We start from the raw sequence: 56,864 nt of genomic DNA, 5'->3' as shown, positions 1-56,864 counted from the left end.
GTGGGCGACCAGATCGGGTTCGCCATGGGCGAGAAGGTGTTCACCGACTTCGTCACCGAGCTCACCTTCACCGACGACCGCGAAACCGCGGCGTCGTGGCAGATCACCGTGGGTGACGGGTCCGACGAAGAGGACTCGGTCGTCAAGGCGTGGCAGCGGCTCGGCCGGGTGGCGTCGGCGATCAAGGACCTGTCCACCGACGTGGGGGCCGACATGGACCTGCTCATTTTCTGAGCGGCCCGCCAATCGAAAGGAGAGATCTATGGCAGACATCAGTTTCGCCGCGCGGCTGCGCGCGGATCGTCAGACCGATATCGACGGGTTGCCGTTGCTGACCGCGCGGGTCGAGCTGGCGCCGGAGGTGGCGGACCTGCCGCTGCCCGGCGGGCCGGCCGGAACCGCGGGTGCGCGTGGACGTCCGCGGACATCGTTTCGCAAGATGGGCGTGCTGGCCGACAGTGCCGCGCGACCGACGGGCCTCGGCCCGGAGGATCGGGGCAAGTGGTGGCACCGGCTCGACGACAACGGCATGGACGTGTGGACCGAAGCGGGGTGGGTGCACTCGGTCGACGCTGTGGGACCGGCGGGTCCGGTGGCCGAAACCAACAGCATCACGGTCACCGACACCGTCAATGAACCCGCGTTGATCGAACCGGCGTTGGAGGTCATCGGCCGTGCCGCTGACCAGCAGCTTCGGGCCACAGTTCCCGCGGGTCTGCGTGGTCCGGCCGGTCCGCCCGGTGACTCCGGGACCATCACCGAAGCCGATGACTACGAGACCACCAACGGGCCGAGCCACGGCGGCGTTTTCGCCTACGACCGTGCCAGCCGTCGATTCCGTTCGGCGCCGGCGCCGTTGGGCTCGGGGCCATGGGGGTGGTACCACGAGGACTTCCTCGGCGAACACGTCGCAGCGGTCAGCCGGATCGACGGCGGCACCTTCACCATCCCCGCGCAGCCGTTCCGGTGGCGACCCCTCGTGTACGGCCATATGGCCGCGTACTCGAAAACGGTCAGTCAGTCCGCCGAGCTGACGGTCCGGCTCGGTAGCGCGCAGGGCCCGATCGTCGCGACCGGCACCGCGTTCGGGGTCGGCGCGCCGGGCGCCTGGATGTACGTGGCGCTGTTCCCGTGCCTGCGCGACGGTACCACCGCCAAGGCGCTCTCGCCGAGCTCCGACTTCGCGACAGTTCCGGCTGGTCAGCCGGGACACCTCGTGGTGTCGGTCGAGCGGATCGGGACCGGCCCCGACTCCGACCAGATCGGGTTCACCCCGGTAGGAGCTTCGCTCGTCGCCTTCGCCGAGCCCACGGAATGAGATGAAATGAACTCGGTAGGAAACTATTTCGACGCAACACTGATCCGGGGACTGGACGAGGGACTCGGCACGCCCGGACTCGTGCAGGCCCTGCACGGCACACCACGGGACGGCAGCCTGGAACTGACGACCGGCGCGACCGGACCGCAGGGTCCCGACGGTGAGCCCGCGCGGCCGTTTCGCTGGGAAGGCGACATCGCCGACCACGCGGCCCTGAGTGCCCTGACCACGAAATTGGGCATCGCCCATGCCGGTAAAGCCTGGCGGGTGGTTTCGTCCGGGGCACTGGCGTACTGGAACGGCACCGGCATGGACACCTTTGCCGATGCCTTCGGCGCGCTGGGGCCCGAAGGCGAGTCGTGTTCGTTCACGATGGGAAGCGTCACCACCGGTCCGGCGGGTTCCGACCTCCATGTGACAGTCAGTGGCACGGCGCCGAACCTGGTACTGGATATTGTCGTGCCCCGGGGTGTAAAAGGACTCGAGGGGCCGGTCGGCCGCCCAGGTCCGATTCGTCAGGCCGCGGATTACGCCGACGGTTCGCACCCTGACAAGGCGGTGCCCGTCTGGAGCGCGACAACGAATAAATGGTCAGGACGACCCTATCCAGGGCTGCGTGGACCGTGGACCATTGTCGGGGATCGAGCGTGGGACGGTGGTCCAGGGTTCGCGCCGTCACAATTCTCGGTATCAGCCACGTCGCTGGTGGTCGCAACGCTGAAGGTCCCCGCGCAAGACACCGCGTGGCTTCCGATGATCACCGGTGGCGTGGTTGTCCGCCCACATGGAACTGCCAGCGAATTCGGCACCCGCGTCGACGCCGCCGTGCATATCGGCTCGGCGACAGGGCAGACCGTCGCGTTGGGCACCGGGTACACCACCGGCCTGCAGACACGAGCACGGTTTCAGCCGCACTTCGGCGCGCGCAACATCACCCCGGCGAGCACAGTGGGTGTCATTCCAGCAGGCCAGGCGGCCACGCTCGTCGTGGTCCTGCATCGCACCGGTTCTTCGAATTTCGAGTATCAGATGGCCGGCGCGGAAATCGTGTGCACGGCCCGACCCGTGGGGGTGCTGTGAACGACGACGAGGTGACAACCGTCTTCGACCAGGGTGTCACGATCACCATGCGTGGAGTGGCCGATTCGGTCGGTCTGCCCTACACCGTGAATCCGGTCGAGATCGTTGACCGGGAAGTCCTGATCGAACTGCGCGAGGGACCGGTCGGTGTCCAAGGGGTCGAAGGCGCCGCGGCGTGGCCGTGGGCATGGCAGGGCGATATCGCCGATGCCGCCGCCTTGTCAGCGCTCGGACTGACCACTTCCGATGCCCGCAAGGCTTGGCGCGTCGTGTCGGAGAACGCGATCTACTACTGGACCGGCACCGAGTTCATCGCCTTCGACGATGCGTTCCGGCAGCCGGGACGCCGGGGCGCGGTGAACGTGCTCGCCGGTGTCGCCCTGGCCGGTGTTGCCGGATCGGCCGCCTCGGCGCGAATCCTCGGGTCGGCGCCGAATCAGCAGTTGGAGATCACCTTTCCGCGAGGTGAGCAGGGAGTGCCGGGTGCGCCCGGCACCGCGGGACGGATCGCCGACGCGTCCGACGTGCTCGTCACCGAGGAGAATCCGCTCGGTCAGGGGTATGTGCTCGGATTCGACAGCACCACGGAGAAGTTCGTGCCGATCCCCTCGCCTCGCCTGCGCGGACCGTGGACGATCGGCAACAACCAATTCCTCAACGCGCAAAATCTCAAAGAAGACTGGAAGGTCTTGGCAGCCATCACGATTCCGGCACAGCCTGCGCCGTGGCGGCCGTGGATCGAAGGTGCGGTCGGACTTTCCTCCAACGCGCCGACCCGCTGCGACGTGACGGTGCGCATCGGCGCGCACGACGGCGAAGTGGTCGCCCGTGGCTGGGGCCACTGGGAATCGCGTGCAGGGCACGTGCTGGTTTCCCCGGGATTCGAATTCCCGCTCGAGCCAGGAACTCAGATCGGGATCGTGCCTGCCAATCAAACCGTCACCCTCTACGTTGTCGCCACCCGCGCGGCAGGCGGCGGTACGTACTCGGTCCACGGCAACTTCTCCCACCTCCAGGTTCGCGCGCTGCCCGTCTGACGCGGCGCACCCTCGCACACCATTTCGAAAGGTATTGAGCCATGGCTGATCTGCCTCCGCTCGAGTACGGCAAGGTCGTCGGGCGATTTCTCGCCAACGTGATCGACGGCCCCGACCTCGGCGACCTGCCCGAGTTCCCGCCGCTGAGCGGCACCATCACCTTCAGCGCCGACGCGCCGAAGATCCTTGTTCGCAACGCGCAGCCCGCGCCGGCGACCTATGTCCAGCTTCCACAGCACTATGAGTGCCAACTCGACGAGTTCGGCTATCTGACCTGGCGCGGAAAGCGCGGTGTGCGCCTGGTCGCACCAGGGCCCGCGACCAATCCGTCCGAATGGACATGGCGCGTTTCGTTCGATCTGTCCTACGACGGTGAGCGAATCCCGTTGGAACCATTCAGCTTCCAGGTTCCCAAGTATGTTTCCGGACCGAACCCGGAAAGCCCCGATGCGGGCTCTACCGGCCTGGTCGACCTGACCCTCGCGGCTCCGGTGCCGGCTTCGTCAGGCAACGCTGTCGTTGTCGGGCCTGCGGGTCACGGCATCCAGATCGACGGACAGGCTGACACCTATCCGCAGCTGCCGCCCACGCCCCCGGACGGTAGCCAGTACATCGTCAAATCCGATGGGCTGCTGTACATCTACCGAACTGTCGGTGGTTGGACACCGAACGGTCAGGGCATTGTCGTGCGTGGTCCGTCGGGGACCACGCTGTGGAGCGGCATCTCGGGAAAGCCCGTCACCTTCGCACCGGTCATCGGGGATACCGCCACGACCGCGGTCGCCGGTGACGACCCGCGGCTGACGAACGCTCGGACACCGACGCCGCACACCCATCCGGTCGGCCAGTTGACCGGAACAAGTCTGCTGGGCAGTGCTCTGCTCACCGCTGCGGATGACGCGGCAGTTCGCACCGCGATCCATGCCGTGGCCGACTCGGATCCGCGATTGACGAATGCGCGTACTCCTACCGTGGCGGGACAGGCGTACGACATCGCCATCAAGTCGCACGGGGGAAACCGGGCCGTCGGCGCGGGAAACACTGTGCCGGAAGGTATTCGGATCGAGCGCGCGCTGATGGTGTCGAAGGTGACCTACCGCGGCGAGACTGCGGGCACCGGCAATCTCGTCGTTGAGCTGCGCAAGAACGGCGTTGCTGTCGCGGGGGCCACTGCGACGATCAGTGCGGCAAACCATGCGCTCGACACCAGTCTGACCGGGGCGTGGACCTTCGCTGTCGGTGACCGGGTCACGGTGCAGATCACCACCGTCGACAGTCCTGCCGGGCGTGGTCTGCAGGCGAGTCTGGCGGGGGTGACCATCTGATGCCGACCATGTTCCTCGGGGGGCCGGTGCTGATGTGGCAGCCCCTCGAAACCCGTCCGGAACCGGAAAGTCCCGACGGTACGCCCTACTGGAAGAGTGCGGAGTCCGGCTACCCCGGTGCAATCACCGAACCCGTGCCGGAACCTGAGCCGGAACCTGTTCCCGAAGAGCCCGCCGAGCCGCCGCAAGAGGAGGTGGGGAGCTGATGCCACATATCTTTGCCGGCGGCGAAGCTCCGTTCAGCCCGTCTGCGATGACGAAGAACGGCAATGTAGTGACCGGTGCCAACAGCGTATGGACCGTCGTAGGCGGCTGGAACGCTGACACCGTCGGCTATCCAGGCTCCGTGGTATCCGGCAACGGGCTACAGACACAGGGTGGTTCCGCCGCTGCGCCATTGGCTGCCGCAGTCGCATTCTCAGGGGCCGGGATGAACGGTACCTTCCAAGCCAGATTGCTGGTAGGCACCGCAGTGGTTGCTACCGGTACCGCCGTCACGGGAATGAGCGGCACGATGGTGGTGAACACAACTGCGGCGATCGCCGCGGGCGATGTAGTGACTGTCGAGGTAACGCACAACATCAGTTCGCAGTTCTGGTATGCGACGATCACCGGCGGTGCGGTCACTTTCCTGCGGATCGGCTGACTGTCGTCGCCGGTCGGCTGGCGCTCGCGATACGTCCTACAGCGAATCGGCCCGCGCTCCTAAAACCGGAGCGCGGGCCGATTTGTCGTATCGGCCTAGATGTGCGCCGATTTGATGCTGTGGCATCAAATGGGGTGATGTTCTGATGACAGTATGCGAACCACGGTAACCCTTGACCCCGATGTCGCAGCACTGATTGCGAAGCGGATGCGTGAGACGGGCACCTCCTTCAAGAAGGCGCTCAACGATGCTGTCCGCGCGACTCTTTCGTCACAACCCACGCGCACCGAGGTTCAGTTGCCGACGAGGAACCTGGGTGCGCCGATGATTGACCTGGACAAGGCGCTGCAGTTGGCTGCCTCGCTCGAGGACGAAGAGATCGTGCGCAAATTGGAGATGGGTAAGTGAAGGTTGTCGACCTGAATGTGCTGCTGTACTCGGTCGATGTCAACTCGCCGCATCATGCTGATGCGCATGGCTGGCTGACGAAGGCGCTGAACGGGCAGGAACCGATCGGTTTTTGCTGGGCAGTTCTGCTCGGTTATGTCCGGATCAGTACGAATCCGCGAATCTTCCCCAACGCTGCGACGTCGGTTGAGGCTATCGACGATGTCCGAACCTGGCTCGGTAGCGAGATTGCGGTGGTTGTCGGCCCGGGGACAGGGCATCTGGATTTGCTCGACGGCATCCTGCAGAGGGTGGGATAGCTGGAAACCTCGTGACTGACGGCCATATCGCCGCTCTTGCGGTCGAATTGGGTGCTGAGGTTGCCACCTTCGACAACGAGTTCCACCGGTTCGACGGCGTGCGCGTATTCCGGCCCGCGGGGTAGCCGGCTGGAAACGGCGCCCCCGCGGCGAGCAGCGGTCACACCGACAGGTTTGACTGGTTGTCGACGACGATTCCGTAGAGGTCGGTGATGGTGGCCAGGGCGCTGTCGTGGAGTTGGGCGGCGGGGACCTTGCCGAGGGGGCGGGTGGCGCAGGCGTTGGCGACGATGGTGGGGGTGTTGCCTCGGAGGAAGGCTCCTTCGGAGGTGAAGGTGACGCACATGTGGGTCATGAAGCCGATGATGATGAGGTTCGTGTTGCCTGCCGCGTCGACCAGGTCGGCGAGATTGGTTCCGACGAAGGCGTTGGGGGCGGCCTTAACGACGATGGGCTCGTCGGCGGTGGGGGCTACCTTGGGGTGGATCTGGCCGATTTCGGCGGTGACGTCGTAGGGCGTTCCTACGCCGCTGTCGTGGATGACGTGGATGATCTCGGTGCCGGATTTCCTTGCTGCGGTAAGTAGTTCGGCGGCTACATCGAGGGCTGGCTCCCAGCCGGTCAGTTCCATGACGCCCTGGGTGTAGGTGTTCTGGTAATCGACCAGGACGAGGGTGGAGGTGGTCAGGGATGCGGGGGTTTCGTCGAGGCCGTTGAGCGCGCGCAGGGTTGTGGAGGTCATGTGTTCCACGCTATGTGCGCCGGGTAATGTCGGCAATGACATGTAACCTGCAGATTCGGACATGGAGGGTGTGGTGGTGGCTGAGCGGCTCATCGTGATCGTGATGTTCGATCAGGTGGATCTGCTCGATGTCACGGGTCCGCCCGAGGTCTTCTCGCTGTTGCAGCGGGAGATGGATGAGCCGACGGGGTATCAGGTTGTGTTGGCCGCGGAGTCCATGGCGCCGGTGACGACCTCGGCGGGGGTTCGGATTCTGCCGGATGTGACGTTCGCCGAGGTGGGGCGGGTGGACACGGTGGTGGTGCCGGGGGCGGTGGAGACGGACAGTCGGCGGCGGGTCAGCGCGGTGGTCGATCCGGGGGTGGTCGCGGCGGTGTCGCGGTTGGCCGAGGGGGCTCGGCGGGTGGCATCGGTGTGTGTCGGTGCGCATATTCTGGCGGCGGCGGGGCTGCTCGACGGTAAGCGGGCGACCACGCATTGGTCGACGGCGCAGCAGTTGGCTGCCGAGTATCCGGCGGTCATCGTCGACGCTGACCCGATCTATATTCGCGACGAAAACGTTTGGACCGGTGCGGGACTCACGGCTTGTCTGGATCTCACGCTGGCGTTGGTGGCCGATGATTTCGGAGATGAACTGGCGTTGCGGGTCGCTCGCCAGTTGGTGATGTATCTGAAAAGGCCGAGTGGGCAGAGTCAGTTCAGTGTGTCGCTCGAGCCCGTGTCGACCACTCGGCGGATCGAGGAACTGCGGCACTACGTTTCGCGCAATATCGCGAACCCGCTCACGGTCACCGAGCTGGCCGAGCAGGTCCATGTCAGCGAACGCCAGCTCACGCGCATCTTTCGCACCGAACTCGGGATGACACCAGCGGCCTACATCGAGTCGGCGCGGGTGGAGGTGGCGCGGCATCGACTGGAGTCGAGCGACGAAACGCTCCAACGGGTCGCTGCCGCTAGCGGTTTCAACACCATCGACACACTCGCGCGCGCCTTCCGCCGCCAGCTCGACACCACCCCTAACGAGTACCGCCGCCGCTTCCGGATCGGGTGACTCTCTATGATCTCGGTCGGAACAATGTCGGTGATGGTATGAGCAACAAGGGGTTTCGAGAATGGGTATCGCGGAGGAATGGCCGACCGGGTCGGCGACGACGACGCTGTGGGGCATGACAGGGCTGCTGCAGCTGCTGCTGAGCGGCTCGGGGACCTGAGCGGGTCACCGATAGTTCTTGCCACTGTCTGTCTCACTCGGGTGACCAAGGGTGACCAGCACTAGGTGAACGATCCCACCACCTGATGAGTCGCGCGCGACCGCGTACCAAAGGCGACCACCGTCGGTGATCTTGTACTGCCATCGTTCGAATGTTTCACCACCGATGGTCACCTTGTTCAGGTCGCCGCGAAGCGGGTAGCACCGGTCGCAACGCTCCTGTGGGGTACGGGTGAGGAAGTCCCACGCATCAACCAATGCGTTGCGCGCGGTGGCGCGTGCGTCGACCCAGCCTTTCTCCGCCTCGCGTGTTGCGAAACGAATCTCGAACTCAACCTTCTTCAGCGGGCGTGAGGCAGCTCGGTCTTTGGACAAGTTGCGGGCCCCTACGGTCGCTCTACAACAGCGCTGTCGGTATCGATCCAGGTCAGGTCCCTATCCCCTGTTCGGGGCATGCCCGCCGCATACGCCTCGGCGGTTCCCGTCCAGCTCTGAACGCAATGCAGAAGGCGGGTGTATTCGCCCAGTTCCGCGGCGCTCCAGATCAACTCGGCTACTTCGGCGATGAACTCGGCTCGCTCGTTCGCGCTCAGTGTGTCTACCCAGGCGAAGGTGTCGCCGACCGCCTCGGCGACGTTGCCCTGTCGGCGGACCGCCGCACGCATCAGTCGGCTGGCCAACGCGATACCCGCGTCTTGACGGTCCAGGTGGCCCGCCCGCATCAGGATCAGATCTTCGGCGTCGCGGCGGGTGATCCGGACGATGCCGTCGCCGGCCTTCTCGACCACGTCTTTCGGGTGGCGAAGTAGTTCTGTGAAGGTTGCGGTAGTGCTCATGAAGCCAGGTTACACCCTATATCTGATGTTTATCTGATGTCTTCGTAGGTTGCTGTTTCATCGTGCGGGGATCAGGCGGTAGAGCCACCATGGGCGGCTGGGGAAGGCGGGGTCGTAGATGCGTAGCAGCATGCGGCGCTCCAGGCCGGTGCTGCGTTCGCGTAGGCGCAGGTGGCGGCGCGCGATGTCTTGGGGGCGCACTTCGCTGGTCCACACCGGATCCCAGTCGGGGGACGCGCTGCACGCCGAGGTGATGGCGGTGATGCGCTGGGTGGGGGCGAGGGGGGCGAGCATGCGGAAGGCGTGGACCAGGAGTTGGGCTTCGGTGGTCCAGTCGAGGTAGACCTTCTTCGCCGCGGGGTTGAGGAACATCCACTCGAGCATGTTCGCGCCGGCGCCGAGGCCGGGAAAGAGGCGCTGGTAATCGGAGTTCGCCGCGAGCATGTCCATGGTGGGGAAGCGGGTGAGACAGGCGGGGTGGGTGAGGCTGGCCAGGTCAGCGAGGTCTTCGGCCGACGGGGTGGTGGGAGTGGTGCCGGATTCGACGGCGGGCAGGCCGAGCACCAGGATGTGTTTGCGATACCACTGCGGCACGTCGAGGCTGTCGAAAAGCCGTTGCAGCATGGGGGGATTCGGGACGAGCGCCCCGGATTCGATCTGGCTGATCAGCAGTGGTGCGAGCTGGGTGCGGGTGGCGAGTTCGGTCCGCGCGAGTCCCGCGGCCAGTCGCCGTTCGCGCAAATACACACTGAGCGCAGTGCTTTGAGACATCCTTACCCCCGAGCCTCACCCCGACCGACGGTAGAACCCAGGGTACGCCGGGTGGGCAGCCGGATGGCGGGGAACCGGCGTCTGAAGAAGCTGCTCGGCGGCACGACCGCCGAGCGCGTCAGCGCGCTGGTCACCGCGTCGAAAGTGGCCTGAGCGGGCCTGTTCGCCCGGCGTTCATCTCGCCAAGGTTGTAGGTCACCATTCCGTGGTAGGAATGGCCGACCCACTTCTAAGGAGATTTTTCATGGATGGCCTGATGTACTTCCTCACGACGCTCGCGGCACTCTCCAGCGGCTCTGCCTAGGAGATCGCGCGGCTTCCTCCTCGGGGAAGACAAAACGGGCCGGAGCTGAATGCTCCGGCCCGTTTTCGCGTGGATCAGGTGAGAAAGCTCAGAAGGCGGCTTCGTCAAGTTCCATGATGTCGTTGTCCAGGTTGGTGAGGATCGCGCGGGTGGCGGTCAGCTCGGGCAGGACGTTGCGGGCGAAGAACTGCCCCGAGGCGACCTTGCCGGTGTAGAAGGCGACGTCGGTGCCGGTGGCGCCGTTGTCAAGGGCGTTCAGGGCGATCTCGGCCTGGTTGAGCAGCATCCAGCCGATGAACAGGTCGCCGACGGCCATCAGGAAACGCACCGAACCCAGGCCGACCTTGTACAGCTCGGTCGGCTGCTCCTGCGCGCCCATCAGGTGGCCGGTCAGGGTGGCGGCCATGGCCTGCACGTCCTCGAGCGCGGTGGCGAGCTGCTTGCGCTCGCCCTTGAGGCGCTCGTTGGCGGAGTCGGACTCCAGGAACTTCTGGATCTGGCCCGCCACGTGGGCCAGGGCCACACCGCGGTCACGCGCGATCTTGCGGAAGAAGAAGTCCTGCGCCTGGATGGCGGTGGTGCCCTCGTAGAGCGAGTCGATCTTCGCGTCGCGGATGTACTGCTCGATCGCGTAGTCCTGCAGGAAGCCCGAGCCACCGAAGGTCTGCAACGAATCGGTCAGGTACTGGTAGGCGCGCTCGGAGCCGACACCCTTGACGATCGGGAGCAGCAGGTCGTTCACGCGGAACGCGACGTCCTTGTCGGCACCCGAGACGACCTCGGCGATTTCCGGGTTCTGGTGTGCGGCGGTGTAGAGGTAGATCGCGCGCAGGCCCTCGGAGTAGGCCTTCTGCATGGCCAGCGAACGACGCACGTCGGGGTGGTGGGTGATGGTCACGCGGGGCGCGGCCTTGTCGGTCATCTGGGTCAGGTCGGCACCCTGGACACGAGTCTTGGCGTACTCGAGCGCGTTCAGGTAACCGGTCGACAGGGTCGCGATGGCCTTGGTGCCCACCATCATGCGCGCGTTCTCGATGACGTCGAACATCTGCGCGATGCCGTTGTGCACCTCGCCGACCAGCCAGCCCTTGGCGGGCACGCCGTGGCCACCGAAGGTGAGCTCACAGGTGGTCGAGGCCTTGATCCCCATCTTGTGCTCGACGTTGGTGACGAACACACCGTTGCGGTCACCGTAGGTCTCGGTGTCGAAGTCGAAGTGGGTCTTCGGGACGTAGAACAGCGACAGGCCCTTGGTGCCCGGTCCGGCGCCCTCGGGGCGAGCCAGCACCAGGTGCATGATGTTCTCGAACATGTCGTCGGAGTCGGCCGAGGTGATGAAGCGCTTGACACCCTCGATGTGCCAGGTGCCGTCTTCCTGCTTGATCGCCTTGGTGCGACCGGCGCCGACGTCGGAACCGGCATCCGGCTCGGTCAGCACCATGGTGGCGCCCCAGTTGCGGTCGGCGATCTTGGCCGCCCACTTCTTCTGCTCGTCGGTGCCGTTGTTGAAGAACACCTGCGCGAAGCCCGCGCCCGCGGCGTACATCTGGACGGGCGGGTTGGCGCCGAGCACCATCTCCGACAGGGCCCACGCGATGGCGGACGGTGCGCCGAGGCCGCCGAGCTCCTCGTTCAGCGGAACCTTGGCCCACTCGCCGTCTTCGAGCGCCTTGTAGGACTTCTTGAAGGACTCGGGCAGCTTGACGGTGTGGGTGTTCGGGTCGAACACGGGCGGGTTGCGGTCCGCGTCGGCGAAGGACTCGGCCAGCGGGCCCTCGGCCAGGCGGCGGACCTCGGAGAGCATTTCCTTGACGGTGTCGGTGTCCAGGTCGCCGAACGCGCCTGCGTCGAGCACCTTGCCGATGCCGAGAACCTCGAAGAGGTTGAACTCGAGATCGCGAACGTTTGCCTTGTAGTGGCCCATGTGACTACTCACTCTCCGTTGAGTTCTGGTGCGGTCGGTGGTGTGCCGTTCCCGCCCGTCGCCGGTTGTCCGCATGCTACTCGCGGGTAACTTATTCATCATATTACCGGTGGGTAATGGCTTCGGCAAAGGGGTAGGCGGCAATGTGATGTGAAAAACACGCGCGACTGCGGAAACGTTGCTCGCCGCGACCTCGGGGCTACCGTGAGGTGTGCGCATCGAGACGACTGCTGGACCGGCCGAGATCGAGCTCGACGAGGTGCGCGATCCGGCATTCCTGCTGGTTATCACGCATGGGGCCGGTGGTGGCGTCGATGCGAAAGATATTCTGGCCGTGCGAGATTCGGCCGTCGAAGCGGGTGGGACGGTAGCTCGGGTGGTGCAGCCCTATCGGGTTGCCGGTCGGCGGGCGCCGGGCAACGCCGACAAGCAGGACGAGGCCTGGCTGGAGATCGTGGCGGCTTTGCGGGCTCGATTCCCTGGGGTGCCGGTTGTTCAGGGGGGTCGCAGCAACGGGGCGCGGGTGGCGTGCCGGACCGCGGTGGAGGTCGGGGCCGTGGGCGTGATCGCGCTTTCGTTCCCGCTGCATCCGCCGGGCAAGCCCGAGAAGAGCAGGCGCGACGAGCTGCTGGCGCCAGGGGATATCGCGGTGGTGGTGATCAACGGGGGTAGTGACCCGTTCGGGGTGCCCGATGCCGCTGACGCCGCCGAAGTGCGGGTGATCCCGAAGCAGGCGCACTCGTTCCGCACGGGATTCGACGTCATCGCGGCGACGGTAACCCCCTGGTTCGCCCGCTGGACGGTTGATCACCAGGCCCTCAGGGCGGCATCGCCCGAGAAGGAAAATCCCTGACGGCCTGTTGATCTTGGTCAGTCGGTGAGCTCGGGGCGGGGGCGTTCGGCGATGAGCAGGGAGTCGATGGCGTCGGCGCCTTCGGTGGGGCGGAAGACCTCGTTGGCGAGGGTTATGGTGATGTCGTCGCGGGCCAGGTCGGCGCGGAGGTCTTCGGGGGAGAAGAGGATTTCGGGGTCCTGGGGGCCGCCGTAGCCGTCGGTGGTGTTGCGGGTGGCGTGGCCGAGGATCAGCAGCACGCCGCCGGGGGCGAGCATGGCTGACAGGTGGTGCAGGAGGGTGCGGCGTTCGTCGGCGGGGAGGTGGACGAAGACCATCAGGATCAGTTCGAAGGGGCCGGTGATGTCGGCGGATTCGAGATCGGTGATGTCGGCGGTTCGCCAGTCGACGCGGGACCGGACCGAACGCGACAGGCGGGCGGCGACCGTTCTGCCCTTGTCGATACCGACCTGGGAGAAGTCGACGGCCGTCACCTGCCAGCCGTGGGTGGCCAGCCAGAGTGCGTGGCGGCCCTCGCCGCAGGCAAGGTCAAGGGCGCGGGGGAGCGGCGGTGTGACGCCCGATTCGTCAGGGAGCAGGGGAATTCGGCGATCCAGGCCGTAGACGTGTTCTACGACGGTGCTGTTCGGCGGTGCGCCCCAAACCAATTCGCTGCGCGCATAGCGCTGGTCCCAATCCGCCGCGTCCATGCCTCGAGTGTAGGGGCCGCCTACAGCGTGGTGCGCATCAATACGACGTTGTACTGGGTGTGGATGGTGGTCATGAAGTACAGGTCGCGGCCGGTTTGGTACGGGAAGATCGACGGGGCGTAGGCGGTGGGGAGTTCGCGGGCGTCGATCAGGACTTCCGGGCCGCTCCACGGACCTGCGGGCGAGGACGCGCGGCGCATCACCACGGAGTTGAACGGGTCGGTGGTGAGGGAGACGAACTGGCCGAGGTGCTCGTTGTACATCACCGAGAGCTCGCCGACGCCGCCCATGATGGGCGCCGCCGCGTTCACGTCGTTGAGCCGCCACTCGCCGCCGTCCCAGTACTCGTAGGCGGCGAGGTTCTCGATCTGGGCTTCGGGGACGCGGGCGATGAAGGCGTCGTTGTTGCGGCCGGCGCGGGTGCCGTATTCGTAGACGAAGCCGCCGTCCTTGACGAAGCTGTTCATCTGGAAGTTGGCGTTGCCGCCCTCGTCGGGACGGCGGGTGTGGCCGAGATCGGCCCAGGTCTCGCCGTTGTCGGCCGAGGCGGCCAGGCCGGAGAAGCTGGTGGTCCACTCGCCGGGCGCGTCCCAGGTCTTCACCGACATCAGCGACATGTACTGCACGCCGTTGGCCGAGATGCCGGCGGTGGGGATGCGGCTGATCTCGAGGAACGGGATCTTGGGGCTGGGAACCAGGTCGCGTGCCTGGCCGATGACATCGCGCACCACACCGTCGAACATGATCCCGTCGGCCGGGTTCTTGTCATGGCTGCGGACCAGGATATTGGAGCGCCACGCCCACGTGCTGCCCGCGAGCAGATTGGGGAAACCGATGCCCGCGGTGTCGCCGAAGGCAGTGAGCATCTCGCCGCGCCCGTTGTCCCACATGATGCCGAGGTCGGTGCCGAGGACGTTGTAGTTCTGGGTGTTGTTGGGGCTGGCCATGCCGGTGACCTGGAACACCGCCTGCGTACGCCCGTGCAGCACGGGCAGGCCGTGGGTGCCGTTGAGCACCGGAATCGGGTTGATGGCGTTCGGGTTCGCGACGGCCGGCGGCGCGGCACTCACCAGCAAGGCCGTAGTACCTGCGAGCGCGGACATCAGGATGGATCCGGTCTTGTTCACAGGTGATGCGGCCTCCGGGTCGCGCCGAAAGCGGAGTACGTTCCAGGCTTTGCCGTCACGTACCACTCTTCGACTGGTCAGCGAATCGCAGCGATGCTAACAGTCGCTAACAGTGATGTGTGGTACATCCCTTGGGTAGTCGGCATGAATTTCTCGGTCGATTGCCTGTCAGTCGCTACTACCCATGGCCTTACGCAGCAGCAACGGCAGTTGGGCCATGCGCTCGGCGGCGAAGGTGGCGCGCGGATGACGGTGCCACGAGCGGTCGAACAGATGCTTGGCGGCGGCCACGGCGTTGCGGTCGCGGGCGGTGATGCGGTCGGCGAGGTCTTCCGCTGCCTCGAGCGGGTCGTCGGCGACGTCGGTGATCAGGCCGATGCGCAGCGCGTAATCGGTGTCGATCTGCTCGGCGGTCATCGTCAACAGCAGTGCCTGGTCGATGCCGATGAGCTGTGACAAGGCGGCGGGACCTGTCATATCGGGGACCAACCCGTGGGCGGCTTCCATCACCGAGAATTCGGCCGTGGGGGCGGCGATCCGGAAGTCGGCGGCCAAGGCGATCTGGAGGCCGCCGCCGAAACAGCGGCCGTGGATCGCGGCGATCACCGGGACGTCGAGGCGGCGCCAGGCCCAGCATGCTTCCTGGAAGGTGTTGGTGCCGCGCAGGGGGCGCGGGAGGAATTCTTTGACGATAGCCACCGGATTGCGGGTGGCGGCGGCGATATCGAGTCCGCTACTGAAACTCGGGCCGTTGCCGGCGATGATGACGGCGCGGGTTGTCTTGTTGTCGGCCACTTTTCGGGCCGCGTCCACCAGATCGCGAAGCATTTCCAGGGTGAGCCCGTTGTGTTTGCCCGGCCGGTTCAAGGTGACATAGGCGCGGTCGTTGTCGAAGCGGACGGTGATGTGGTCTCCCATGGCGCTATCTTACTCGTGAGTCAGTTCGAGTGGGTGGCCACGCGGACGACGGTGCGGCATGATCCGAACGCATCGCGCGTCGCCTCGATGCGCGACGATCGAGAGGACTCACCGAATGCGGACCTGTCTGATTACCGCGGCACTGCTCGCGCTGCCCGTGCTGTCGGCCTGCGGCAGTGGCGACGAGGCACCTGCGGTCACTCAGGCCGAGCTGTCGAAGTCGTTGCAGGACAAGGGGTTGCAGAACCCCGCGCTGGCCGACTGCGCGGCGCAGGTCTTCCTCGACTCGGGGATGTCGCAGGACGGGCTGCGGGTGATGGTGTCGAACGCGAAGTCCGACGATCCGGCGAAACTGCTCAGCGAGGGCGACTCGGCCAAGGTGGGTGCGGCGCAGTCGAAGATCGCGGCCGATTGCGTGCGTCTGGGGGGCTGACGCGTATCGATCGCGCCGATTCAAACCCTCGTCGGGGTCGGCTGCCGGTGTTGCACTGGATGAGCCGACGACGAGGAGGAACCGCCAGTGACCACGGAGAGAATCGCCGACCAGGTCTCATTCGCCTACTGGGTGCCCAATGTCAGTGGCGGGCTGGTGACCAGCGACATCGAGCAGCGAACCAGCTGGGATTTCGACTACAACAAGAAGCTCGCCCAGACCGCGGAACGCAACGGTTTCGACTACGCGCTCACCCAGGTGCGCTACACCGCCTCCTACGGTGCCGAGTTCCAGCACGAGTCGACCTCGTTCAGCCTCGCGCTGCTCGCCGCCACCGAGCGGCTCAAGGTGATCGCCGCGATCCATCCTGGACTGTGGCATCCGGCGGTGCTGGCCAAGTTCGGTGCCACGGCCGACCACCTGTCCGGCGGCCGGTTCGCGATCAATGTGGTGTCGGGGTGGTTCGCCGGTGAGTTCAAGGCGCTGGGCGAACCATGGCTCGAACACGACGAGCGGTACCGGCGCAGCGCCGAGTTCCTCGAGGTGATCCGCAAGATCTGGACCGAGGACGCGGTGAACTACGGCGGCGACTTCTATCGGATCCGTGATTTCACCTTGAAGCCGAAGCCGCTCAACACTCCCGAACGGCCCAATCCCGAACTGTTCCAAGGTGGTAACTCCACGGCGGCCCGGCGCAACGGTGGTCGCCATGCCGACTGGTACTTCTCCAACGGCAAGGACTTCGACGGTGTCACAGAGCAATTGGACGATCTGCGCGAGGTCGCCAGGGCGCACGATCGCGAAGTGAAGTTCGGGCTCAACGGGTTCATCATCGCCCGCGATACCGAGAAGGAAGCGCGCGACACCTTGCGCGAGATCGTCGAGAAGGCGAACAAGCCTGCGGTGCAAGGGTTTCGTGATGCGGTGCAGCAGGCGGGCGCGTCCACCGGTGACCGCAAGGGCATGTGGGCCGACTCCACGTTCGAGGACCTGGTCCAGTACAACGACGGATTCCGGACCGGGCTGATCGGCACGCCCGAGCAGATCGCCGAGCGGATCGTGGCCTACCGGGCGCGCGGTGTCGATCTGATCCTGGCCGGCTTCCTGCACTTCCAGGAAGAGGTCGAATACTTCGGCGCGAAGGTGCTGCCGCTGGTGCGCGAACTGGAGGCCGCCGCGACAGCGGTCGCGGCGGGACGCTGATGACAGTGGTGACCGCTGAGCGGATCACCACGGCGGATCAGGCGGTGCGGATCGCGACCGAGTTGGCCGTGGTGTTCGCCGCGGGTGCCGCTGAGCGGGACTTCTCGCGGCGCCTGCCGCACGAGGAGTTGGATCAGCTCTCGGCCAGCGGGTTGCTCGCGATCACGGTGCCCGCCGAGTTCGGTGGGGCCGATCTGCCGCCGAGTGTGGTCGCCGAGGTGGTGCGGATCCTGGCTGCGGCTGATCCGAACATCGCGCAGGTGCCGCACAGTCACTTCGTGTATCTGAATCTGTTGCGGCTGGCGGGAACTCGGACGCAGCGCCACGAGTTTTTCGGCAAGGTGCTCGCGGGTGCGCGGATCGCCAATGCGCAGTCCGAACGTGGTGGGGCGACGGTGGCCGACATTTCGACGGTGCTGCGGCCGATCGACGATACGAGCGCGAGCAATGCCGAGCGAGAACGTGTCGGGGCTCGGCGGTTTGTGGTCGACGGTACGAAGTACTACTGCACGGGGTCGCTGTTCGCCGACGTGCTCGCCGTATTGACCAGACTCGATGACCCACAGGGCATTTCAGGGCTGGAACCCGGTGAGTATGTAACCTTCGTGCCCGCGCTCGACCCGGGGGTGCGGATTGTGGACGACTGGAATGCGTTGGGGCAGCGAACAACCGGGAGCGGGACGGTCGAGTTCGCCGGGGTGGCGGTCGGGCGTGAACAGGTGGTCGCTCGGGCGTCCGCGGTGAACGCGCCGACTGGGTACGGGGCGTTCGCGCAGCTCCTGCACGCTGCGATCGATGCGGGTATCGCGCGCGGTGCGCTGGAGGCGGCGGCCGAGTTCGTGCGCACGCGCAGTCGGCCGTGGTTCGAGGCCGAGGTCACGCACGCGGCTGACGATCCGCTGGTCGTACAGCGGTTCGGGGAATTGGCTGTCGCCGTTGCGGCGGCGGAATCGACGTTGATCGTCGCGGGTGCGGCGGTGGACGCGGCGGTCCGGTCGGCGGCGGGCGCGGTGGATGTGGCGATTCGGTCGGCGGCGGACGCGGTGGATGTGGCTCGGTCGGCGGTGGTTCGGCGGTGTGAAGTCGCGGATGACGCGGGTCTCGATGGCGATGGCGCGCGGGCGTCGATCGCGGTCGCGACGGCCAAGATCCTCGCCGATCGTGCTGCGAACGAGGTGTCCGCGGCGATATTCGAAGTGGGCGGTACCCGCAGCGCCGCGGTCGAACATCGGCTCGACCACTTCTGGCGCAACGCGCGCACCCACACGCTGCACGACCCCGTGCGCTGGAAATACCAGCACATCGGGCGGGCCGTCCTGCACCACCGACCGCCGCCGCTACACGGCGTCATCTGAACTACCCTGCGAGACAAGGACATTCCATGACAGTGACGGTCGTCGTCGGCAACCCGAAACCCGCCTCGCGCACGCTCGCCGCGGCCGTGCAGGTCGCGCGGGCGCTGCGCCCAGATACCGAACCCGCCGTGATCGACCTGGTCACCCTCGGTCCCGGCCTGCTCGGCTGGGGTGACCCGGCGGTAGCGGCGGCCGCGCGCACCGTGGCGTCGTCCGAGCTCGTCGTGTTCGCCAGTCCGACCTTCAAAGCCACCTACACCGGACTGCTGAAACTGTTCCTCGAACAGTTCGACGGCGGTACCGGGCTCGCAGGCGTGGTGACCGTGCCGGTGATGCTCGGCGCGGGGCCGACCCACGCGCTCGCGCCGGACCTGCTGCTCAAACCCGTTCTGGTGGAGATCGGTGGCACCGCGGCGCTGCCGGGGCTCTATCTGTCCGACCGAACTTTCGGTGAGGACGGCGTCATCGAGGAATACGCGCGGCGATGGGGACCCGTCGTCGCGGCACTGACAGACCCGGCCATCGTGGCGCTGGAGGCGACGAATCATGCATGAGCTCTTGGACTTTCCCGCCGACGGCAACGGTTTACGCCGTGCCTTCGCAAATTTTCCCAGCGGTGTGGTGGCCGTGTGCGCCGAGATCGACGGCATCCCACACGGTTTGGCGGTGAGCACCTTCGTGCCCGTGTCCCTCGATCCGCCGCTCGTCTCGTTCTGCGTGCAGCACTCGTCGTCGACCTGGCCGAAGCTGGCCGGCGCCGGTCACCTCGGCCTGAGCCTGCTCGGCACCGACCAGCAGGCCGCGGCCAAGGCCCTCGGCGCCCGCAACGGCGATCGCTTCCGCGAAACCGCCCTGCACCGCGGCACCGGCGAGGCGGTGTTCATCGACGGTGCGACGGCCTGGATCGAAGGAGTGCCGGAAACTCAGGTCAGCGCAGGCGACCATCTCGTCGTGATCCTGCGCGTGAACCGGGTCGCCGCCCGCGAGGACATCGACCCACTGGTGTTCCACGGCAGCAAGTTCCGGACCCTGCACACCGGGTGAAGGTCGGCGCCTGCCCTTTCGCCCATGGCAATTACCGGGCATGGTGGCTGTTATGAGCAACAGCCTGACAAGCACCACCCGCACCGTCGTCGAAGAGCTTCTCGGTCGAATCGGCGCGGGTGACCCCGATGCCATCGCAGCGCTCTACGCCCCGGTTGTCGACTGGAAGCTGGATTGGCCGGCGAACGAGCACGGCCGGACCGCAACCCCGTGGATTCGGGATCGGGTCACGCGCGCCGACGTGGCCGAGCACTTCCGCGAGATCTCCCGGTACCACCTGCCCGAGCAGAACGAGACGGTGATCGACCGTGTCCTGATCGACGGCCCGGATGCGGTGGTCCTGGGTGAGATCCGCCAAACCGCCCGGGCCACCGGTCGCGCCTACCGTTCCCGTTTCGCCCTGCACCTCACCGTCGAGAACGACCTCGTCACCCGCCATCACGTCTACGAAGACAGCCTCGCCGTTGCTCAGGCGTTCGACAGTGGGGAACCCACCGCTCAGGACGGGCGCTGATCCGTCGCTCGGCCGCGGATGAAGAGCACCAACAGGTAACCGCTGATGATGAGGACCATGGTGAACAGGCCCGCGCCTTGCAGGAGGCCGCCCGAGGACGCGTCGGTGGCGACCTCGTCGATGCCGCCGGTGGCGAGCATCGTGGTCGGGTCGGTCAGGCCGTGCAACACCATCGCGGCGAGCAGGAATCCGGTCACCCGCAGCGTCAGGTACATCAGCACGCCGAACGCGAATGTGTAGAGGACGGTGGGGCCGACGACCGTGATCGACTGCCCGGTGAGCAGGTTGAGACTGTGCGACAGGGCGAAGGTCAACGACGTCAGGGCCGCTACCGCCCACTCGCCGTGGCCCGCGTCGCGCAGCATCTTGACCCCGAACCCGCGGAAGGTCAGCTCCTCGGCGAAACCGACCAGCAATCCGGTGGCGAGCACGAGCGTGACGACATCGGCCTGATGCCGACCCCAGTCGATCCCGAGTACGCGCAGCACGATCGGCGTCGCGACGATCACCGGTGCGATCCACATCCACTTCGACCGGTAGACGGACTGGCGGCCGAACATCTCCCGGTTCCAGCCCAGATAGGCGGAGAAAGCCGCCAGGACAACGCATCCGACGATCAGGGCTGCGGTGACCTGGAAGAACACACTGCCCAGGCTGCTCAACAGACCATCGTCGAGGTAGTGCCCACCGAGTCGACCGAATACCCAGCCCGAGCCGAGGTAGACAGCGAAATAGGCGACGAGGAAGGCGAGGAACCGCCAGAATCCGCCGCGATTCATGAAGCCCCGCAGGCCGCGCTGTTGCTGTGACACGGGCAGCGTCTCGGTCATCTTCGGCTCCTTCTGCGACGAGTGGCAGAAACGACGAGAGACCCCAGATGATCTGAGGTCTCTCGTCTTCGAGCCGATGACGGGAATCGAACCCGCGCCATCTGCTTGGGAAGCAGAAGTTCTACCATTGAACTACATCGGCACTGCGCCACTGGGGGCGTTCGCGACTCTATCAGAATGCCAGCCGTGCGAGGCAAGTGTTCTGCTGGGTTCGGGCGGTGGTCGCAGGGGTGGGGGCCCTACCTGGGGCGTAGCTGCCTACACTGGGCCGGTGCTGCTCTCCGATCGTGACATCAGGGCCGAGATCGCCGCCGGGCGGCTCGGTGTCGAACCGATGCTCGAGTCGATGGTTCAGCCGTCGAGTATCGACGTGCGACTCGACGGGCTGTTCCGGGTGTTCGACAACAGTCGCTACACCCATATCGATCCGGCGCAGCAGCAGGACGAGTTGACGAGCCTGGTCGAGCCGAAGCCGGGGGAGCCGTTCGTGCTGCATCCGGGGGAGTTCGTGCTCGGATCGACGCTCGAGGTGTGCTCGCTGCCCGACGATCTGGCGGGGCGGCTGGAGGGCAAGTCGAGTCTGGGGCGGCTCGGGCTGCTCACGCATTCCACGGCGGGGTTCATCGATCCGGGGTTCAGTGGGCACATCACCCTGGAACTGTCGAACGTGGCGAATCTGCCGATCACGCTGTGGCCGGGGATGAAGATCGGGCAGCTGTGCCTGATCCGGCTGTCGAGTCCGGCCGAGCACCCGTACGGCAGCGCGAAGGCCGGGTCGAAGTACCAGGGTCAGCGGGGGCCGACGCCGTCGCGGTCGTACCTCAACTTTCCCCTCTCGCCCGATTCTCTGAGCGCGGTCGAGACCCGCTGAGGGCCGGAGGCCACCGCGAGACGCAGCACCAGCGACAGCGCGGGCAGGGTGTCGCCACCGCCGGACGGCGGGCGCACCCAGTGACAACCCTCGCGACTCCAGCGGCCCAGGTTCGTCGGCAGCATCACGGCGCTGCCGGTGCCGGGAATGTCGATGTCGAGCCCCGCGAGCTCGGCGGCCTCTTCCTCGGAGGGCCTGGCGTCGGGTACGGCGAGCACGCTCCAGCGGATCTGGCGTGCCAGCACCGGACCCTCACAGCGTTGCTCGCGCAGCGCCGTGAGCACCTTCTCGGCGCGTGTGGTCGGCAGATGCACCACGCAGAGCCGGTCGGTGATCGGCAGCATCACAAAGCCGCCGCGCTCGCGGACGGGTAGCCGGAATTCACGCTGGTAACAACGTACCCAGTCGTTGACAGTTCTGGCTTCCACGCTTCCAGAATCGCCTATACGGGGGTGCGTGACCACTGCCCCGCACCGCCCTTTCACTGCCTCTGACAACCGATTCCGCGAAGTTGTGGTGTGTCTCACTCCTTACGCTCGTACTCTGGAGGGAGTTGTCCGTCGGATGAGGTGACGCCGTGGTCGGGGAGTGGACAGGGAGAGAGGCCAGAGCTCTTCGTGATGCCAAGAGAATGAGCATCCGGGAGTTCGCGGCTCATCTCGGTGTGCACGAACGACTGGTGTCGAAATGGGAGGCAGGTGGGGTGCGGGTACGCCCGCGTCCGGTGAACCAGGCTGCGCTCGACACGTCGCTGGCTCGTTCCGATGATGTTGTGCGCGCGCGGTTCTCAACCCTGTTGGCGCCCGCGGGAGATGCCGATCTGCTCGCGTTCGTCGATGCGGGAACTGTCAAAGCTGCTGTACCCGAGGTGTTGTCGGAGAGGGAGTTGATCATGGCGGCTGCGCACGAGGCCAGCGAACACGCGGCCGCCGCGGAGGGCACGAACGTGGGGGCAACGACGCTGGCCCAGCTCGACGCCGACGTCCGGCGCATCGCCAACGAATACGTCCACGCCGCACCGGCACCGATGATGGTGGAGATGCTGCGGGTGCGCAGGCGGGTGTATCGACTACTCGACGGGCAGCAGAAACCGGTCGACACCAGCCACCTATACCTGCTGGCGGGGACGTTGTCGGGGCTGCTGGCCAACGCGAGCACCGACCTCGGCTACCTCGATGCCGCGGGCGAACAGATCAGGGCCGCCTGGGCCTACGCGGAACTGAGTGGGCACAACGGGTTACGCGCGTGGACGCGCGGCATGCACGCGCTGATCGAGAACTGGTCCGACCGGCCGCGAAACGCCGTCCAATTAGCGCGCAGCGGACAGGAATTCGTCGGGCCGGGACTGGGCCGGGTGCGGTTGCTCAATATCGAGGCCAGAGTGTGGGCGCGGCTCGGCAGCGACGTCGAGACCGACCGGTGCCTGCGCGCGGCCGAAGTGGCGGCCGGTGACCGCCGCGACGAACTGCACGACGAGATCGGCGGGGTGTTCGGCTTCGGCCCGCCCAAGGCCGCCTACTACGCGGGCGCCACCTGCATCCAGCTCGGCCGCGCCGAACAGGCACTCGCCGCCACCGAACGCGCCATCACCCTCTACACGAGCGGTCCGCCGCTGCAACGGTCCTACGGTGCCGAATCGCTGGCCCGTGTCGACAACGCGGCCGCCCACCTCATCAACGGCAGCATCGACGGCGCCGCCGACGCTTTGCGACCGGTCCTCGACCTCCCGGAGGACAAACGCATCGCCCAGCTGAGCGAACGCCTCGTCGGCCTGCGCCGACGCATCGCCGCCCCGACCTATCGCGACGCGGTGGAAGCACGCGGGCTGGACGAACGCATCGAAGAATTCTGTGTGGCGACGGCCGCACCGGCGAGCCACCCGAGGCCGTAGGAAGCCTGTCACCAGGCACAGCGCAACCGCGCGGCGATATTGGTTTGCCTCGGATGGCACGATGGACGGCGTGAGTCCTCAATCGCCGCATGTGCCCCCGCGCGTTCTCGAGCAGTCGACGAAACTGCAGAACGTGGTCTACGAGATCCGTGGGCCGGTTCACGCACAGGCAGCACGTCTGGAGGCCGAGGGGCACCGGATTCTCAAGCTCAACATCGGCAACCCCGCGCCGTTCGGTTTCGAGGCGCCCGATGTGATCATGCGCGACATCATCGCCGCGCTGCCGTATGCCCAGGGGTATTCCGAGTCCAAGGGGATCCTGTCGGCGCGGCGTGCCATCGTCACCCGTTACGAGCTGGTTCCTGGCTTCCCCGAGCTCGATGTGGACGACGTCTACCTCGGCAACGGCGTCTCCGAGCTGATCACCGTCACCATGCAGGCCCTGCTCGACAACGGCGACGAGGTGCTGATCCCGGCCCCCGACTACCCGCTGTGGACGGCCATGACCAGCCTGGCCGGCGGTACCCCGGTGCACTACCTGTGCGACGAGGAGAACGGCTGGCAGCCCGACATCGCCGATATCGAATCGAAGATCACCGACAAGACCAAGGCCCTGCTGGTGATCAACCCGAACAACCCGACGGGTGCGGTGTACTCGGCGGAGGTGTTGCAGCAGATCGTCGACCTGGCGCGCAAGCACCGGTTGTTGCTGCTGGCCGACGAGATCTACGACAAGATCCTCTACGACGACGCCAAGCACATCTCGCTGGCCTCGCTGGCCCCCGACCTGCTGTGCCTGACGTTCAACGGCCTGTCGAAGGCGTACCGGGTGGCCGGCTACCGCGCCGGGTGGCTCGCGATCACCGGCCCCAAGGAGCACGCCGCCGGGTTCCTCGAGGGCGTCGACCTGCTCGCCTCCTCGCGGCTGTGCCCGAACGTGCCCGCGCAGCACGCCATTCAGGTGGCGCTCGGTGGGCATCAGAGCATCGAGGATCTGATCCTGCCCGGCGGGCGGCTGCTCGAGCAGCGCGATGTGGCGTGGGAGCGGCTGAACATGATCCCGGGTGTGTCGTGCGTGAAGCCGCGTGGCGCGCTGTACGCGTTCCCCCGGTTGGATCCGAACGTGCACGAGATTCACGACGACGGGAAGCTTGTGCTGGATCTGCTGCTGCAGGAGAAAATCCTGATGGTGCAGGGGACCGGGTTCAACTGGCCCGCGAACGACCATCTGCGGATCGTGACGTTGCCGTGGGCTCGGGATCTGGCCGTGGCGATCGAGCGGTTCGGCAATTTCCTGGCCAATTACCGGCAGTAGGGTTACAGCGGGTGCTCACCTGTCACGGCTCTGACCAGTGTGTTTCTGGGGCTCTGGGCATGATGAGCATCCTGTTATGCCAGGTAAAACAGACCCTGAGTTCGGAATGTTGGATGTTTTGAAGATCTACTAGTGCAAAAGTCCATCTTTTGTGTACAGTAGACCTCGGCGCTTCGGCGCCCTGGCCCGGTTGTCTACCCCCCCTGGACAACCGAGAGCCTTAAAGGTACGCGCGCCCACCCCCCTGGGCGCCTACCTCCGGCGGCGGAGACACCCCCCTGCTCTCCGCCGCCGCACGCTTCCGCCTCCCCGGGAATCTAGGCCAGACCTAGACCCGGGGAGGTTTTTGTCTGCGGCCGGGGGTTCTGATCGTTGGCCGAGTTGGCCCGTCCTCGGTGAGTTACCCATGTTCTTGCGAGATCTGGTGTTGCGAGGGTGTTATTGAAAACCGCAGCCTTTAAGCTCTGGGCGTGAGCGAGCATCATCACCATCACGACCATTCCGGGCCGATTGCCATCAGCGATACCGCAGCCAAGGTCGTTGTCGGATTGTTGGGGATCATCGGGGTGGTGGTGCTGGTTGCGACGGTGATGCTGTGGCCGAGTGCGCAGCACGTCGAGATTCCGTTGCCGATGCAGACCATGACCGGTGGGGCGGTGGAGACCGAGGCCGGAACCGTGGTTTTGCAGGACATCGGCAACTGTGGGAGTCCGTCGATGGGGAAGGTGTTCACGGACTCGCCCGAGCCGCCGCGGACTGCCTCCTACACGTGTCAGCGCAGCATCATCGATATTCGATCAGGGCCCGACGAAGGCAAGAAGACGCTGTTCGAGATCGCACCGGGGCCGGGACAGCCCGATCTGCGGGCGGGCGACGACATTCGAATGGTGCGGGCCGCGGATCCGGCCGGGATCACGATGTACGGGTTCGAGGACTACTCGCGCGGGCTGCCGTTGACCTTGATCGTGCTCGCGTTCGTCGTGGTGATCTGTGTGGTCGCGCGGTGGCGGGGGTTCCGGGCGCTGGTCGGGTTGTGTTTCGCGTTCGGCGTGGTGGTGATGTTCCTGTTGCCCGCGCTGCTCGACGGGAAGGCGGCGATTCCGGTCGCGCTCGTCTCGGGGGCGCTGATCCTCTACGTGGTGCTCTACCTCGCGCACGGGGTGAATCTGCGGACCAGTTCGGCGTTGCTCGGGACGCTCGCGTCGATGGTGGTGGCGGCGGTGCTGTCGTGGGTGGCTATCGAGGTCACGCATCTGACGGGACTGTCCGAGGAACAGAACACCAACGTGGCGACCTACATTCAGCACGTCAGCATCACCGGGTTGCTGCTGGCGGGATTCATCATCGGCTCGCTCGGTGTGCTCAACGACGTCACCATCACCCAGGCATCAGCGGCCTTCGAACTCGCCGCGCTCGACGAAGGCGCGACGCGACGGGAGATCTTCACCGCGGCCATGCGCGTCGGGCGCGACCACATCGCCAGCACTGTCTACACGCTGGTGCTCGCCTATGCCGGTGGGGCGCTGCCGCTGCTGCTGTTGTTCAGCGTGGCGGGGCGGTCGATCACCGATGTGCTGACCGGGGACGCGGTCGCCATCGAGATCACCCGGTCGGCGGTGGGCGGTATCGCGCTGGCGCTGTCGGTGCCGTTGACCACGGCGATCGCGGTGATGTTGGCGCGGCCGTTCGGGTCGAAGGCGGTCGCGGTGCCCGCGCGGGCCCGGCACGCTCGTAACTGAACCTGTTCGGGTGGCGGCGGCGGTACTCGGACTTCAGTTCCGGGTACCGCCTTCGTATCGAGCGGTTACTGGCCTGCGGGTGGGAAGCCGGGAAGGACCACCGGCGGCAAGGTGGGGAGCACAACCGGAGGGAGGCCGGGGACCACGGTGAAGGTGTTGGGGCCCTGTGTGGTTGGCGCGGCGGTGGTTTCCTCGGCTCGGCGGGGATTGACCGGGGGCGCGGCGACGGATTCGTGTTGGGCCTCGGTGGTCGCGGCGGGCGCTGTCGTTGGGCCGACCGCGCTCGGGCGGGGCGGGGTGGTCGCGGGGACAGCTTGCGAACCGTCGCTCGACGAACCGCGCTCGAGCACTTCGGGGCCGTAACCGAGGCCGAGGCCGATCGAGGCGAGGACAACCAGCGAACTCACCGTCAGCACCGCCACGTTCAATTCGCGGCGGGGATGGGCGCGATCGGTGAGCGCGCTGAGCGGGCCGCGCCCGCGGGTGGGCTCGGTGAGCCAGGCGGGGGTCGCGTCGTCGTTGTCGCCCACCGGGATCGGTGCCGCGGCGACCGGCGCCTGCTGGATCTGCGCGGGCCTGGCCAGCAGAGCCGCACCGCGCGCCAACGCCGTCTCCGGCTCGGCGGGCACGATCACCGGCACGCCGATCGTGCGCTCGAGCACCCGCGCGATCAGCGGAATCCGGGCGCCACCACCGAGAACCAGCACCGCCTGCACCGGATGCTGCGCGCGGATGATGACATCGCGGGTCATCCGCGCCGACGACTCGATCGCCAGCATCATCAGCGATTCGAAGTTCTCCTGCGTGAGCAGCACCAAGCCCTGCTCACTGGGTAATGCCACCGCGTTGCTGTTGGACAGCTGCTCCTTGGCGGCCCGGCACAGCGCGTCGAGGGCGGCCAGGCCCGCCGGGTCGGCCGGATGCGCGATCCGGCCCGAGGCGATCTGCTGCTCCCTGATCAGCGAATCCAGGTAATCGCCGCTGATATCGCTGATCCGCTCGCACTGGTGCACATCGCTGGTGCGAGCATCGATCACGCTCACCGTGAGACCCGAACTGCCGAGGTCGTAGACGGCCAGTGCGGACACATCGCGCATATCGCTGGTGGCGTGGGCGAAGTGCACGGCGGCAACGGCTTCGGGAACGAGTTGGTAGTTGGTGAGCTGACGCCGTGCCATCGCGGCGCGCACCGCCCTGGCCTGCGGCTCGTCGCGGAAGGTGATGGTGGTGGCGCCGACCTGCGGCGATGCGGCCAGCGTGGCGGCGATCGCGTCGGCCGCGAACTCCTCGGCTTGCCGCTCGGGCATCGCGATGGACTGCAGCTCGAACGCATACGGCGGAGCGAAACCGTGTGGGCCACCGTGTTGCGGACGCGCGAGGCGCACCGTCCCGGCCCCCACCGATACTCCCAGAACCGAACTCATCCGCTGCCCATCTCGTCCGTGCTGTACGAAACCCGCCCAGCCCCCCGCTCGGCTCGTTACTCTACGGTGTCCCGAGTCCGGCGTACACCCACCCGGCTGCCCGCCAGGTGGTGCTGTTCAAGCAGTTGCGACCGTCGATGATCGAACGGGACCGTACCACCGGGTCCAGGTCGGCCGGGGTCAATGCGGTGAATTCGTTCCACTCGGTCAGGACCAGCACCACATCGGCGCGATCGCAGGCCTCCGAGACCGAGGTGGCGTAGTTCAACGTGGGGAACACCCGGCGCGAATTCTCCACTGCTTTGGGGTCGTACACGGTGACGACGGCGCCGTGCAGCTGGATCATTCCCGCCACATTCAACGCGGGTGAATCGCGCACATCGTCGGACTCGGGCTTGAAGGCCGCGCCGAGGACCGCCACATTCGCGCCGAGCAGGGAACCGCCGCAGGCGCGGGCAGCCATGTCGACGACCTTGGTGCGACGGCGCATATTGATGTTGTCGACCTCGCGCAGGAACGCGACGGCGTGATCGGCACCGAGTTCGCCCGAGCGGGCCATGAAGGCGCGGATGTCCTTGGGTAAGCAGCCGCCGCCGAAACCCAGACCGGCATTGAGGAATCGGCGGCCGATGCGGGCGTCGTAGCCGAGCGCGTCGGCCAGCATGGTGACGTCGGCGCCGGTGGCCTCGCACACCTCCGATACCGCGTTGATGAACGAGATCTTCGTTGCCAGAAAGGCATTGGCCGAGACCTTCACCAATTCGGCCGTGGCCAGATCGGTGAGCAGGAAGGGGATCTCGGCGGCGATGAGGTCGGCGTAGATCTCCCGGATGGTCTGCTCCACCCAGGCGCTGCGTTCGCGGGCGTGGTCGAGACCGAGGACGAGGCGGTCGGGGCGCAGGGTGTCCTGGACGGCGAAGCCCTCGCGGAGGAACTCCGGATTCCACGCGACCTCCACGTCGACCTTCGACTGCTCGCGAGCCCTGATGCCGAGAGCCGCGGCGGTTCCCACCGGCACCGTGGACTTGCCGACGATCATCGCCGGTCGTTCCAGCATCGGCGCGAGCGTATCCACCACGGCGTGCACGTATTTCAGGTCGGCGCCGTATTCGCCCTTCTTCTGCGGTGTTCCGACACCGAGGAAGTGGACGTCGGCGTGGGCCGCGGCGTCGGAGTAGTCGGTGGTGAACCTCAGTCGGCCGGTGGCGAGGTTGCGTTGCAGCACGTCCTCGAGCCCCGGTTCATAGAACGGCACCACACCATCGGCCAACTTGGCCACCTTGCCGGGATCGATGTCCACCCCGACCACGTCGTGTCCCAACTCGGCCATACACGCTGCATGCGTGGCTCCGAGGTACCCGGTTCCGAAGACTGTGCATCGCATACTCCTGTTGGTAAGCGGTGCGCGTGGCTACGCCGCGTCAGCGAGGCAAGAGGGGGCGCAACATCTGGTGTACAGGGGGGAACGCGGGGTTGGGTGATTGGCACGCGAAGGTTCTACCTGCGGTGATGCGATTCCGGTCGGTGCACGGTTCGGATCGTCGGCCTGCATTTCGGGCGAGCGCGCGGTATGCCGGGCGGTGGCCGGTTCACTAGCATTCGCGTATGCGCCGGATGCTGTTCGCCACGGGTGGAGCGCTGATCGTGGTGTTGATCGCGGTGGTCGCGCTGTGGCCGGTCTACGTGCGGCCGCGCACGGATGACGTGCGGGTGGCCGATGCGATCCTGGTTCTCGGGGGTGCGCACGACGGTCGCGAACAGCTCGGACTGCGGTTGGCTGCCGAGGGGCACGCGCCGCGCGTGCTGATCTCCAACCCGTACGACCACAGCCCGATGGTGAATCGGATCTGCCACGGGGGCTACAGCTTCGAGGTGGTCTGCTTCGATCCCTCGCCCCGCACGACTCTTGGTGAGGGGCGGGAGCTGGCCCGTCTCGGTGCCGACTGGGACCGCGTCATCGTGGTCACCTTCACCCCACACATCTCCCGCGCCCGGTACATCCTCGGAAAATGCTGGGCGGGGGAGTTGCTGTTCACCGACCCCGAACCCCACCTGTCGCCGATGCGCTGGGCGTGGGATTACGCCTATCAGTCGGCGGGGTTCGTCAAGGCTTGGTTCGCTGATTGCTGAGCGGGCCAGCGGGATTGGGGCGGTGACAGGTTCGGGCCGCCGACTGGACCGATTGCTCGTTACTTGCCAGTTTCGGTCAGACGGAGGCAGTGGCGGATGTAGGCTCGCGCAGCGCTCCTGTCGGGGGGAGTCGCGCGCGGCGGCCATTCGACCGTTCGCGCAACTGTGAGCAGGGGAAAGTTGACATGAATCACCTCAGGGGAAAAGAGTTTTCGTCGTTGCGCCGTGGGCGCGCGGCGCTGTTCACGGTGGCGATGCTGGCGGGGGTTGCCGGTTGCGCGGTCGAGGGCGAGTCGAGTGCTGAGTCGACGACGATCCGTCCGCCGACGACCACCGTGCAAGTTGCCGCGCCTACCAGTGCGCCCGCGATCGCGCCGCCAGTGGCGACGACCACTGCGGTTGCCCCGGCCACCTCGCCAGCCGCCGCGGCTCCGGCCGCGATCATGCCCGGGGTTGTCTGTATGAACTTGCAGGAGGCGCAGGACACGATCCAGGCGGCGGGCGTGTTCTTCTCGCGGTCCGCGGATGCCAGCGGACAGGGGCGCGCGCAGGTGATGGACCGCAACTGGACTGTTGTCGGGCAGGAGCCCGCACCAGGTGTGGCGGTCGGTGAAGGGGAAGCTGTGCTGTCGGTGGTGAAGAACGGCGAACCGAGTCAATGCTGAGGTGAGGTCGGTTCGCCGGTCTGCGTGACCGTCGAAGTCACCGCTGCACACCAGAGTGTGCGCGGAAAACAGTGAGGCGCGGATTCCTGGGAATCCGCGCCTCACTGGGTATTCGATGTTCCGTTACTAGCTCTTGCGACCCGGGGACTTCGCTCCGGACTTGAAGCCGAGGCCGCCGGGCTTGGCGGTCGGCGGGGCCGCCGGGGTGCCGTTGCCGTTGGTGGCATCGGCCTGACCGGCCGGATCAGCCGCCGGGGCTTCCGGTTCGGTCGGGGCCGGGGATTCAGCCGGAGCCGCGGGAGCCTCGGCGGGTGCTGCAGCCGGAGCCGCAGCGGTGCCGGGGGCCTTCGGGCCGGGGCGCTTCAGACCCGACTTCATGGCCAGGCCCTTGGCGGGTACCGACGGCTTGGCTTCGGCGGGGGCCGCAACCTCGGTGGTCGCGGTGGCTTCGGCGGGGGTCGCCTCTGCTGCCGGTGCTGCCGGTGCTGCCGGTGCCGTAGTGGCTGCTGGCGTGGAGCCGGGAGCCTTGGCGGCTGGTCGCTTCAGACCCGACTTCATGGCGAGGCCCTTGGCGGGTACCGACGGCTTGGCTTCGGCAGGGGCCGAAACCTCGGGAGCTTCCGCGGAAGTCGCCGCCTCGGCCGGAGCTGGCTCGGCCGGAGCTGCCTCAGCCGGAGCTGACGCGGGAGCCTTTGCGCCGGGAGCTTTGATGCCGCCCTTCATGCCGAGGCCGCCAGGAGCCTTCGCTCCGCCCTTCATACCCAAACCCTTGGCAGGAGCCGCAGGAGCCGCGGTTTCGGAGGCCGGGGCCGCTTCGGCGGCAGTAGCCTTCGCGCCGGGAGCCTTCGCTCCACCCTTCATGCCGAGTCCACCGGGAGCCTTCGCGGCACCCTTCATCCCGAGGCCCTTGGCGGGAGCAGGGGCAGCGGTTTCGGACGTCGGGGCTGCTTCGGCGGCAGGCGCTTTCGCACCCGGAGCCTTGGCCGCACCCTTCATGCCGAGTCCGCCACCGGGAGCCTTCGCGGCGCCCTTCATACCGAGCCCACCACCGGCAGGCGCGGCCTTCGGAGCGGCTTCGGTGGCAACCTCGGCAACCACCGGTTCCGGTTCGGGCTCGGGTTCCGGCTCGGCCTTGGGCTCCTGGATGACAACCAGATTCGCCGACAGTTCAGCGGCATCGATGCGAGTGATCGAGTCCAGCATCAGCTGCGAGACGTCGACAACCTCGACACCCTCGCCCTGACCCTGTTCCTGACGCGCGGTCACACCATCGTTGAGCATGACCCGGCAGAACGGGCAGCCGGTCGCGATCTTGGTCGGGTTGGTCGACAGTGCCTCGTCGACGCGGTCGACATTGATGCGCTTGCCGAGCTGTTCTTCCATCCACATGCGCGCACCACCGGCACCACAGCACATGGAACGTTCGGCGTGCCGGGGCATTTCGACCAGGGTCGAGCCCGAGGCTTCCATCAACTCACGCGGGGCGTTGTAGATCTTGTTGTGCCGGCCCAGGTAGCAGGGGTCGTGGTAGGTGATGTTCTGCGAGACCTGCGCGACCGGGACCAGCTGCTTCTGCCGCACCAGGCGGTTGAGCAGTTGGGTGTGGTGCACGACCTCGTAGGTGCCACCGACCTGGGGGTACTCGTTGTTGAGCGTGTTGAAGCAGTGGGCGCAGGTGACGACGATCTTCTTCTTCGACTGCTCGACACCTTCGAACACCGAGTTGATGACCTCGATGTTCTGCAGGGCCAGCTGCTGGAAGAGGAATTCGTTGCCCGCGCGGCGAGCGGAGTCACCGGTGCAGGTCTCCTCGGCACCGAGGACCATGAACTTGGTGCCCGCGGTCGCGAGGAGTTCGGCGACGGCCTTGGTGGTCTTCTTCGCCCGGTCCTCGTAGGCACCGGCGCAACCGACCCAGAACAGGTACTCGTACCCGTCGAAGCTGTCGGCGTCTTTACCGAAGACCGGGATGTCGAAGTCGACTTCCTTGATCCAGTTCAGGCGGTCCTTGGAGTTCTGACCCCACGGGTTGCCCTTGTTCTCGAGGTTCTTGAACAGACCGGCCAGCTCGGACGGGAACTCCGACTCGATCAGCACCTGGTAGCGGCGCATGTCGATGATGTGGTCGACGTGCTCGATATCGACCGGGCACTGCTCGACACAGGCACCACAGGTGGTGCACGACCAGAGCACTTCGGGATCGATGATGCCGTGGATGTCCTCGCCACCGACCAGCGGACGCTCGGCCTCGGCGCGTGCGGCCTCGGGAATCTTGGCCAGCGCGGCCTCGTCGGGCTTGCCGTCGGCGTCGACAAGGCCGACCTCGTCGCCACCGGCGTCCTTGCGGCCACCGGCCAGCAGGTACGGGGCGGCGGCGTAACCGTGGTCGCGCAGCGACATGATCAGCAGCTTCGGCGACAGCGGCTTACCGGTGTTCCAGGCGGGGCACTGCGACTGGCAGCGACCGCACTCGGTGCAGGTGGTGAAGTCGAGCCAGCCCTTCCAGGAGAAGTCCTCCATGCGGCCTGCGCCGAGGTTGTCGACATCGGGGTCGACGTTCTCCATGTCGAGGACCTTGCCGTCCGACATCATCGGCTTGACCGCGCCGAGGGCGACGCTGCCGTCGGCCTCGCGCTTGAAGTAGATGTTGAAGAAGGCCGAGAAGCGGTGCCAGGCCACGCCCCAGGTGATGTTGCGGCCGACCAGGTAGAGGAAGGCCATGCCCGACATCAGCTTGATGAACGCGAAGATCGACACCATGGTCGGGCTCGCGGGCAGCAGCTTGGCGATCTGCATGGTGAAGAAGTCAGTGGACGCGTGCGCGTGCCCGTAGGTCGCGAGCTTGCCTGCCTTGACGAAGATCATACCGAGGCCCTCGAGCAGGACGATCGTCTCGATCACGTAGGCCGGCGCCATCTTGGAACCACTGAAACGCGACAGGCGCTCGGGAACACGCGGGTGGTTCAGCTGACGGATGATGATCAGCGTGCCGATGCCGAGCACGGTGCCGATGCCGAGGATCTCGTCCAGCAGGTGGTAGACGGCGGTATTGCCGATGAGCGGCCAGTGGAACGAGGGGTCGAAGGTCTGGCCGTAGGCCTCGAACCACAGGATCGCGCCGAGGATGAAGCCCGTCATGACCAGCCAGTGCGGCCAGCCGACGGTGCGGAACTTGTTCATCCGCGTGTGGGCAGCGACCTCGATGAACATGTTCTTGAACCGTGGGAAGAACGGTCGCCAGCGATCGGGCGCCGACTGGCCGATGGTGATGGCTTTGCCGATGTTCCAGGCGCCGCCGATAAACGACGCCCAACAGAACAGGCTGAGCACAGCTCCAATCGTGCCCAACGTGATAGTCAGGGCATTCATGTCGCGACCTTTCTTTCGAGGCAACACGAGGGTCTGGGCGAGGAGACCTCACCCGATTGCTCGTATCGTAACCGCCAGTAAGTTACCGGCCAGTAACTAACGCCGTCCACCGTAGGATCGGCATTTGTGCTCTGACCTTGCCTACTGGTATTTGGCCTGCGTTTTGCTTGTGAGCAATATCACATAAATGTTTGCTGCGGGGTCCCCGTAGCGCCTGTTGAACACCGTAAACCGTCCGTGAACTGCGACGAAGCTAAGGTCAGGCTTACTAAGCCCACTGAAATTCCTTCTGGCTTCAAAGGATTCAGTCCATTAGGCTCCAGCTGTTCTGCATGCTGTGCCGGTCTTCACACTGCTCGGGGAGAAGTAGGGGACATCTCATAGGGATGCCCTGCTTGACGAGTCTCGCGTGTCGCTAGACCGCACCCCGCACCACACCTGATGAATGGAACCTGAATGAACTTCCGTAGGACCACTGCGGCTGCTGCGCTGGTTATCGGGGCGATGACCGTGGCTATGGGCACCGCTCATGCCGAAGAGGCGCCGCAGGACATCAAGTACTCGGTGAAGTTGGTCGACAAGACCGTCGTCGCCACCGTGAAGAACGGCACCTTCTCGATTGTGGAGAAAGACGGGGAGACCCCCGAGGCGCCGAAGACCAAGGTCGCCGAGATCAAGGACTCACGTGGCGACCTGCAGGTCGTCGTGCCGATCGCGTTCTCGATCAACGGCACCGACATCGCGGCCAAGACCGAGGTCATCGAGGACTCGACCGTCCTGAAGATCACCCCGGAGAAGCCTGCGGACCTCGCCATCGCGCCTGACCAGAAGCTCGGCGTGAAGCCGGTCGTCGCGGCGAAGGAGATCGCGTCCGCTCAGGAGAACCAGCGCGCGATCAACGACTTCTCCACCAAGTTCTCGGTCGGCACTGCCATCGGCGCGTTCCTCGGCACCGCTGTCGGCGCGTTGGTCGGCTGCGTCGCGGGCCTCGCGGGCGGTCCGTTGGTGGTCCCCCTGTGCCTCGGTGGCATCGTCGGCGGTGCGGCGATCGGTGGCGTTATCGGCACGATCGTCGTCGGTGGCCCGGTTGCCCTCGCCTCGGGTATCGAGTTGCTGAGCGTGTACCAGGCGCCGGACGGCACCAGTGTGTGGGCTGACAAGAAGTAGTTTTTGGCGGGCCTCGGCCCGGTTTACTGCGTGAGGCCTCGCTCCTATGGGAGCGGGGCCTTTTGCTGTGTTTGTTGGAGCGCTGGCGCGCTCGAGTCGCGGCCCCTAGGGGCCGCCGGTTAGCCACCGGGGCTTGCTCCTTCGTCGCCTACGCCCCGGCGGCTAACCGGCGACCCGGCCGCGACCGGCCACTTCGTGGCCGTCCCTCCCTAGGGGTCGGGAGTGCGGTGGCTGGTTTTGGTGGGTTGTGGAAGACGGGGACAGGCTGGGTGAGCCTTGTGGGGTGGGAGTTCGGTAGGGAGGCTGTGGACTTCGGGTGAGTGGTGTGGCTGGAGAAAGGGTCCGTGGACAGCCGAAAGGCCGGTAGCGCAATCGCTACCGGCCTTTTCGGGGCTGCTCTGTGCCTACGTGGCGTTGATCAATTGGTGCGGATCGACAGGCCGGGGTTGTCCGACAGGACCACGCTCAGGGGCTGGGCGAAGAGCTGGGGGGTGTCGCCGGTGATGGCGCCGATGATGTTCGGGATCTCGCAGATGGGGAAATCCGCGACCGAGGACGCGCTGGAGATGCCGAGGGCGAGGCGGCCGGTGACGATGGCGCCGCCGGAGTCGCCGGGGAGGGCGCAGATGTTGGCCGAGAAGCTCTGGGTGAGCTGGCGGTCGCCGACCTGGACGGTCTGGTCGACACCGTTGATCACGCCGCAGCTGAAGCCGGTGCGGGCACCGGACTTGCAGACGGGGGCGCCGACCACGGGGGTGGCCACGCCGTCGACCGCGATGGGGGCCTGGCCGGGGATGCGGACCAGGTTGTTCTCGAAGCGGGCGCGCGCGTTGTCGTTGACGCGGATGATCGAGTAGTCCTGCTCGCCGAGCACCGACTTCCCGAAGGTGCCGAGCTGGGCGCCGGCCCGGTCGTTGTTGACCTCGTAGATGGCGGCCGCGTTGCCGGTGCCCGCCGACTCGATATCGGGGTTGCAGTGGCCCGCCGAGATGTTGACGACGTTGCCCGAACGGTCGGTGCCGTTGAAGCCGAGCGAGCAGCGCAGCGAGCTGCGGCCGATCACCGAGGCGTAGCCGTCGCCGCCTGCCAGCGCGCCGTTGCCGTCACCGGCGACGGGGGTGGCGGCCAGGTCGACTCGCTCGCCTGCCACCGGCGGGGCGGTGACGATGACGCGGGCGGGGTCGATGAAGCTGGGCAGCGGCAGACCGGCCTGCTGCACGCGGACCGCGATCGAGTTGTTCACGGTGTCGACGACGACGCCACGCACGAGTGCGGAGATCTCCGGCGGTGCGGCGGCGAGCCAGTTCTCGAACGCGGTCTTCTCGCCGCGCAGGGTGGACTCGCTCTTGGCGACGTTGCGGACCTCGAAGCCGGCCGACTGCGCGGCTTCCCTGGCCTGGTCGACGCCGGGGCCCTGCGACAGCGCGACTACGGCGTTGCCCTGGTCGCTCAGCCAGGAACCGGCGAAGACCTGCGGGAACTGACGCTGCGCGGTGGTGGAGAACGCGGCAACCTGCTGCGCGACATCGGCGCGGCGCAGGTACTCGTCAGGGGAGATCTTCAGGTCGCGGGTGACCGCCTCGATCAGCTGGGCGGGCAGATCCGCGGGCGCGGGCTGCGCCTCGGCAACCGCCATCGTGGGGCCGAACAGCAGAAACGCCGCCGAAGCGGCGATCACGGATTTCCGAGCTCTTCTCGAGCTTCGCGCAGACAGGGTGCGACCCATACGTGGCAGGAGCATGGTCCGAACTATATGGGCTCGAGCGACTTATGCCTACTCGGACCGGGTAAGAGATTTCGCTCACCCGGTCCGGTCGGTGATTTGTCCCCGCTCAGCCCGCGTTGGGCTTGGTGCGCACCATGATTCCGCTGCCGAGGCCACCACCGGAGCTCGCCTCGATATCGGCCAGGATGGGCCGGATCGGGATGCCGAGGGACGCGGTGCCGCCGTAGGGGGCGAGCTTGGTGTTGGCTTCGGTGCAGTTGGGCGCGGCCGAGGCGTTCGAGCCGCTGGTGATGCCGAGGGCGAGGGTGCCGGAGACGATCGCGCCGCCGCTGTCGCCGCCGAGGGTGCAGGCGGTGCTGGCGAAGCCGCGGATGGTCTTGCTGACCCCCTCCTCGGTGAACAGCTGCGTCTCCACGTGGTCGGAGGAGACGAAACCACAGGTGAAGGTGGACGACTGGCCGGTCTTGCAGACCGGTGCGCCGGTGACGGGTTCGGCAGTGCCGGTGAGCGTCAGGGTGGTGCCTTCGGCGCCGCGCACGCGAGGCTGATCCATACCCGCGTTCACCGCGCGCTCGTTGAGCTTGATCACCGCGTAGTCCAGCGAGGCGGGCCCGCCGAGCACGGCGCGGGCGAACGAGCCGACCTCGGGACTGTTGGGGATATCGCGCACGTTCGGCACGTAGACCGAGGCCGCGCCGCCGCCGTCGACGTTCGGATTGCAGTGACCCGCGGAGATATTGAGCGCGTTGCCCGCGGCGTCGGTGCTGTTGAAACCGAACGAGCACACGTCGACGCCGCGCAGGTCGGCGTCGTGCAGATCCTTGGTGGCGGTGATGTAGGTGTCGCCGCCCATCGGCTTGTACTCCACCGGACCGCCGCCGCCGGGCGAGAGCACCACCTTGATGGTGGCGATCAGGGTCGGCAGGTTGAGCATGTGGCCGGTGCCGGTGTTGGCCACGTTGAGCACCAGCTGGCTGTTGAGCGCGTCGATCGCGATGGAGCTGATCGGCGCGGAGATCGCGGGCGGCAGGCTCGCGATCCACTGACTCAGTTGCACCAGCGCGCCTTCCATCCCACCGGCCGAGATCGGCGCGAGATGGGTCTGGTAGCCGGCGGCGGTGACGAGCTTGCCCGCCTCGGCATCGGTGGTGGCGACGACGGCCTTGCCCTCGGGGGTGAGCCAGGCACCGGCGAAGGTGTCGGGGTTGGCGGCGCGGAAGTCGGTCGCGTAGGCGCGCAACTGCTGGGCGCGCGCGGCGCGATCGAGGTACTCGGTCGGCGACATTCCCAGATCACGTGACAGCGCGGTCACCAGTTCACCGGGTAACGCATCGGCCGAAAGCTGTAGTGGCACAGGGGGTTCCGACGAGGCTATCCCCGATCCGAGCAGGGGTGCGAGAAGAACAGTCGCGGCGAACCCGGCGGAGGCTGCCTTGACCGCGGCGCGACGCGCCACCAACTTGCGCATGAAATCCCTTCGACGACAACCAGTGACCGAGAACACCGCCGGCGGCGATCATGTCGGTCAGCGCATCACTCTAGGGCACGCTCGCCCAGCTGGCGCGGTTACGGTCGCGCTACTGGATTCAGCGCGATCCCGGGATCGTCAGTGGCGCGGGGAGAACGCCCGGCGGGTAGGTCCCGAAGGGCGACCGAGGACGGCTGGTGGTGGGGCTCGGCGTGGTCGTCGGCGGGGCGGCGGTCGGTTCCGGGGTGGTTGCCGGTGGCGCCTCGGTGGTCGGCTCCGGCTCGACGGTGGCCGTGGTGACCGGCGGGGCTGTGGTCGTCTCGATGACCGGCTGCGGCACGGGTGCCGGGGTGGACGTCACCGTCTCCGGGCGGGCGTCCGAAATCGCAGGCGGCGTCGCTGTTTCGGGATCGCGGATCAAGACCGCGACCGCGACCCCACCGAGCAGCAGGCCGATGAGCGCGGCGGCGGCGATGAGCAAGGGCGTTTTGCTGCGGGTGGGTGTCGCGGCGGGCCCCACCGCGGGTTCGGCGACCGGCGCGACCGGCGCCATCGACTTCGTCGGCAGGGGCGAGACCGGCAACGCCGCCGAATACGCCTGCGCGGTCACCACGGGCGGCGGCAGCGCGGGCATCACATCGGTGGCGACCATGGCGTTCTCGGTGACGATCGGGTCGGGCGGGGTCGCGCCCGCCGGGGTCGCAAGCACCGCGACCAGCGCGGCCTCGGCGGCGGCATTGGCGAAGGTCTTGCCCGGATCGGCACCGTCGGTGGGCTGTGGCAGCTCGTCCTCGCCGAGCAGGGCCACCGATTTCAAGCCCAGGTAGTCCAGTGCCTCGCGCACGCCGCGCACGACCTCGGTCGACCAACCCGCGGGGTGGGTCGCGTAGAACTCGGCGGGGCCGCTGAGGTGCTCGGTGGTGAGATCGATCAGGCAGAACATGGCTGTCGCGAGCAGGTCTTCGGCGCGATAGGCCTCGCCGCCGTCGACATCCACCCCGGCCGGATCGCCGATCGCACGCACGAAACCGGCGATCGAGTGGGCGTGCCCGCTGGGCGCGGGTCCGCCCAGCGCGGCGTCACCGTCGTCGGACATGTGCAGAACACAAGCACGCTCGATCACCGCAACCGTGCCGTCCTCGGTGACCACCGTGGCGATGCATTCGTCATCGGCGATACGTAGGCCGACCCCAGTGGCCATCGGCGGAACACCCCTCATTTCGGCGTCGACATCGTCCGCGCGAGTCACACCAGCAGTTGGCCGTGTCCCATCGCGCGCAGCATTGACAGTAATTCCGATCGTGAACGCGCGCCTAGTCGACGTCGGATTCGCGCGACGTGATGCTCCACGGTCTTCGCGGAAATGTACAGCCTCGCGCCGATCTCGCGATAGGTCAGTCCGAGCAGGACCAGCTCGGCCACCTCGCGTTCGCGGTCGCTGAGCGCACCGGACTCGCTGGTCAGCGGCACGGAACCAGCAGGTGGCGGCAGTGGTGCGGTCGGCGGCGGCTCCACCGGCTGGGCTTGGGCTCGCACCGAGCGCGCGAGCTTGAGCAAGGCGGTCGCGGTCGTCGAATCGCCGGTGGCGAGGGCGGCCTCGCTGGCAAGGCGGGCGGCATCCCAGGTGAGTCCGAGTTCGGCCAGCGCCGACACCGCGGCCTGGACATCGGCGGCGGCCACCTGCCCGCGCAGCACGAGCACCCAGGTGCGCCCGGCGTCGGCCAGCACGGTGGCCTGGCGGTCGCCCGATTCCGCCGCCATCCTGAGTGCGTGGGCGTGGGGGAGCAGTGCGCTCGGCGACTCGGCGGCCAGAGCGGCCTGCACGCCGTACCAGTGGAAGGAATTGGTCCACGCCGGGGCGCGGCCCAGCTTGCGGACCAGGGCCATGGCCGCGTCGGCGAGCGGCTCGATTCGGCGCACATCGCGCAAGCGGATCCCCGCCAGCCACAGTTCGCCGATCGGCAACAGGCTCAACAGGTCGGCTTCCAGCTCGTCGAACAGTGGGCAGGCCGCCTGCCACGCGCGCGCCAGGACGGCGTGGTCACCGCTACGGCGGGCAAGTCCCACCGTCAGTGCGTGGGCGAGGAGTTGATCGCGTGGCGCGAGGGCGGCGATGTCGATTTCGGCGAGGGTGCTCGCGGCGCGGCGTTCGTCGCCGCCGAGCAGCGCGGTCCAGGCGGTCAGCACCGCGAGCTGTCGGCCGCCGATGCCTGCCGCCCGGCGCAGTGCGTCACCGGCGCGGCGCGGCTCGCCGCTGCCGAGGCAGAGCAGGGTGGTGATCGCGACAGCCGAGCAGGGGAGATAGCGGTCGTCGCCGGTGTTGCCCGCTTGGATCAGCGCGGAGATCGCCGCGGCCGTTCCGGTGCCGTGTGGGTCGAGCGATTCGTCGAGCGCGCTCGCGATCAGCCGAGCGCCCGCGTCGGCCTCGGTCGGCGGCCAGTGCGGTGCGGACGCGGACATGCGCGCGGCGCCGGCCTGGTCACCGGCCAGGGTGAGGACCATGGCGGCGGGGGCCCAGTCGGCACCGATCCGTTCCGGTCCGAGCCAGTTGTACAGTCCGGCCGCGCGGCTCACGAGGCCACGACGGGTGAGCACGCCCGCGCAGATTCGCACCGCGGCGACGAGTTCGGTGGGTGCGATGTTCTCGGCGGTCAGCAGCGGTTGCGCCAAACGCAGCGCGGTGTCGGTGTCGCCCGCGCGCGCGGCGGACTCGGCCCAGCGCACCGCGATCGACTCGACCGGTGCTCCCGCCGCGGCCGCCGCGGCGTAGCAACGGGTCGGCTCGTCGGATTTCTCGGCTGTGCGACAGAGGAAATCGGCGAGCCGGGCATCGACGACGCCGGACTCGGCCAGGATCAGCGCCGTGCGATCACGCAGGAGACCGGCGTCGAGGCGCGCGGCGAGCAGCCTGCGCTGCACATCGACATAGCGACGGTCGCCGAGCAACGTCCGCAGCGGACCGACGGCGGGTGCGAGCAGCAGGTCGGCATCGGTGACCAGGGCGCCCGCCCTGGCACGGTCGATCAACTCGTGCGCGGTGGCGGTGTCGACGCCGAGCACCTCGGTGAGTTCTGTCGCGTCCAGACCGGTTCCGGTCGCCGCGATGACCAGCGTTTCGAGCAGCTCGGGTTCGACCGCTTCCAGCAGCGACCGCGTCCAGGCGGTGACGGCTTCGTCGACCGCGGTCTCGCAGGTCCGCAGCGATGCCGCGTGCGCACCCGTCAGGGCCGCGACGACACCGCCGGGGATTCCCGCCGTCAGCTGATGGATGCGCAGTGCGAGCGGCTGGGACACGGACACGCCGAGTTCCCTGGCGAACGGGGTGATGTGGGCGCTGCCCAGCGCCCGCAGATCCACCGTGCGGCCGTTGCGCGCCACTGCGTCGGCCAGCGCGCGCAGCCGGGTGTCGTGTGGGCGCGGCTGGGTGGTCAGCACGAGCGAACGTTGTCCGGTTTCGATCGCCGCGCAGAGTGCGCGTAGCTCGGCGTCGCTGTAGCGGTGAACATTGTCGGCGACGAGCACTGCCCGGTCGGGGACCGCGTCCTCGACAGTGTCGGCCGTGAATTCGACGACCGGGATGCGGCGGTCGCGCAGGTGTGTGCGAACGGCATTGAGCAAGAAGGACTTTCCGGTTCCGGCGCGGCCGCGGATCAACAGGAGTACCGGCTGCTGGTCGGCGGTACCGAGTTCGCGGAAAACGGTGCGGGCGTTCGGGAAGGTGTCGAGAGCGATCTCAGCCACCATTTCCTCCGAGGATCCGACCCGGCAGTTGCGTTCCCGATTCGACGGTGTCGCCGACCGCGCCGCCCACGTCGTCGAGCAGCCCGCCGGGGTCGACCTGGATGGTGGGAACCTGCGGCCGGGTAGGTGCGGGAGCAGGAGCAGGAGCAGGAGCAGGCGCTGGGGCTGGTGCAGGAGCGGGTGCCGGGGCCTGCGCACCGGGCGGCGTTTGCGCCGGTTGCTGCGTGGCGGGACCTGGCTGGCCCGCAGGCTCCGGTGCTCCTTCGGCCGGTGTGCCGCCGCCTCCGGGGGCTGCGGCGGTGGGGGCTGCGGCGGGTGCCGGTGCTCCCGCCCCAGCTGTGCCGCCCGGGGTGGCGGCGTCGGTCGTGCCGACCTGGGTCGCACCAGGAGGCGTCGCGGCGCCGGGTCGTGCCGGGTCGGTGACCGCGACGTTTGTGCCGTTCGCGGCCCCGGCCGCTCCGCCGGCGCCGGTCGACGCGGGAGCGCCGGGAACCGGTGGGGCGCCGGTGGTCGCGGCGGGCCCGGTGGGCGAGAACCCAGTGCTGCCGCCGAGCGCGAGAGTGCCGGTCGCCAGCGCGGCCATGGTCAGTGCTGCCGCCGCGATGATCGCCGCGCGTTTGGCCGTGAACATCTTGGTCGGCGCGGGCTCGGACGGCGGCAACGCGAATTGCTCGACGGCCGGTGCCACGGCCACCGAGGCCGGTGCCACCGGTACGACGGTGATGGCCTCGGTGGGCACGCTGATCGCGGCCACATCGAGGGCGATCTCGGCCGCGCCCTGTGCCGCGCAGGTCGCCGGGTCGGCGCAGGCGATCACCGGCAGACCGAATTCGGTGGATATCAGCTCGGCGACCAGCGGGATCGCACCACCACCGCCGGTGAGCAGCACCCGACCGATGTCGTCGAGAGTGAGGTCGGCGCGGCGCACCGCGTCCCGGATCAGGTTCATCGAGTCGAGCAGGATCGGGCGGAGCAGATCTTCGATTTCTCCCCGCGTGAGCCGGACCTTTTCGGTGCGGACGGCGGGGTTGAGCACACCGACCGGAACCGCCGTCGCGGTAATTCTGGAGAGTTCTTCTTTCGCGGTTCGGCAGCGTTCCCGCAGTGCCGACAATTCGTCTTCGACAACGGGGTCGAAGGGGTTGATGTCGTTTCCGCCCAGCGCATTTGCCAGCACGTAGCGGATCGTCAGCAGATCGAATTCCGAACCGGCGATCGCGGTGGCGTGTACCGGGACGCCGAGCAGTCCGGCCTGTTCGCCGGTGCGCAGGACTGTCACCGTCAATCCGCTGGCGCCGAGGTCGTAGACGACCAGCGCGCCGTCGTCGAGCAGTCCGCGCTCGATCTCGTATCGGCGCACCGCGGCCAACGGCTCGGGCACCAGCGTCACCTCGGGCAGGCCCGCTCGCGCGAGTGCGGCCCTGGTTGCCTCGACCGTCTGCTCCGGCCACCATGCCGGGCAGCACGCGACGGTGGTCGGCGCCTCGGTGGATTCGGTTGTGGCGCTGGAAAGCTCGGCGATCAGTGCGCGGGTCGCGGCGGCGACCAAATCGGCCGCGTCGTGGGTGGAACCGTCCTCTGCCAGCAGATCTACCGGATCGCCGACCCTGGAGAGGTAGTCGTCGATGATCACCCCGCGCTGGTGGCGGGTCGTATCGGCGAAGCCCACCGATCCGTCGGCGCCGAGCGACAACGCGCTGCGATGGGTACGAACGGTGGCATCGGCCCCGTCGGCTGTCGTGGCCGCAGCGACCGAATTCGCGGCTCCGACAGTGATGCCGAGCGCCAGACGCTCTGTCATTGGACAACCCCGTTCGCAGGACTTTCGGTGGACCGGTCAGACGCTTGTGCGCGGCGAGATCGCCGATGTCGGGCGTCCCATCCGATCTGTCGGTTGCCAGCGGAGAGCTGTTACCTGCGGTGGGGCAAGTATGGGGAAATTCCCCTAATCGGCGATGGGCCCCTAATGGGTGTGCCCGGCATGAACTAGGTATTCGCCCCATTACCTGTAACGACGGGCTCACCTAGCGTGAAAGACATTCCAACGACAAACAGATCGGGCCTCCCGCCCATGATCTGGAGGAGCTGATCTCGATGACACCGAACGCGATTCTGGAGTTCATCCTCAATCTGCTGCGCGACCAGGACGCCGCGGCGACCTACTGCGCCAACCCGTGCCAAGCGCTGGCCGAGGCAGGCCTGGTGGTGACCCCGGAGGACATTTCCGCCGTCGCCCCGATGGTGGCGGAATCCGCGCTGGTCTGCGGCGGCTCCCAGCTGCAGGCGATCGTGGCGGCCGGCGCCGCGGCGAGCACGAGCGCGGCCCTCGCCTCCACCGCGACCGCCGCCGCCGCCGTCACCGCGGCCGCGGCAGCCGACGCCGAACTCGACCTCGGCTTGGACGTCGGCCTCGGCGCCGTCGCGTCGGTTGCCGCCGACGCCGCCGCCCAGGTAGGCGCCGGCCTCGACGTCGCCCTGAACGCCGTCACCGGCGCGAACGTGGACGTGAACACCGACCTGGCGGCCGACCTCGCCGCCGGCGTAACCGCTGGCCTCAATGGCGCCGTGAACGGTGCGGTCGGTGTGGGTGGCGATCTTGCCGCCGGACTCAATGGTGCTTTGAATGGCGCGGTCGGTGTGGGTGGCGGTCTTGCTGCCGGCCTCAACGGTGCTGTGAACGGTGCGGTCGGTGTGGGTGGCGATCTTGCCGCCGGTTTCAACGGTGCTTTGAATGGTGCGGTCGGTATCGGTGGCGATGTGGCTGCCGGCGTCGGTGGTGCGCTGAATGGCGCGGTCGGCGCGGGTGCTGACCTTGCTGCCGGCCTCAACGGTGCTGTGAACGGTGCGGTAGGCGTGGGTAGCGATCTTGCCGCAGGATTCGACGGTGCCCTGACCGGCGCGGTCGACGCGGGCGCCGATCTCGGGACCGGGGTGGACGCTGCGCTGGGTGGCGTGGCCGGTGCTGGTGTCGGTTTGGGTGGTGTGTTGTCGGGTGCGGTCGACGCAGGTACGGATCTTGCGGCCGGTCTCGATGGTGCGGTCGATGTGGGTGCCGGTCTCGGCGGTGCGCTGAACGGCGCGGTGGGTGCTGATGTCGACGGTGCACTGAACGGGGCAGTGGGCGCGGGTGGCGATATCGCTGCCGGTCTCGGCGGTGGACTCGATGTCGGGCTGAGCGGGGCGACCACCGCGGTCGGTGGGCTCGCGGCAGGCGTGAACGGTGGGCTCGGTGCGGTGGCCAACGTGGGGGCGCAGGCGGCCGGTGGTCTCGGTGCCGCCGCGACCACCACGGCGATCACCGGTCTCGACGGTGTGGTCGGCGCGGGCGCGGAGTTCGGCACCGGCCTGGAAACCGGACTCGGTGGTGCCGCCTCGGCGGGCACCGACCTGATCGGTGGCTTCACCGGTGGGGCTAGTGGTGAGTTCGGTGTCGACGGTCTGCTCATCGGCGACGGCTCGGGCCAGGTCACGACCGGTGTGGAATCAGCGCTGTCCACGACGACAGGTATCGGGCTGACCACCGGTCTCCAGGGTGGCCTCGACACCGCAACGACTTTCGGCACTGATGTGACCGGCTCCGTCACCTCGGGCGCGCAGACTGGTCTCGGTGCGGCGATGGAGTCGGGTGTCGGCCTGGCCGGTGGCGCGCAGGCAGGGTTGAACGGCGCCGTCGAGTCCGGTGTGGGTCTGGCCGGTTCCGCGACCGGTGGTGCGCAGGCAGGCTTGGGCGGTCTCGCCGAGTCCGGTGTGGGTCTGGGTGGATCGGCGACCGGTGGTGCGCAGGCTGGTTTGAACGGTGTCGCAGACGCGGGCGCCGGCCTCGCGGGTTCCGCTGTCGGCGGTGCGCAGACGGGGTTGACCGGTGCCGTGGAGACCGGTGTCGGCCTGACAGGTTCCGCGACCGGCGGCGCCGAAACCGAGACCGGTCTCGAGACGGGCCTCGGCGGCTTCGGTGACGCGGGACTGTCGGGCGCGGTGACCGGCGGCGACCAGTTCGCGGGCGGCTTCACCTCCGCCGTCGACGGCACGGCGCAGGGCAGCACCGCCGCGGTCGGCGGCCTCACCGGCCAGTCAACGGCGACCTCGACGACCCAGGCCGACGCGTACGGCACCGTCGGCGCGCCGACTCAGGGTGCGGTCACCACCGCCGCCGACACCTGGTCCGCGGTCGACGTATCGAGCGCCTTCGGTTCCGGCCTGCACGGTTCCGCACTCGGCGGGAGCGAGGCGTCGCTGTTCGGTGAATCGAGTACCGTCACCGACACCGGTGCCGACGTGCACACCGACGGACTGTTCCACTGAGCGAAACGGGCGCGGCGATGGCGATTCTCGCTCCGAATGTGGTGCCGCTGGCGACGGTGTTGTCCGACGCCGTCGCGGCGGCCCACGCCGCGGGTCGCGACGATCTGGTCGGTCGGCTGGAGAAGGTGGCCGAGCGGGTGCGCGACCCGCGGCACCGGGTTGTCGTCACCGGTCAGCTCGGTCAAGGCAAGAGCCGGTTCGTCAACGCACTGCTCGGACTGGACGTGTGCCCGGTCGGCGACGACGCGACCACCGTGCTTCCCCTTCAGCTGTCCTACGGCGAGCAGCAGCGGGCCTACCTGGTGCTCACCGCACCGGGCACCGACGAATCGCGAGTGGAGATCCCGTTCGACGAAATCGGCGCCGTCGACACCCGCAGCCCGCTCGCACAGGGCAGACAGATCATCCGGATCGAGGCCGAGCTGCCGAGTCAGTTGCTCGCCGACGGCATCGTCCTGATCGATACCCCGGGCGTCGGCGGACACGGAAGTGCTTGCGCAGCAGGTGTACTCAGCCTCGCCGCGGCCGCCGACGCGGTGCTCGTACTCTCCGATGCCTCCACCGAGCTCACCGAACCCGAGCTCACCTTCGTCGGGCAGATCCGCGAGATGTGCCCCTCGGTCGCTGTCCTGCTCACCAAGACCGATCTGTATCCGCATTGGCGGCAGGTACTCGAGGCCGACCGCGCCCACCTGACCCGCGCGCAGGTCGATGTCGCGCTGATCCCGGTGTCGGCTCTGCTGCGCGCGCACGCCCTGCGTCTGCAGGATGCGCAACTGGGCAAGGAGTCCGGCTTCGGCGTGCTGTTCGGTTTCCTGCGCGATCGGGTCGTTGCCCGCGATCAAGCGGTCACGCGCCAGGCTGTGGCCCGCGAATTGCATTCGGCAGCAGAGCATCTGGCGCTGGCGCTGGGCAGCGAACTGGTCGCGCTGCGCGATCCGGCGAGCTGCACGGCCGCGGTCAACGAGTTGCAGTCGGCGCGCGCGGCCGCCGAGGAACTGCAGCGGCGAACCGCCAGCTGGCAGCAGACTCTGGCCGACGGCATCACCGACCTCGTCGGCGACGTCGACCACGACCTACGCGACCGCCTGCGCGGCATCGCCCGCACCGGCCAGGAGTGGATCGACGAGAACGACCCCGGCCGACATTGGGGCGCGATCACCGAATGGCTCACCGGCTCCGTCGACACCGCGCTCGGCGACAACCTGCTGCTGACCCACCGCCGAACGGAGCTGCTCGCGCAACGGATCGCGGACCACTTCAACGAGGTCGGCGCGGTCGATCTGCCTGCGGTACACGCCGGGATGGACGACGAGAGCGGCCTGGTCAGCTCGGGTTCGCTGGCTGATCTGGAGCCGGATATCGGTTTCACCAGCAAGGTGCTCGTCGGCATGCGCGGCTCCTACGGCGGCGTGCTGATGATCGGCCTGGCCACGACCTTCGCCGGTCTGGCCATGCTGAACCCGATCTCCCTCGGTGCGGGCCTGATCGTCGGCGGCAAGGCCTATCGCGACGACAAATCGGCCCGACTGGCGCGTCGCCGGATCGAGGCCAACGGCGAGGTGCGCCGGTTCCTCGACGACGTGGCATTCCAGGCGGCCAAGGACACCAAGGACCGGCTGCACCGCATCCATCGCGCACTGCGCGACCACTTCGCCGGTGTGGCCGAGCGCAGCCTGCGCTCGATCGACGCCTCCCTGCGCGCCGCACAGGACGCCGCGGCGATGGCCGCCACCCACCGCGCCGAGCGCACCGTCGTGCTGGAACGCCAACTGCACGCGGTCGCCGAGCTGCGCCGATACGCGGAATCCATGCAGGTCGACTCGAGACGGGCTGACGGTACGGTATCTGGGTGACCCACCGTTTCGACACCGCCGCGCCCGGCGACCGGACCGCACCGAGGATCCTGACCGAGGCGCACGAGCTGGTCGGCGCGGCGGCGCGGGCGTTCGACCGGGATGACTACGCACGCACGCTGCTCGCCGAATGTGACTATCGATTGCGTGAGCCGCTGCGGGTGGCGCTGGCCGGTTCGATCAAGGCCGGCAAGTCGACGCTGTTGAACGCGCTGGTCGGCCAGGCTGTCGCGCCGACCGACGCCACCGAGTGCACCCGCGTCGTCACCTGGTACCGCGACGGCGCCACCCCCACGGTCACCGCGCACGCGGCCGACGGCTCGCGCGCGAACGTGATCGTGCGTCGCGGTAGTGGCGCGCACGGCCTGACCTTCGACCTGACCGGTCTGAACTGGAACGCGCACAGCCCCCGTGAGGTGGACCATCTCGAGGTCGGCTGGCCCTCGGCCGCCTTGTCGCAGACCACGATCATCGACACCCCCGGCACGTCGTCGCTCTCGCGTGAGGTGTCGCTGCGCACCGCGCGATTGCTCACTCCCGCTGATGCCGAGGGTGATCGCGCCGCGCCGATCTCGGTGCCCGGCGCCGATGCCGTCGTCTATCTGTTGCGCCGTCTCGATGCCACCGACGTGAGCTTTCTCGAGCAGATCGGTGCGGGCGCCGGTGGTGCGGGCCCGCTCGGTGTGATCGGGGTGGTGTCGCGTGCCGACGAGATCGGTTCCGGTCGCATCGACGCGCTGCATTCGGCTCGCGATGTGGCCGCCCGGTTCGCCGGCGAGCTGGAGCGAACCGGCTTGTGCCAGGCGGTGATTCCGGTCGCGGGCTTGCTGGCGTTCGCCGCCTCGACGCTGCGGCAGCCGGAGTTCGCGGCGTTCGAGGCGCTGTCGGCGGTGCCCGCGGAGGACCTGGGGGTCGCATTGCTCTCGGCGGACCGCTTCGCCCGCGCCGATATCGCGCTGCCGGTCGCCCCGGAACTGCGTGCGCAGCTGGTGGATCGCTTCGGCCTGTTCGGTATTCGGATGGCCACCATGCTGATCCGACTCGGCGTTCGCGATTCCTCCTCACTGGCAGCGGAATTGGCGGCTCGTAGCGGCATCGAGGAACTGCGCTCGGTCCTCGAGATCCAATTCGGCCAGCGCGCCGATGAACTGAAGGCGCATTCGGCACTGAGCACCCTGGACCGGATCCTGGCCGCCTACCCTGGCGCCGAGGCCGATCGCCTGCGGCCTCGCGTGCGTGCCCGGCTCGCCGACGTGCACGGTTTCACCGAACTCCGCCTGCTCGGCCGCCTGCGCACCGACGAATTACCCCTGCCCCCACCGGTACTCGCCGACCTACACCGCATTCTCGGCGGCGCGGGCGTGGCGGCGCACCTGCGTCTGGGTTTGCCCGCCGATTCTGACTTGAATTCTTTGCGTGCCACGGCTTTCGCCGCCGTCCGCACTTGGCGGGCGCGAGCGGGCCATCCACTCGCTGACCAATCGACCGCTACCGCCTGTCGCGCCGCGGCCCGCAGCGCCGAGGGAGTCCTGGCCGAACTCCCTCGGTGAACAGCGATGGCGCCGGACGCGATCAGAGGTAATTCGCGGTCCCCGAGGAACTTCCGGTCCCGTAACCCAAGGTCGTCGCGAGCCGTCGCACCGCGTTGATCGCGTTGCCCAACGGCCCGGCATCGGCGCAGAGCGGCAGGGACGGGCATCCGTCATCCGCCACCGCGGCCACGGCACCGCGCCCGGTATCCGCCGAAGCGGTCGCCGCGGGCCCCACCACGAGCCCGGCGACAACCGCTCCGCCAACCATCAATGCACTGATTCCACGCTTGACCATGAGGCGAAACTATCGAATCGCCGAGCACCCCGCTGCCCCCCAAAAGCTGGGGCACAGACTATCAATCACTGTCGTCCTGCGTTCGGTTGCTATACCTCATTGTTTCATACTGTGACGATTTCTGGTTCGGGGTCGAGAGTCGGCGGCTTCAGCTTGGCGTCCTTCGGCAAGGCGAAGAAGCCGAGGCATACCAGCAGCAGACTTCCTATTCCGTAGAACAGCGTGTAGCGGAAGGTTTCGGCGAAGTTCACCGCGTTCGCCTCCGAGCCCGCTTCGGCGAGTATGCGCGAGATCTGCTCACTGCCAGGCTGATTCGTTGGCAGCTGGCAGCTGACGGGGGCAACGGACGGGTCGGCCAGCGCCGACCGATCGTGCACGCAGTCCGCGAACCCGACCAGAATCTGATCCTGCGTGGACAGCGGCACGCCGGCAGTGGCGAGTTCGGCGCGAATCAGCGGCGTCGCCTTCTCGACGCCGCGGTCCGAATTTTGTTCCAGCGCAGCGAAGAACAGCACTCCGACCAGGGTGACGCCGAGCGCGGTGCCCAGCTGTTGTCCGGTATTGAGCAACCCCGACGCCGAACCCGCTTCGCGCACGGGCACCTGGCCGAGCAGCAGATCGAGGGTCGGGGCGACCACCATGCCGAACCCGGCCCCGGTCAGTATCAGCGGCAGGACCATCTGCCACGAGGTGAACTCGCTGCCATAGCGCACCGCCATCGCACCGAAGATCGCGAACCCGACCGCGTTCACCAACGCGCCGATGATCAGCACCCGGCGCCCGAATCGTGCCGCGAGTACGCCCACCGACATGCCCGCGCCGACGCCCGCGCCCACCGCGAAGAACGCCGCGGTGAGACCCGCGCGCATCGGCGTCCAGCCGAGCCCCGCCTGCATGAACAACGTCCACACCAGGAAGAAGCCGCCCATGCCGATCCAGAACAGCAGCCACGCACCGAGTCCGACGGCGAACGGCCGGGACCGGAACAGCCCGAGATCGACCAGGGGTGATCGCCCGGCCCGCGTCAGTGCCCGCTCATAGAGGAGGAAGGCAATGAACACGCCGACGGCGCCCATCATCATCGCGAAAGTCCATGCGGGCCAACCGAGCCGACGGCCCTCGGCGAGCGGGAACACCAGCAGCAGGATGGCCGCGACCGCCAGCACCATGCCGACGGGATCGAGCTTGGGCGCACTGGGAGATTTGGAGTCGGTCATCACGAAGGCCGCGGCGATGAACCCGGCGATGCCGACGGGAATGTTCACCAGGAAGATCGGCCGCCAGGCAAGGCCGAAAAGGTCCGCCTGGACCAGCACGCCACCGAGTGCGAGGCCGACGGCCGAGGCCGACCCGCCGACCCCGCTGTAGATGGCGATCGCCTTGGCGCGCTCCTCTTTCGGGAAGGTGGTCTGGATGATGGCGAGAATCTGCGGCACCATCAGCGCGCCCATCGCGCCCTGTGCGAAGCGGGCCGCGATCAGGATATTCGGGTCGGTCGCCAGGCCGCACACCGCCGATGCGAGCGTGAAACCGGCTATGCCGGTGAGGAATACGCGCTTGCGCCCGTATATGTCACCGAGCCGTCCGCCGGTGATGAGCACGGCGGCGAAGGCGAGGACGTAGGCGGCGATGATCCATTCGATCTGCGAGTACTCGGCCCGCAGGTCGCCCTGGATGCTCGGTATCGCCACGTTGACGATGGTCACGTCGAGCAGGTCCATGAAGCCTGCGGCGAGCACCACTGCGAACGCGATCCAGCGCCGCGGATCCGCGGCGGGCTGGGTAGTGGAGGTAGTCACGATGGTCTCTCTTCGATCGAGGGATGGAGACCTTCAAACTATGCACCTCAAGTGATTATCAATCAAGAGGGCAATCATCAATGGTGCGTTGATTGGCGTATCGTAGGGGTGTGACCGACCCGACGCAGCTGTCGACCCACGCCGGATTCCTCCTCGGCCAACTGGGCTTCCACGCCGCCTACCGCTTCAGTGACCTCTTGGCGCCGCTCGGCATCAAGCCCCGTCATTTCGGCATGCTGAAACTGTTGAACGCCCACGACGGGCGCACCCAGCAGGAGCTCGGCGAGGCGCTGGAAATCCACCGCAACGTCATGGTCGGACTGGTGGACGACCTGGAAAAACGCGAGCTCGTAGAACGCCGCCGCCACCCCGCCGACCGCAGAGCCCACGCCCTCCACCTACTCCCCGCCGCCCACGCGCTCCTTGCCGAAGCCGAGCGGAGAGTCGCCGAACTCGACGCCGAACTCCTGTCCCCCCTTGCTCCCGCCGACCGCGCCCTCTTCCTCGATCTTCTCCGCCGAACGGCGGAAGGCAACGGCCTGCGCCCCGGCATCCACCCGGGCCTCACCCGCTGAGACCGTCACGATCCCGCATCGGGGGTCGCGGTTGAGCGCACCCGTGGCAAGAATGGCCCGGGGGGCAGGAAAATATTTCGAGGCGGCGGGAATGTATCGCCGCAGGTGCTGGTTGTGTAGATCGACAACGTTGAGCGCACCAGACTCAAGTCCAGGTTGACTCTCGGTAGATCTCGAGGGCAGGATTGAGCCCACTACGCTCAGTGTTGCTGAGACTGTTGTCCTTGAACGCCAAAAACAGGAGGAAACCACTATGGCTCGTGCGGTCGGAATCGACCTCGGGACCACGAACTCCGTCGTCGCCGTGCTCGAAGGCGGCGAGCCGGTCGTCGTCGCGAACTCTGAAGGCTCGCGCACCACCCCCTCGATCGTCGCCTTCGCGAAGAACGGCGAGGTTCTCGTCGGTCAGCCCGCGAAGAACCAGGCGGTCACCAACGTCGACCGCACCATCCGCTCGGTCAAGCGCCACATCGGCACCGACTGGAACGTCGAGATCGACGACAAGAAGTACACGCCGCAGGAGATCTCCGCGCGCACGCTGATGAAGCTGAAGCGCGACGCCGAGGCTTACCTGGGCGAGGAGATCACCGATGCGGTGATCACCGTCCCGGCCTACTTCGAGGACGCTCAGCGCCAGGCCACCAAGGAAGCCGGCCAGATCGCCGGTCTCAACGTGCTGCGCATCGTCAACGAGCCCACCGCGGCCGCGCTCGCGTACGGCCTGGACAAGGGCGACAAAGAGCAGACCATTCTGGTCTTCGACCTCGGTGGCGGCACCTTCGACGTTTCGCTGCTGGAAATCGGCGAGGGCGTTGTCGAGGTCCGCGCGACCTCCGGTGACAACCACCTCGGTGGCGACGACTGGGACGAGCGCGTCGTTTCCTGGCTGGTCGACAAGTTCAAGGCGTCGCAGGGCATCGACCTGACCAAGGACAAGATGGCCATGCAGCGTCTGCGTGAGGCTGCCGAGAAGGCCAAGATCGAACTGTCCTCGGGCCAGAGCACCTCGATCAACCTGCCCTACATCACCGTCGACGCGGACAAGAACCCGCTGTTCCTCGACGAGCAGCTCACCCGCTCGGAGTTCCAGAAGATCACCTCTGATCTGCTGGATCGCACCCGTGCGCCGTTCCAGTCCGTGATCAAGGACTCGGGCCTGAACGTGGCCGATATCGACCACGTCGTGCTCGTCGGTGGCTCCACCCGTATGCCCGCCGTCTCCGACCTGGTCAAGGAACTGACCGGTGGCCGTGAGCCGAACAAGGGCGTGAACCCGGACGAGGTCGTCGCCGTCGGCGCGGCTCTGCAGGCCGGTGTCCTCAAGGGCGAGGTCAAGGACGTCCTGCTGCTCGATGTCACCCCGCTGTCGCTTGGCATCGAGACCAAGGGTGGCGTGATGACCAAGCTCATCGAGCGCAACACCACCATCCCCACCAAGCGCTCCGAGACCTTCACCACGGCTGACGACAACCAGCCTTCGGTGCAGATCCAGGTGTTCCAGGGTGAGCGCGAGATCGCCTCGCACAACAAGCTGCTCGGCTCCTTCGAGCTCACCGGTCTGCCCCCGGCCCCGCGCGGCGTGCCGCAGATCGAGGTCACCTTCGACATCGACGCCAACGGCATCGTGCACGTCACCGCGAAGGACAAGGGCACCGGCAAGGAAAACAAGATCAAGATCCAGGACGGCTCCGGTCTGTCCAAGGAAGAGATCGACCGCATGGTCGCCGACGCCGAGGCGCACGCCGCCGACGACAAGGCGCGCCGTGAAGAGGCCGAGACTCGCAACCAGGCCGAGTCGCTGGTGCACCAGACCGAGAAGTTCATCAACGAGCAGAAGCTGAGCGAGGGTGGCGCACAGGTCTCCGCCGATCAGCTTGCGAAGGTGGAGAACGCGGTCGCCGAGGCCAAGCAGGCGCTGGAAGGCACCGATATCTCCGCGGTGAAGTCGGCCGTGGAGAAGCTGGCCACCGAGTCGCAGGCCCTCGGCCAGGCGATCTACGAGGCCAGTGCCGCCGCCGACGCGCAGTCCGGCAACGGTGCGGGCCCGAGCCAGGCCGATGATGATCAGGTCGTCGACGCGGAGGTCGTGGACGAGCCGGTCGACACGGACAAGAAGTGACCGAGGCGAACTCCTCGGAGCAGGAGTTGGTCGACGACATCCTGGAAGACACCGCGGACGAGAACGCGGAGGCCGCCACGGCGGACTCCGCCCTCGACGCCGAGGTTGTCGAGCCGGAGAACGACGAGCTGGCCGAGCGCACCGCCGACCTGCAGCGGTTGACCGCGGAATACGCGAACTACCGCCGCCGTGTCGAGCGCGACCGCCAGGCCAACATCGATGCCGCCAAGGCGTCGGTGGTCACCGAACTGCTCGCGGTGCTGGACGATCTGGATCGGGCGAGGGCGCACGGCGACCTCGACACCGGCCCGTTGAAGTCCGTCGCCGACAAGCTCGAGACCGCGCTCACCAAGCAGGGTCTCGTCGAATTCGGTACCGCCGGTGACCCGTTCGACCCCACGCTGCACGAGGCAGTGCAGCACGAGGGCTCGGGCGCCGACCCGGTGATCGGCATCGTCATGCGCAAGGGCTATCGCTTCGGCGACCGGGTGCTTCGGCACGCGTTGGTCGGGGTAACTGACGCGGAGGCATCGGACGCAGATGCCGACGCGAACGAGTAATAGGAAAGGAGGGGATGCCCGGTGAGCCAACGGGAGTGGATCGAGAAAGACTTCTACAAGGAGCTGGGTGTCTCCGCCGGCGCCTCGCAGGACGAGATCAAGAAGGCCTACCGCAAGCTGGCCCGTGACCTGCACCCGGATTCCAACCCGGGTGACACCAAGGCCGAGGAGCGGTTCAAGACCGTCAGCGAAGCCAACGCGGTGCTGTCGGATCCGGCCAAGCGCAAGGAGTACGACGAAACGCGCCGCATGTTCGCGGGCGGCGGTGGTGGCGGACGGGCCTACGGCGGCGGCGGGTTCACTCCCGGTGCGGGCGGCGGCTTTTCGCAGGACTTCAATATCGGTGACATCTTCGGTCAGGCCGGTGGCACCGGCGCAGCGGGTGACGGCGGGCTGGGCGATCTGCTCGGCGGGCTGTTCAACCGGGGTGGCGCCGGTGGCCGGGCGGCGGCTCGTCCGCGTCGCGGCTCCGATGTGGAGACCGAGACGACCCTGGGTTTCCGTGAGGCGGCCCAGGGTGTCACCGTTCCGCTGCGGATGACCAGTCCCTCGCCGTGCACCACCTGTCACGGCAGCGGTGCCAAGCCGGGCACCAGCCCGCGCGTGTGCCCGCACTGCAACGGTGCGGGCGTGGTCAGCCGTAACCAGGGCGCGTTCGGTTTCAGCGAGCCCTGCGACGACTGCCGCGGCACCGGGTCGATCATCGACGACCCGTGCACCGACTGCTCGGGCAGCGGCATCCAGAACCGCACGCGCACCATCACCGTCCGGATCCCACCGGGCGTCAGTGACGGTCAGAAGATCCGGTTGGCCGGTCAGGGCGAGGCGGGTCTGCGCGGTGCGCCTTCGGGCGATCTGTATGTCAGCGTGCACGTCAGCCAGGACAAGGTCTTCGGCCGTCAAGGCGACGACCTCACCCTGGTGCTCCCCGTGAGCTACAGCGAATTGGTTCTGGGGACAACAGTTTCCGTGCCGACGCTGGACGGCCGGGTCGGTGTGAAGGTGCCCCCGGGCACCGCTGACGGGCGTATCCTGCGGGTGCGGGGTCGTGGTGTACCCAAGCGTGGTGCGGCGGGCGGCGCCGGTGATCTGCTGGTCACGGTGAAGGTCGCGGTGCCGCAGTCACTCGACTCCGACGCCACCGATGCGCTCAAGCGTTATCAGGAGGCGGAGAAGGCCAGTGGCTTCGAACCGCGGGCAGGATGGGCGGGTGCTTGATGTCCGATAATCCGAATTCCGTTTCGGGTGCGACCTCGCGCGCCGAGTTCTTCATGATCTCGGTGGCGGCTCAACTGGCGGGGATGCACGCGCAAACGCTGCGTACCTACGACCGGCTGGGTTTGGTCACCCCGCAACGGACCTCGGGTGGCGGACGCCGTTATTCGGCCCGCGATGTCGAGGTGCTGCGCGAGGTGCAGCGCCTGTCGCAGGACGAGGGCGTCAATCTCGCTGGC

52 protein-coding genes and 1 tRNA gene (2 of these 53 running past the window's edge) are annotated in these 56,864 nt (G+C 67.4%); 31 read left to right on the top strand and 22 right to left on the bottom strand.

Annotation, left to right across the window (positions count from 1 at the left end; translation table 11 throughout):
- The 8 genes from ACLJPD_RS08570 to ACLJPD_RS08535 all read left to right on the top strand — a co-directional run.
- Positions 1–234, top strand: the final stretch of a protein-coding gene (locus ACLJPD_RS08570; protein ID WP_410871316.1) for a phage tail protein. 1,320 nt of this gene lie to the left of the window's left edge; the window shows 234 of its 1,554 coding nt (coding positions 1,321–1,554); its start codon lies off the left edge, out of view; its stop codon occupies positions 232–234.
- A 28-nt stretch (positions 235–262) separates the two neighbouring features.
- Positions 263–1,318 (top strand): hypothetical protein, encoded by a 1,056-nt coding sequence (locus ACLJPD_RS08565; protein ID WP_410871315.1) that lies wholly within the window; start codon positions 263–265, stop codon positions 1,316–1,318.
- Positions 1,319–1,324: 6 nt separating this feature from the next.
- Positions 1,325–2,398, top strand: a complete 1,074-nt coding sequence (locus ACLJPD_RS08560) for a hypothetical protein (protein WP_410871314.1) — start codon at positions 1,325–1,327, stop codon at positions 2,396–2,398.
- Positions 2,395–3,435: a hypothetical protein gene (locus ACLJPD_RS08555; protein ID WP_410871313.1), complete on the top strand. Its 1,041-nt coding sequence runs from the start codon at positions 2,395–2,397 to the stop codon at positions 3,433–3,435. Before ACLJPD_RS08560 ends, ACLJPD_RS08555 begins: the two co-directional genes overlap by 4 nt.
- A gap of 41 nt (positions 3,436–3,476) precedes the next feature.
- The gene (locus tag ACLJPD_RS08550) at positions 3,477–4,760 is read left to right on the top strand and encodes a hypothetical protein (RefSeq protein ID WP_410871312.1); all 1,284 of its coding nucleotides are present in this window, start codon (positions 3,477–3,479) and stop codon (positions 4,758–4,760) included.
- Positions 4,761–4,965: 205 nt separating this feature from the next.
- Positions 4,966–5,406, top strand: coding sequence for a hypothetical protein (locus ACLJPD_RS08545; protein ID WP_410871311.1), 441 nt, complete (start codon positions 4,966–4,968; stop codon positions 5,404–5,406).
- A 153-nt stretch (positions 5,407–5,559) separates the two neighbouring features.
- Complete coding sequence (locus tag ACLJPD_RS08540) at positions 5,560–5,814, top strand: antitoxin (RefSeq protein WP_410871310.1); 255 nt, start codon at positions 5,560–5,562, stop codon at positions 5,812–5,814.
- Complete coding sequence (locus tag ACLJPD_RS08535; protein WP_410871309.1) at positions 5,811–6,113, top strand: TA system VapC family ribonuclease toxin; 303 nt, start codon at positions 5,811–5,813, stop codon at positions 6,111–6,113. The genes ACLJPD_RS08540 and ACLJPD_RS08535 overlap by 4 nt, the downstream gene beginning before the upstream one ends.
- A 160-nt stretch (positions 6,114–6,273) precedes the next feature.
- On the opposite strand, the gene ACLJPD_RS08530 is transcribed toward ACLJPD_RS08535, so the two are convergent.
- Positions 6,274–6,855, bottom strand: coding sequence for a cysteine hydrolase family protein (locus ACLJPD_RS08530; protein WP_410871308.1), 582 nt, complete (start codon positions 6,853–6,855; stop codon positions 6,274–6,276).
- Between the two features lie 76 nt (positions 6,856–6,931).
- Between ACLJPD_RS08530 and ACLJPD_RS08525 the strand changes: the two genes are divergently transcribed.
- Positions 6,932–7,906 (top strand): GlxA family transcriptional regulator, encoded by a 975-nt coding sequence (locus ACLJPD_RS08525; protein WP_410871307.1) that lies wholly within the window; start codon positions 6,932–6,934, stop codon positions 7,904–7,906.
- 165 nt (positions 7,907–8,071) lie between these two features.
- On the opposite strand, the gene ACLJPD_RS08520 is transcribed toward ACLJPD_RS08525, so the two are convergent.
- From ACLJPD_RS08520 to ACLJPD_RS08505, 4 genes are all read right to left on the bottom strand, one after another.
- Complete coding sequence (locus ACLJPD_RS08520; protein ID WP_410871306.1) at positions 8,072–8,440, bottom strand: hypothetical protein; 369 nt, start codon at positions 8,438–8,440, stop codon at positions 8,072–8,074.
- An 11-nt stretch (positions 8,441–8,451) separates the two neighbouring features.
- Entirely contained in the window at positions 8,452–8,901 is a 450-nt protein-coding gene (locus ACLJPD_RS08515) for a hypothetical protein (RefSeq protein WP_410871305.1), read from the bottom strand.
- Positions 8,902–8,958: 57 nt separating this feature from the next.
- Complete coding sequence (locus ACLJPD_RS08510) at positions 8,959–9,672, bottom strand: helix-turn-helix domain-containing protein (protein WP_410871304.1); 714 nt, start codon at positions 9,670–9,672, stop codon at positions 8,959–8,961.
- A 392-nt stretch (positions 9,673–10,064) separates the two neighbouring features.
- Positions 10,065–11,900, bottom strand: coding sequence for an acyl-CoA dehydrogenase (locus ACLJPD_RS08505; RefSeq protein WP_410871303.1), 1,836 nt, complete (start codon positions 11,898–11,900; stop codon positions 10,065–10,067).
- Between the two features lie 211 nt (positions 11,901–12,111).
- Between ACLJPD_RS08505 and ACLJPD_RS08500 the strand changes: the two genes are divergently transcribed.
- Positions 12,112–12,753, top strand: a complete 642-nt coding sequence (locus tag ACLJPD_RS08500; RefSeq protein WP_410871302.1) for an alpha/beta family hydrolase — start codon at positions 12,112–12,114, stop codon at positions 12,751–12,753.
- Positions 12,754–12,770: 17 nt separating this feature from the next.
- Here ACLJPD_RS08500 and ACLJPD_RS08495 read toward each other — a convergent pair whose 3' ends face one another.
- From ACLJPD_RS08495 to ACLJPD_RS08485, 3 genes are all read right to left on the bottom strand, one after another.
- Positions 12,771–13,442, bottom strand: coding sequence for a class I SAM-dependent methyltransferase (locus ACLJPD_RS08495; protein ID WP_410871301.1), 672 nt, complete (start codon positions 13,440–13,442; stop codon positions 12,771–12,773).
- A 20-nt stretch (positions 13,443–13,462) separates the two neighbouring features.
- Entirely contained in the window at positions 13,463–14,545 is a 1,083-nt protein-coding gene (locus ACLJPD_RS08490) for a DUF4185 domain-containing protein (RefSeq protein ID WP_410871300.1), read from the bottom strand.
- 192 nt (positions 14,546–14,737) lie between these two features.
- On the bottom strand, positions 14,738–15,487 hold the full coding sequence (locus ACLJPD_RS08485; RefSeq protein WP_410871299.1) for a crotonase/enoyl-CoA hydratase family protein: 750 nt from the start codon (positions 15,485–15,487) through the stop codon (positions 14,738–14,740).
- Positions 15,488–15,602: 115 nt separating this feature from the next.
- Here ACLJPD_RS08485 and ACLJPD_RS08480 point away from each other — a divergent pair, with 115 nt between their 5' ends.
- The 6 genes from ACLJPD_RS08480 to ACLJPD_RS08455 all read left to right on the top strand — a co-directional run bounded on the left by ACLJPD_RS08480 (position 15,603) and on the right by ACLJPD_RS08455 (position 20,036).
- A complete protein-coding gene (locus tag ACLJPD_RS08480; protein ID WP_410871298.1) occupies positions 15,603–15,920 on the top strand; it encodes a hypothetical protein in 318 nt (105 codons plus the stop codon).
- An 87-nt stretch (positions 15,921–16,007) separates the two neighbouring features.
- Entirely contained in the window at positions 16,008–17,123 is a 1,116-nt protein-coding gene (gene sfnG, locus ACLJPD_RS08475) for a dimethylsulfone monooxygenase SfnG (protein ID WP_410871297.1), read from the top strand.
- A complete protein-coding gene (locus ACLJPD_RS08470; protein WP_410871296.1) occupies positions 17,123–18,478 on the top strand; it encodes an acyl-CoA dehydrogenase family protein in 1,356 nt (451 codons plus the stop codon). Before sfnG ends, ACLJPD_RS08470 begins: the two co-directional genes overlap by 1 nt.
- A 26-nt stretch (positions 18,479–18,504) precedes the next feature.
- Positions 18,505–19,032 (top strand): NADPH-dependent FMN reductase, encoded by a 528-nt coding sequence (locus tag ACLJPD_RS08465; RefSeq protein WP_410871295.1) that lies wholly within the window; start codon positions 18,505–18,507, stop codon positions 19,030–19,032.
- On the top strand, positions 19,025–19,522 hold the full coding sequence (locus tag ACLJPD_RS08460; RefSeq protein ID WP_410871294.1) for a flavin reductase family protein: 498 nt from the start codon (positions 19,025–19,027) through the stop codon (positions 19,520–19,522). Before ACLJPD_RS08465 ends, ACLJPD_RS08460 begins: the two co-directional genes overlap by 8 nt.
- 52 nt (positions 19,523–19,574) lie before the next feature.
- Positions 19,575–20,036, top strand: coding sequence for a nuclear transport factor 2 family protein (locus ACLJPD_RS08455; RefSeq protein WP_410871293.1), 462 nt, complete (start codon positions 19,575–19,577; stop codon positions 20,034–20,036).
- On the opposite strand, the gene ACLJPD_RS08450 is transcribed toward ACLJPD_RS08455, so the two are convergent.
- Together ACLJPD_RS08450 and ACLJPD_RS08445 are read right to left on the bottom strand one after the other, a co-directional pair.
- On the bottom strand, positions 20,021–20,866 hold the full coding sequence (locus ACLJPD_RS08450) for a CPBP family intramembrane glutamic endopeptidase (RefSeq protein WP_410871292.1): 846 nt from the start codon (positions 20,864–20,866) through the stop codon (positions 20,021–20,023). The two genes, ACLJPD_RS08455 and ACLJPD_RS08450, sit on opposite strands and share 16 nt — an antisense overlap.
- 71 nt (positions 20,867–20,937) lie before the next feature.
- A tRNA-Gly gene (locus tag ACLJPD_RS08445) sits at positions 20,938–21,008 on the bottom strand.
- Between the two features lie 129 nt (positions 21,009–21,137).
- Between ACLJPD_RS08445 and dcd the strand changes: the two genes are divergently transcribed.
- Positions 21,138–21,737 (top strand): dCTP deaminase, encoded by a 600-nt coding sequence (gene dcd, locus ACLJPD_RS08440; protein WP_067455312.1) that lies wholly within the window; start codon positions 21,138–21,140, stop codon positions 21,735–21,737.
- Here the strand turns inward: dcd and ACLJPD_RS08435 are convergent.
- A complete protein-coding gene (locus tag ACLJPD_RS08435) occupies positions 21,656–22,165 on the bottom strand; it encodes a hypothetical protein (protein ID WP_410871291.1) in 510 nt (169 codons plus the stop codon). The genes dcd and ACLJPD_RS08435 overlap by 82 nt on opposite strands.
- Positions 22,166–22,368: 203 nt before the next feature.
- Here ACLJPD_RS08435 and ACLJPD_RS08430 point away from each other — a divergent pair, with 203 nt between their 5' ends.
- The 3 genes from ACLJPD_RS08430 to ACLJPD_RS08420 all read left to right on the top strand — a co-directional run bounded on the left by ACLJPD_RS08430 (position 22,369) and on the right by ACLJPD_RS08420 (position 26,682).
- Entirely contained in the window at positions 22,369–23,628 is a 1,260-nt protein-coding gene (locus tag ACLJPD_RS08430) for a helix-turn-helix domain-containing protein (RefSeq protein WP_410871290.1), read from the top strand.
- Between the two features lie 61 nt (positions 23,629–23,689).
- Positions 23,690–24,943 (top strand): pyridoxal phosphate-dependent aminotransferase, encoded by a 1,254-nt coding sequence (locus ACLJPD_RS08425; RefSeq protein WP_410871289.1) that lies wholly within the window; start codon positions 23,690–23,692, stop codon positions 24,941–24,943.
- Between the two features lie 470 nt (positions 24,944–25,413).
- A complete protein-coding gene (locus ACLJPD_RS08420) occupies positions 25,414–26,682 on the top strand; it encodes a YibE/F family protein (protein WP_410871288.1) in 1,269 nt (422 codons plus the stop codon).
- A 65-nt stretch (positions 26,683–26,747) separates the two neighbouring features.
- Here ACLJPD_RS08420 and ACLJPD_RS08415 read toward each other — a convergent pair whose 3' ends face one another.
- Entirely contained in the window at positions 26,748–28,106 is a 1,359-nt protein-coding gene (locus ACLJPD_RS08415; protein ID WP_410871287.1) for an Hsp70 family protein, read from the bottom strand.
- Positions 28,107–28,167: 61 nt separating this feature from the next.
- Positions 28,168–29,490: a UDP-glucose dehydrogenase family protein gene (locus tag ACLJPD_RS08410; protein WP_410871286.1), complete on the bottom strand. Its 1,323-nt coding sequence runs from the start codon at positions 29,488–29,490 to the stop codon at positions 28,168–28,170.
- Positions 29,491–29,711: 221 nt separating this feature from the next.
- On the opposite strand from ACLJPD_RS08410, the gene ACLJPD_RS08405 reads away from it, so the two are divergent.
- Positions 29,712–30,236: a YdcF family protein gene (locus tag ACLJPD_RS08405; protein WP_410871285.1), complete on the top strand. Its 525-nt coding sequence runs from the start codon at positions 29,712–29,714 to the stop codon at positions 30,234–30,236.
- Positions 30,237–30,426: 190 nt separating this feature from the next.
- Here ACLJPD_RS08405 and ACLJPD_RS08400 read toward each other — a convergent pair whose 3' ends face one another.
- Positions 30,427–30,681, bottom strand: coding sequence for a hypothetical protein (locus tag ACLJPD_RS08400; RefSeq protein ID WP_410871284.1), 255 nt, complete (start codon positions 30,679–30,681; stop codon positions 30,427–30,429).
- 16 nt (positions 30,682–30,697) lie between these two features.
- Between ACLJPD_RS08400 and ACLJPD_RS08395 the strand changes: the two genes are divergently transcribed.
- The gene (locus ACLJPD_RS08395) at positions 30,698–30,901 is read left to right on the top strand and encodes a calcium-binding protein (protein ID WP_357219379.1); all 204 of its coding nucleotides are present in this window, start codon (positions 30,698–30,700) and stop codon (positions 30,899–30,901) included.
- Between the two features lie 126 nt (positions 30,902–31,027).
- Here the strand turns inward: ACLJPD_RS08395 and ACLJPD_RS08390 are convergent, their stop codons facing one another.
- The gene (locus ACLJPD_RS08390) at positions 31,028–34,270 is read right to left on the bottom strand and encodes a (Fe-S)-binding protein (protein ID WP_410871283.1); all 3,243 of its coding nucleotides are present in this window, start codon (positions 34,268–34,270) and stop codon (positions 31,028–31,030) included.
- 456 nt (positions 34,271–34,726) lie between these two features.
- On the opposite strand from ACLJPD_RS08390, the gene ACLJPD_RS08385 reads away from it, so the two are divergent.
- Positions 34,727–35,437 carry a hypothetical protein gene (locus tag ACLJPD_RS08385; protein WP_410871282.1) on the top strand — a complete coding sequence of 237 codons (711 nt, stop codon included), beginning with the start codon at positions 34,727–34,729 and terminating at the stop codon, positions 35,435–35,437.
- 418 nt (positions 35,438–35,855) lie between these two features.
- On the opposite strand, the gene ACLJPD_RS08380 is transcribed toward ACLJPD_RS08385, so the two are convergent.
- From ACLJPD_RS08380 to ACLJPD_RS08360, 5 genes are all read right to left on the bottom strand, one after another.
- The gene (locus ACLJPD_RS08380; protein WP_410871281.1) at positions 35,856–37,115 is read right to left on the bottom strand and encodes a S1 family peptidase; all 1,260 of its coding nucleotides are present in this window, start codon (positions 37,113–37,115) and stop codon (positions 35,856–35,858) included.
- A gap of 154 nt (positions 37,116–37,269) precedes the next feature.
- Positions 37,270–38,631, bottom strand: coding sequence for a S1 family peptidase (locus tag ACLJPD_RS08375; protein ID WP_410871280.1), 1,362 nt, complete (start codon positions 38,629–38,631; stop codon positions 37,270–37,272).
- A gap of 118 nt (positions 38,632–38,749) precedes the next feature.
- Positions 38,750–39,832 (bottom strand): hypothetical protein, encoded by a 1,083-nt coding sequence (locus tag ACLJPD_RS08370; RefSeq protein ID WP_410871279.1) that lies wholly within the window; start codon positions 39,830–39,832, stop codon positions 38,750–38,752.
- Positions 39,833–39,876: 44 nt separating this feature from the next.
- Entirely contained in the window at positions 39,877–42,375 is a 2,499-nt protein-coding gene (locus ACLJPD_RS08365) for a LuxR C-terminal-related transcriptional regulator (protein WP_410871277.1), read from the bottom strand.
- A complete protein-coding gene (locus ACLJPD_RS08360; RefSeq protein ID WP_410871275.1) occupies positions 42,365–44,173 on the bottom strand; it encodes an Hsp70 family protein in 1,809 nt (602 codons plus the stop codon). Before ACLJPD_RS08360 ends, ACLJPD_RS08365 begins: the two co-directional genes overlap by 11 nt.
- Before the next feature lie 293 nt (positions 44,174–44,466).
- Here ACLJPD_RS08360 and ACLJPD_RS08355 point away from each other — a divergent pair, with 293 nt between their 5' ends.
- Genes ACLJPD_RS08355 through ACLJPD_RS08345 form a run of 3 tightly spaced genes read left to right on the top strand, consistent with a single transcriptional unit; the run spans position 44,467 to position 50,080 of the window.
- Positions 44,467–46,674, top strand: a complete 2,208-nt coding sequence (locus tag ACLJPD_RS08355) for an IniB N-terminal domain-containing protein (protein ID WP_410871274.1) — start codon at positions 44,467–44,469, stop codon at positions 46,672–46,674.
- 17 nt (positions 46,675–46,691) lie between these two features.
- The gene (locus tag ACLJPD_RS08350; protein WP_410871273.1) at positions 46,692–48,530 is read left to right on the top strand and encodes a dynamin family protein; all 1,839 of its coding nucleotides are present in this window, start codon (positions 46,692–46,694) and stop codon (positions 48,528–48,530) included.
- Entirely contained in the window at positions 48,527–50,080 is a 1,554-nt protein-coding gene (locus ACLJPD_RS08345; RefSeq protein WP_410871271.1) for a dynamin family protein, read from the top strand. Before ACLJPD_RS08350 ends, ACLJPD_RS08345 begins: the two co-directional genes overlap by 4 nt.
- A gap of 22 nt (positions 50,081–50,102) precedes the next feature.
- On the opposite strand, the gene ACLJPD_RS08340 is transcribed toward ACLJPD_RS08345, so the two are convergent.
- On the bottom strand, positions 50,103–50,357 hold the full coding sequence (locus ACLJPD_RS08340) for a hypothetical protein (RefSeq protein WP_410871270.1): 255 nt from the start codon (positions 50,355–50,357) through the stop codon (positions 50,103–50,105).
- 104 nt (positions 50,358–50,461) lie between these two features.
- Entirely contained in the window at positions 50,462–52,156 is a 1,695-nt protein-coding gene (locus ACLJPD_RS08335; RefSeq protein WP_410871269.1) for an MFS transporter, read from the bottom strand.
- Between the two features lie 110 nt (positions 52,157–52,266).
- Here ACLJPD_RS08335 and ACLJPD_RS08330 point away from each other — a divergent pair, with 110 nt between their 5' ends.
- The 5 genes from ACLJPD_RS08330 to ACLJPD_RS08310 all read left to right on the top strand — a co-directional run.
- A complete protein-coding gene (locus ACLJPD_RS08330) occupies positions 52,267–52,731 on the top strand; it encodes a MarR family winged helix-turn-helix transcriptional regulator (RefSeq protein WP_410871267.1) in 465 nt (154 codons plus the stop codon).
- 253 nt (positions 52,732–52,984) lie between these two features.
- Entirely contained in the window at positions 52,985–54,850 is a 1,866-nt protein-coding gene (gene dnaK, locus ACLJPD_RS08325; protein ID WP_410871266.1) for a molecular chaperone DnaK, read from the top strand.
- Positions 54,847–55,410 (top strand): nucleotide exchange factor GrpE, encoded by a 564-nt coding sequence (grpE, locus tag ACLJPD_RS08320; protein ID WP_410871264.1) that lies wholly within the window; start codon positions 54,847–54,849, stop codon positions 55,408–55,410. Before dnaK ends, grpE begins: the two co-directional genes overlap by 4 nt.
- A gap of 21 nt (positions 55,411–55,431) precedes the next feature.
- Complete coding sequence (dnaJ, locus tag ACLJPD_RS08315) at positions 55,432–56,628, top strand: molecular chaperone DnaJ (protein WP_410871263.1); 1,197 nt, start codon at positions 55,432–55,434, stop codon at positions 56,626–56,628.
- A protein-coding gene (locus ACLJPD_RS08310; protein ID WP_410871262.1) for a heat shock protein transcriptional repressor HspR crosses the window boundary here: on the top strand, positions 56,628–56,864 show its 5' portion. It continues 165 nt past the right edge of the window; 237 of the gene's 402 nt are visible here — the first part of the coding sequence; it begins with the start codon at positions 56,628–56,630; the stop codon falls past the right edge of the window. Before dnaJ ends, ACLJPD_RS08310 begins: the two co-directional genes overlap by 1 nt.

The organism is Nocardia sp. A7, assembly GCF_046549215.1.
Classification (GTDB): Bacteria; Actinomycetota; Actinomycetes; order Mycobacteriales; family Mycobacteriaceae; genus Nocardia.
This window is presented reverse-complemented; position numbering and strand designations above follow the sequence as displayed.

Excerpts from the sequence above, each read along its gene's own strand:
- ACLJPD_RS08565 (WP_410871315.1), top strand. The coding sequence starts at position 263 with ATGGCAGACATCAGTTTCGCCGCGCGGCTGCGCGCGGATCGTCAGACC.
- ACLJPD_RS08560 (WP_410871314.1), top strand. The coding sequence starts at position 1,325 with ATGAACTCGGTAGGAAACTATTTCGACGCAACACTGATCCGGGGACTG.
- ACLJPD_RS08550 (WP_410871312.1), top strand. The coding sequence starts at position 3,477 with ATGGCTGATCTGCCTCCGCTCGAGTACGGCAAGGTCGTCGGGCGATTT.
- ACLJPD_RS08545 (WP_410871311.1), top strand. The coding sequence starts at position 4,966 with ATGCCACATATCTTTGCCGGCGGCGAAGCTCCGTTCAGCCCGTCTGCG.
- ACLJPD_RS08540 (WP_410871310.1), top strand. The coding sequence starts at position 5,560 with ATGCGAACCACGGTAACCCTTGACCCCGATGTCGCAGCACTGATTGCG.
- ACLJPD_RS08530 (WP_410871308.1), bottom strand. The coding sequence starts at position 6,855 with ATGACCTCCACAACCCTGCGCGCGCTCAACGGCCTCGACGAAACCCCC.
- ACLJPD_RS08515 (WP_410871305.1), bottom strand. The coding sequence starts at position 8,901 with ATGAGCACTACCGCAACCTTCACAGAACTACTTCGCCACCCGAAAGAC.
- ACLJPD_RS08510 (WP_410871304.1), bottom strand. The coding sequence starts at position 9,672 with ATGTCTCAAAGCACTGCGCTCAGTGTGTATTTGCGCGAACGGCGACTG.
- ACLJPD_RS08505 (WP_410871303.1), bottom strand. The coding sequence starts at position 11,900 with ATGGGCCACTACAAGGCAAACGTTCGCGATCTCGAGTTCAACCTCTTC.
- ACLJPD_RS08495 (WP_410871301.1), bottom strand. The coding sequence starts at position 13,442 with ATGGACGCGGCGGATTGGGACCAGCGCTATGCGCGCAGCGAATTGGTT.
- ACLJPD_RS08490 (WP_410871300.1), bottom strand. The coding sequence starts at position 14,545 with ATGTCCGCGCTCGCAGGTACTACGGCCTTGCTGGTGAGTGCCGCGCCG.
- ACLJPD_RS08485 (WP_410871299.1), bottom strand. The coding sequence starts at position 15,487 with ATGGGAGACCACATCACCGTCCGCTTCGACAACGACCGCGCCTATGTC.
- ACLJPD_RS08480 (WP_410871298.1), top strand. The coding sequence starts at position 15,603 with ATGCGGACCTGTCTGATTACCGCGGCACTGCTCGCGCTGCCCGTGCTG.
- ACLJPD_RS08470 (WP_410871296.1), top strand. The coding sequence starts at position 17,123 with ATGACAGTGGTGACCGCTGAGCGGATCACCACGGCGGATCAGGCGGTG.
- ACLJPD_RS08465 (WP_410871295.1), top strand. The coding sequence starts at position 18,505 with ATGACAGTGACGGTCGTCGTCGGCAACCCGAAACCCGCCTCGCGCACG.
- ACLJPD_RS08460 (WP_410871294.1), top strand. The coding sequence starts at position 19,025 with ATGCATGAGCTCTTGGACTTTCCCGCCGACGGCAACGGTTTACGCCGT.
- ACLJPD_RS08455 (WP_410871293.1), top strand. The coding sequence starts at position 19,575 with ATGAGCAACAGCCTGACAAGCACCACCCGCACCGTCGTCGAAGAGCTT.
- ACLJPD_RS08450 (WP_410871292.1), bottom strand. The coding sequence starts at position 20,866 with ATGACCGAGACGCTGCCCGTGTCACAGCAACAGCGCGGCCTGCGGGGC.
- ACLJPD_RS08430 (WP_410871290.1), top strand. The coding sequence starts at position 22,369 with ATGAGCATCCGGGAGTTCGCGGCTCATCTCGGTGTGCACGAACGACTG.
- ACLJPD_RS08425 (WP_410871289.1), top strand. The coding sequence starts at position 23,690 with ATGGACGGCGTGAGTCCTCAATCGCCGCATGTGCCCCCGCGCGTTCTC.
- ACLJPD_RS08415 (WP_410871287.1), bottom strand. The coding sequence starts at position 28,106 with ATGAGTTCGGTTCTGGGAGTATCGGTGGGGGCCGGGACGGTGCGCCTC.
- ACLJPD_RS08410 (WP_410871286.1), bottom strand. The coding sequence starts at position 29,490 with ATGCGATGCACAGTCTTCGGAACCGGGTACCTCGGAGCCACGCATGCA.
- ACLJPD_RS08405 (WP_410871285.1), top strand. The coding sequence starts at position 29,712 with ATGCGCCGGATGCTGTTCGCCACGGGTGGAGCGCTGATCGTGGTGTTG.
- ACLJPD_RS08400 (WP_410871284.1), bottom strand. The coding sequence starts at position 30,681 with ATGATCGCGGCCGGAGCCGCGGCGGCTGGCGAGGTGGCCGGGGCAACC.
- ACLJPD_RS08395 (WP_357219379.1), top strand. The coding sequence starts at position 30,698 with ATGAACTTGCAGGAGGCGCAGGACACGATCCAGGCGGCGGGCGTGTTC.
- ACLJPD_RS08390 (WP_410871283.1), bottom strand. The coding sequence starts at position 34,270 with ATGAATGCCCTGACTATCACGTTGGGCACGATTGGAGCTGTGCTCAGC.
- ACLJPD_RS08385 (WP_410871282.1), top strand. The coding sequence starts at position 34,727 with ATGAACTTCCGTAGGACCACTGCGGCTGCTGCGCTGGTTATCGGGGCG.
- ACLJPD_RS08375 (WP_410871280.1), bottom strand. The coding sequence starts at position 38,631 with ATGCGCAAGTTGGTGGCGCGTCGCGCCGCGGTCAAGGCAGCCTCCGCC.
- ACLJPD_RS08370 (WP_410871279.1), bottom strand. The coding sequence starts at position 39,832 with ATGGCCACTGGGGTCGGCCTACGTATCGCCGATGACGAATGCATCGCC.
- ACLJPD_RS08365 (WP_410871277.1), bottom strand. The coding sequence starts at position 42,375 with ATGGTGGCTGAGATCGCTCTCGACACCTTCCCGAACGCCCGCACCGTT.
- ACLJPD_RS08360 (WP_410871275.1), bottom strand. The coding sequence starts at position 44,173 with ATGACAGAGCGTCTGGCGCTCGGCATCACTGTCGGAGCCGCGAATTCG.
- ACLJPD_RS08355 (WP_410871274.1), top strand. The coding sequence starts at position 44,467 with ATGACACCGAACGCGATTCTGGAGTTCATCCTCAATCTGCTGCGCGAC.
- ACLJPD_RS08350 (WP_410871273.1), top strand. The coding sequence starts at position 46,692 with ATGGCGATTCTCGCTCCGAATGTGGTGCCGCTGGCGACGGTGTTGTCC.
- ACLJPD_RS08340 (WP_410871270.1), bottom strand. The coding sequence starts at position 50,357 with ATGGTCAAGCGTGGAATCAGTGCATTGATGGTTGGCGGAGCGGTTGTC.
- dnaK (WP_410871266.1), top strand. The coding sequence starts at position 52,985 with ATGGCTCGTGCGGTCGGAATCGACCTCGGGACCACGAACTCCGTCGTC.